Genomic DNA, 54,479 nt, shown 5'->3' with positions numbered 1-54,479 from the left:
GGGGCAGAGCACCACCGTGGCGGTGGGCGGCGCGGCGGAGGGCGGCGAGGTCGTCGTCCTGGACCGCCATGTCCACCGCACCGGTCACGCCCACGGCCAGGTAGTGCTCGAACGCCGACGCCAGCTGGGCGTCCCGGTCGGCGTCCGTGGCCGCCCGGGCCAGGGCGGGCCAGACGATCTGCTGGGCTGCGGTCTCGTGCAGCATCCCGTCGGCCACCCCGGTGGCCGGGTCGCGGCTGATCCGGCCGCCGATCGGGTCCGGCGTGGTGTCGTCGATGCCCAGCTCGGCCAGGGCCGCGGTGTTGACCCACACCGAGTGCAGGTCGTTGGCGTCGAGGTAGACGGGCCGGTCCGGAACGGCCTCGTCGAGCAGCTGCCGGGTGGGTGCCGCCCCGTCGAGGGCGCTGTAGAGCCAGCCGGCGCCCAGGATGCGGGGAGCGTCCGGGGCCTGCTCGGCCGCCCGGCGCAGCCGGGCCTGGATCTCGGCCAGGTCCGCGGCGTCGCGCAGCGCGACCTTCTGCAGGGACTGGCCCGTCATCAGCAGGTGGGTGTGGGCGTCGATGACGCCGGGCAGGACGAACCCCCCGGCGAGGTCCACTTCGACGGCGCCGGGCCCGGCGGCCCGGCGGGCGGACTCCTCGGTGCCGACGTGGAGGAAGCGTTCCCCCTCGACGACGAAGGCCTCGGCGTCGGCGCCGTCGGCGGTGAACACGGTCGCGTGGGTGTACAGAGTGCGCGCGGGCACGGGGTTGTTCTCCGTTCGTGGGGAGGTGGACGGTGGGGCGGAGGACATCAGGCGATCGCCGCCTGAGGGAACTCGACCTCCGGGGTCGTGCGGGCCGCGGTCGCCTCGGTGCGCACGGAGTGGCGGGAGATCAGGACCAGGGGGACCAGCAGGGCGCACGTCATCCCCGCCAGCACCGCGCCGAGCGCGGGGTATCCGGCGGCAGCCGAGACGGAGGTGCCGAAGACGGGGGCGAAGGAGGAGCCGACGAGGTAGACCCCCAGCACCGGCGCCGACCACTTCCCCGAGGGGTCCAGGGCGGCGGCCACGGCGACGATGTAGATGAAGGACAGCATGTAGAGGGTGTTCCAGGCGATGACGACCACCATGTACCACCCCGGATCGGTCACGGTCCCGGCGAGGAACTTCAGCGCCGCGCCGGCCACCAGGGCGGCTGCGAGCGGCACCGTGCGGCCCAGCCGCGGCCCGGCCAGACCCACCAGGGCCGAGGCCGCCAACCCGCCGAGGGTGGACAGGCTCAGCACCAGTCCCATCCCGGTCTCGTCGAGACCGGCCTGGTCGGCGCCCATCGTGGCCGCGACCGCCCACAGCGAGTCCTCGCTCAGCGCCCACAGGGCGAAGCAGACCAGCAGCCCGATGCCGGCGGCCGTCGTGCTGCGCGAGGCCACGACGGGCGCAGCCGCGGAGCCCCCGGGGCCGGGGGCCGTCTCCGGTGCCGGACGGTCCGGCAGCCAGCCGGTCGTGAACAGCGCGGCCAGGGCGAGGCCGGCGAGCAGGCCGAAGGCGCTGCCCATTCCGGCGCCCAGCACCGGTACCACGAAGAGGACCACCGAGACGATCGCGCGGTTGGTGAAACCGCTGATGCCCGAGGCGCGATCAGGATTGCGCAGCGCGCCGAGAGCCGCACCGCCGGCGGAGACCGCCCCGCCCGCGCCCAGACCGCCGAGCACCACCCCGGCCACGACAACGGGCACGGAGGGGACGAAGGCGGCGGCGCCGAAGCCCAGGCCGGTCAGGGCGAGCCCGGCACGCGCCACGACGTAGCGCCCGGACCGGGCCGTCCAGCGCGAGGTGGCCAAGCAGGAGGCCGCGCAGGCCAACAGGGACGCCGTCATGAGCGTTCCCGCCCCGGTGGCGGTGAGGCCGAGCTCGCCGGTGAGGGCCACGATCATGACCGGGACCAGATTGGCGGTCATGAACCCCACCACGCTGATCCCGAAGACGGACACGGCACGGGTCGCCGTCAGCGGCACGCGACCGGCGTGCACCGGCGTCGCAGCATTGTCGGACATGGTCTTCCTCCTCGAGGACTGGGGGTGAGCCGCATCACATTAAATGAAAGGCTTTCATTAGTATGGGGCGGCGGCCGCGTCGTCACAAGAGTGCAGTGAAAGGGTTTCAGTAAATTCCGTGTAACGCCTGCGTACGCACTCCCGCCACGAGCACCTCCAGGCCGAAGGAGAAGGCCGCATCCGCGCGCTCCTCGACAGATCCGAGACCGGCGATGGCGCGGCTCAGGACCGGGTACTGCCCCTCCGGCGGCGCCCAGACGACCTCGGGTGCCGTCAGGTCGAGGGCGGAGCCCAGCACCAGGTAGTCGATCGTGGAGATCGCCGGGACCACGGCCTCACGCCCAAGACCGGCGCGCTCCAGGACGACGGCCATGTCCTCGTAGATCCCGATCACCCCGAGGTCCTGGACGGTCTGGGTGATGAGCAGGGGAACCAGGCGGGGATGGGCGACCGTGCAGCCCCGGTAGGCCCGCACGAGCGCGCGCAGTGCGTCCTCCCACGGCGAGTTCTCGAGGTCCACCGGCGCGGGGGCCGCGAACACCCGGCCGCGCATCAGCTCGACGATGTGCTCCCGGTTGTCGATGTGGTTGTACAGGGCCGACTGGCTGACCCCCAGGCGGCGGGCGACCTTGGGGAAGCTGAAGTCCCCCGTCTCGTCGACGAGGGCGAGGGCGGCGGTGACGATGGCATCGACCGACAGGAGCGGTGAACGGGGGCGGGCCATGGCAACTCCTCGGACGGTGCGGGTCCTGTCGAATCTACCGAGGTTCCGCCGGCACCGGTCACTCGCGCCCACGACGGGGCCGAGGGCCCGGAGTCACCCCCGGCCCCTCGGCCCGTCCGCCCGGCCCGCTCCCCGGTGCGGGGCCGCCCGCCGGTCCGCTCAGTCGAGGACCGGCAGCTCGGTGGTCTCGAAGCGCTCCCGGAAGAAGGAGGGGTTGCGCCGGTACTGGACGAGCATGACGACGATGCCGAGCAGGAGCATGCCCACCCCGAGGACGAACACCAGGCCGACCCCGCCGATCGAGGACCCCGAGCCGTACTCCGGGTCCATGGAGTCGTAGGACGTCTGGACGAAGAAGACCAGCAGCAGGATCCCGCCGAGCAGCGGGGCCAGGAACTTCGTCAGGAACGCCTTCGTGGTGCGGAAGGCCTCGCGGCGGAAGTACCACACGCAGGCCAGCGCGGTGACGCCGTAGTAGAAGCAGACCATCATCCCCAGGGTGGTGATGGTGTCCCACAGCACGTTCTCGGAGACCACGCGCATCACGGCGTAGAACACCGAGGCGATGACGGCCGCCGCGATCGTGGCGTAGCCCGGGGACTGGAAGCGGGAGGTGATCCGGGCGTACTTCGCCGGCAGCGCGCCGTAGTGCCCCATGGCGAGCATGGTGCGCGCCGGGGAGATCATCGTGGACTGCAGCGACGCCGCCGAGGAGGACAGCACCGCGAGGGACATCAGGATCGCGAACGGCCCCATGACCGGACCGGCGAGCGCCGCGAAGACGTTCTCCTGGATGTCCTCGTTGCCCAGGCCCAGCTCGGCGGAGCCCACCCCCGAGTAGGACAGCACGGCGAGCGAGACGGCCATGTAGAGGGCGACGATGACGAGGATGGTCGCGATGGCCGAGCGGCCGGGCCCGGTGGTCGAGTCCTTGCTCTCCTCGTTGAGGGTGAGCACCACGTCCCAGCCCCAGTAGATGAACACGGACAGGGACACCCCCGCGGCGAACGCGGAGAAGGTCTCCACACCGAACGGGTTGAACCACTCGGCGCGCACGGCGAGGCCGTCGAAGGCGGTGCCGCCGGCCACGTGGCCGAAGGCCGCGGCGGCGAACCACAGCAGGACGACCAGCTGGAAGACGACCAGGACGTACTGCACCACCTTGGTGGCCTCCATGCCCCGGTAGGAGATCCAGGCCGCGACCGCCACGAACGCCAGGCAGGTGGCCACGTTGACGGGCACGTTGCGGGTGAGCTCCGCGATGGCGTCGTTGCCGGTGATCTGGGCGAGGGCCAGGTAGAAGAAGTCCACGGCGATGCCGGCGAGGTTGGACAGCACCAGGATGGTCGCGGCGAGGAGTCCCCAGCTGCCCATCCACCCCACCCAGGGGCCGAAGGCCTTCGACACCCAGGTGAACGTGGTGCCGGAGTCGGGCATGGCCCGGTTGAGCTGCCGGTAGCCGACGGCCACGAGGAGCATGGGCACGAAGCCGACCAGCAGGATCGCCGGGAGGTGGGTCCCCACCGCGGCGGCGGTGGGCCCGAGGGCGCCGGAGAGGGTGTAGGCGGGCGCGATGGTGGACACGCCGATGACCACGGAGCCGAGAAGGCCCACGGACCCCTTGCTGAGCCCCTTGTCGTGGCGGGTCCTGCGCTCGTGGGCGAGCGGTGCGGTGCCGGTGCTCATGACGCGGCCTCCTTCTCGGTCTGGTCCGGAGCATCCTCCGGGAGGGGCCGGGGCACGACGACCATCGGCACCGGGATGTGCTTGAGCAGCCGGGCTGCGGTGGTGCCCAGGAAGGTCTGCCGCCCCTGGGCCAGGCGGGACGAGCCGATGAGCAGGATGCCGCCCGGGGCCCAGTCGACGTCCTGGGCGGCCTTCTTGAGGGTCCGCCCGGAGGCGACCCGCACGGTGGCGGGCCGGGTCCGGCGGGCCTCGGCCGCCGCGGCCTCCAGGTGCTCCTCGACGCGGCGGCGGGCCTGCTCGGTGGCGTCCGGATCCACGGCCTCCCCCTCGAGGAAGGAGATCAGCTCCAGCTCCAGGCCGGAGCGCTCGACGGCCTCGACGGCCTCCCGGATGACCTGGTGCGCACCGGGGCGGGTGCCCACGGCGGCGTAGAGCCGGGTGAGCGGCTCGTCCCCCGAGTACCGGCGCGGGGCGAGGGCCACCGGGACCGGTGAGCTGTGCAGCAGCGAGTTCACCACGGAGCCCAGGGTCAGGCGCCCGCCGCCCGTGCCGGCGCCGACCACGATCATCGCGGCCCCGAGCTCGGTGGCGGCCTCGACCAGTCCGGCCGGCACGGACCGGGCCTCCCGCACGTGGGTGCGGGCCGCGACCTCCTCGGGCACCAGCGCGGCGGCCTCGCGCAGCCACTGGTGGGCCTGCCGGCGGAGCACCGCCGAGATGTCCCCCACCGGCGGGTACACCTGCTGGTACGGGTCGTCCGTGCGCAGCACCAGGACGATCTCCAGCTCGGCGCCCACGTCGCGGGCGAGCGCGGCGCCCAGCCGCACGGCGTCCCGGCTGCGGCGGTCGCCGCTGTAGCCGACGACGTAGCGCGGCACCCCGGCGGTGGTCATCGCCCCGCCCCCGTCAGCGAGCCGGCGCGGAGGATCCCGTCCGCCGCGGCGCGGCCCTGGCGCAGGGCCCCGTCGACGTGCTGGTAGCCCTCGGCGGCGAGGTCGGAGCAGGCCCAGCGGATCGGGCCGACCGGGGTGGCCTGGTGCGCGCCGTAGCGGTGCAGCCCGCCGAGGTCGTAGCTGGCGGCGTAGGCGCCGCGGGTCCACTCCTCGGAGCCGAAGTCGGACTCGTAGTAGACCACCGGCGCCAGCGCCTCCTCGCCGAGGTAGCGGGCGAGGGACTCGAGGATCAGCCGACGGCGCTCCTCGGCGGGCAGGGCGAAGACCGCGTCGGCCTTCTCGTCGGAGACGAAGCCCACCAGGGTGCCCCGGGGGTCCTCGTGGTTGGTGTTGTCGTAGACCTCCTGGCACAGCTCGTGGGCGCCGAAGCCGGTTCCGGAGAGGCCCTCAGCCCGCCAGAACGGCGTCTCGTACACCGCGTGCACCTTGATCACCAGGCCCAGGGACTGGTGCTGGTGCATCTGGTGCTGCAGCCGCGGCAGGGGCGGCTCGAAGGAGATCCGGGAGTAGAGGTTCGGCGGGACGGCCACGACCACGTCGCGGGCGACCACGGTGAGCCGGTCGGACCAGACGGTCACGGGGGTCCCGGGCACGTGCTCGGCGTAGGTCTGCCCCTCGCCGGCCCAGCGGATGGTGCGCACGGGGGTGTTCAGGAACACGACGTCCTCCCCGAGCTCGGCGGCCATGGCCTCGGAGACGGACTGCATGCCGCCGACCACGCGGCGGTCCAGGATGAAGTCCTCGTCCACGAGGTTGGAGAAGGACCCGGCGGAGGCGGCCATCAGCACGGCCTGCAGCGCGGAGAACGCGTGCGCCGGCTTGGTGAGCATCCCGCCGGCCACGAAGATGCCGATGTTGTCGCAGGCGGCCTCGTCGGAGGACTGCTGCCGCAGCCAGGAGGAGAAGGAGATCGTGTCCAGCTCCCGGGCCAGCGGGTGCGCCCACGGCTGCGCCACGCCGATCTGCTCGACCAGCCCGTCGAGGATTCCGACGAGCCGCTCCATCTCGGCGATCGTGGACTCCCCGGCGGGGAACATCGACCCGGTGTAGGTGTGGCGGGCGCCGTCGGGGGCGAGGTAGACGGACTCGCCCTCGCGGTAGCGCTGGTAGGTGCCCAGGCCGAGCTCGTCGACGAGGGCGAGCAGCTCGGTCTGGTCCGGGGAGATCCACTGCCCGCCGAGCTCGAGGAAGGCGCCCTCGACGGTCTGCGACCAGGTGCGCCCGCCCACGCGGTCGCGGGCCTCCAGGACGGCCACGGTGCGCCCGGCGGCCACGAGTGCGCGGGCGGCCATCAGCCCGGCGGGACCGGCCCCGACGACGACGACGTCGCGCTCGATCGCGGTCTCGCTGCCCAGGGTGCGTTGATCGGTCACTGTGTTCTCCTTCACGCTAAAATGAACTCAATTCATTAAGCGGGAGCGCACAGGGACCCGTCAAGAGCCGCAACACAAAATTCACACGGCGGGTCCGCCCGGCGGCGGGGACGCTACTTCTTGGTCCGGCGGCTCCCGGCGTGCCAGTCCTCCTCGGCCCCGGGGCGGTCCGGGGCGGCGCCGAGCCCCCGCAGCTGCGGCTGCTCCCGGAGGCTGCGCTTGAGCTCGGCGAAACCGGGGAAGCGGGCGAGCGCCACCACGTGGTCCCACAGCTCCAGGGCCTCGTCCTCCCCCGGGAGCCGGCTGATGACCGGGCCGAAGAAGGCCACGCCCTCCGGGGGGCCGAAGTGGATGATCGGCGTGCCCACGTCCCGGCCCGTCAGGGCCAGGGCCTCCTCGGTCTCCGCGCGGACCACCGCGTCCAGGGACTCGTCCTCGAGGGCGGCGGCCAGCCCGGGCGGGAGCCCGGCGGCCTCCAGGACGGGCTCGAGGAAGGCCGGTGTGGCGCGGCGGTCCTCCCCGGGCGTCCCGGGACCGGGCACCGGGTCGGCGTCGAAGGTGTGCGCCCCGAGGGCCGCGTACAGACGCCCCACGGCCTCGCGCCCGTGCTCGGCGCGGGTGCGGGCGGCCACCCGCAGCAGGTGCAGGCCGGCCGTGTGGCCGGCCTCGTACTCGGGCGGGAACCACGCGTCGTAGTCCACGTGCTCGTTGAGCAGGCGCAGGGAGATGAACCGCCAGTCCACCCGGTGGTCCCTCCGGGCTGCGACCGTGCGGACCCACTTGCTGGTCAGCCAGGCGAACGGGCAGGTGGGGTCGAAGTAGAAGTGCAGGTCGGCGTCCGTCATCGTCCACACGCTAGGAGCGCCCCCGGCTGCGGTCAAGGCTCCGGCGGCCGCGGACACGGCCGTCCGGCGGCGGACCTAGACTCGACCTGACCGCCCGTCCCCGGCGGCCGCGCCCGGCGGCACCGGGACCCGCAGCACGATCCGCAGCACGACCCCCAGGAGGACCCCCGCCCATGGCTCCCGCCCGAACCCCTCCTCGCCGCCGCGGGCGCCCGAGCCAGCCGGTGCTCTCCGAGGAGCGGATCACCAGCGCCGCCATCAAGATCGTGGCCTCCCGCGGCTACCGGCACCTCACCATGACGGAGCTCGCCCGCGAGCTGAAGGTCTCCACCTCGGCGCTGTACAACCACACGTCCTCGAAGCGCGACGTGCTGATCCGGGTCCAGGACCGGATCAACCAGGGGATCGACCGCTCCGGCTTCGGCTCCCTCCCGTGGGACCGGGCCCTCGAGCGCTGGGCGCGGTCCTACCGGGACTGCTACGCCCAGCACACGGCGATGATCCCGATCATGGCCGTGCTGCCCGTGGCGGACTCCCCGCACACCCTGGAGATGTACGAGACCGTGGCCCGGGGGCTCGCGGACGCCGGCTGGGCGCGCGGCGACATCGCCGACGTCATCGTCTCGGTCGAGTCCCTGGTCTTCGGCGCCGCCTACGACGCCACCGCGCCGGCCGACATCTTCGACCCCGGGGAGCGCTCGGACCTGGCCCCGGTGTTCGCGGACGCCGTGCGGGCGCGCCCCACGGACGCGGCGGCGGCGGCCGACGAGGCGTTCGACGTGGCGCTGCGCGCCATGCTGGACGGCCTGCGCCTGCGCCTGGCGGCCGGGCGGGACTGACCCGCCCGGCCCGCTCAGGCGTCCAGGGCGTGCATGACGTGCTTGACCTGGGTGTACTCCTCGACCGAGTAGAGGGAGAGGTCCTTGCCGTAGCCGGAGTTCTTGAACCCGCCGTGCGGCATCTCGGAGGTCAGCATGACGTGGGTGTTGACCCACACGCAGCCGAACTCCAGGTCGCGGGAGACCCGCATGGCCGTGCCGTGGTCGGTGGTCCACACGCTCGAGGCCAGCGCGTAGTCCACGTCGTTGGCGAGCTCGAGCGCCTCCTCCTCCGTGCTGAAGGGCTGCACGGTGAGCACCGGGCCGAAGGTCTCCTCCTGCACGAGGGCGTCGTCCTGGTGCACCCCGGTCACCACGGTGGGCTCGAAGAAGTAGCCGGGGGCTCCCTCGACCGGCTTTCCGCCGGTGACCACGGTCGCGTGCTGGGGGAGGTCGGCGAGCTTGCGGCAGACGTCCTCGAAGTGCCGGACGTTGTTGAGCGGGCCGTAGAAGTTCTTGGACTCGTCCGGGTCCCCGGTCACGATGTCCCGGGCGGCCTCGGCCAGCAGCCGCACGAACTCGTCGTGGGCGCTGTCCTGGACCAGGATGCGGGTCACCGCGGTGCAGTCCTGACCGGCGTTGAAGGTGCCGAACTCCACGAGGGCCTTGGCCGCGGCGGGCAGGTCGGCGTCCGCGAACACGACGGCGGGCGCCTTGCCGCCCAGCTCGAGGTGGCCGCGGGTGAGGTTCTGCGCCGCGGCCAGGGCCACGGCGCGCCCGGCGCGCACGGAGCCGGTGATGGAGACCATGGAGGGCGTGCGGTGGGCGGTCATGAGCGCCCCCGTGGAGCCGTCCCCCAGGAGGATGTTCACCACGCCGGCGGGGAAGATGCCGTCGATGAGCCGGGCCAGCACGAGGGTGGACTCGGGAGTGGTGTCCGAGGGCTTCAGGACCACGGTGTTGCCCGCGGCCAGCGCGGGGCCGAGCTTCCAGATCGCCATGAGCAGCGGGTAGTTCCAGGGCGTGACCTGCGCGACGACGCCGACCGGCTCGCGCCGCACGTAGGAGGTGTGCTCGCCCATGTACTCCGCCGCGGCCTTGCCCTCGAGGGTGCGGGCCGCGCCGGCGAAGAAGCGCAGGTTGTCGGCGCCGGCGCCGACCTCCTCGTCCGCGATCATCTGGCGGGGCTGGCCGGTGTTGCGGTGCTGGGCGTCGACGAGCTCGGAGCTGTGCGCCTCGAGCGCGTCCGCGAGCCGGAGCAGCATGAGCTGGCGCTCGCTCGGGGTGGTGCGCTTCCAGGTCCGGAAGGCCTTCTTGGCGGCGGCGAAGGCCTGGTCCACGTCCGTGGCGTCGGAGACCGGGGAGACGGCCACCGTCTTCCCGGTGGCCGGGTCGACCACGTCGATCCGGCCGGTGCCGTGGGCGTCGACGAAGGCGCCGTCGACGTAGTTCTGCAGGACGTCGCTCATGGTGGGGTCTCCTCTGCGGGCGGGAACACGGTGCCGCCCACTCTAAATGACTGACTTTCATTTTAGTAGGCTCCGGAGTGACCGGCAGCACAACTCTAGCGCCGCTCCGGCGGACTGGAGTCCTCGTGCCGCGGGCTCACCACCCCCGGCTGCCCGGGCCGCCCTTGAACGGGCCGACCACCCGGGAGGTGATCCAGCCCCCGTAGAACCCGCCCTCCTGCGGGACCACCCGCTCCCCGTCGACCAGGCACCGGTCCATCGCCCCGGGCAGCACCGCCACGTGCCCCCGCAGGGACGCGAAGCCGGGTGCCGGATCGGGATAGGTCCACGCCGCGCGCGGGGCGCTCCGTCCCCCGCCCTGCACGTCGAACCAGGCCGCCGCGCCCTTCCACTCGCACCACGAGGCCCCCTCGCAGGGACGGAGGCTGCCCTCGGCGAAGGCGGCGCGGGGCAGGTAGTAGGTCGGCGGGTGACTGGTCTCCAGGATCCGGAGCGCGGCCGTGGTGGCGGCCACGCACTCCCCGCCCAGCCACACCTCCACGTGCTCCGGGGTGGGCTCGACCCGGGGCGGGCGCGGATAGTCCCACACGGACTCCTGGCCGGGACCCGGGGTCCGGGGTCGGGGTCTGCTCATGGGCGCTCCGTCCGGAGGTCCGCCCCGCACGGCGGGCCGGCCGCGGGGCGTCACAATGTGCTGAGGGATGCATCACTATGCTACGGCGCGTGACGGCCCCCTGGAATGCTTGCCGAGGAAATAATACGATCTTCGGGTGCTTATCTCAGGTCTCCTCATCGGCGCCGCCCTCGGGTTCGTCCTCCAGCGCGGCCGTTTCTGCGTCACCGGCGCGTTCCGCGACGTCTGGATCGCGAAGAACACGTGGTGGCTGTCCGCCTTCTTCGTGGCCATCGCCGTCCAGGCCGTCGGCATCTGGGTGCTGGACGCCTTCGGCGTGATCACCCTCGAGGCCTCGGCCTTCCCGTGGCTGGCCACGGTCGTCGGCAGCTTCATCTTCGGCTTCGGCATCGTCCTCGCCGGCGGCTGCGCCACCGGCACCTACTACCGCGCCGCCGAGGGCCTCGTGGGCTCCTGGTTCGCGCTCCTCTTCTACGCGCTGTTCGCCACGATCTCCAAGTACGGCCCGCTGGCCGGCACCACGGAGACCCTGCGCGGCATCACCGTGGGCACGCAGGGGTCGATCCACGAGACCCTCGGGATCTCCCCGTGGGTGCTCGTGCTGGCCCTGGTCGGGATCGCCGGCGTGTGGGCCCGCCACCACCTCACCAAGCCGCGGGCGAAGTTCGCGACCCTCCCGCCGGAGAGGACGGGCCTGAACCACCTGCTGTTCGAGAAGGCGTGGAACCCCTTCGCGACCGCGCTGGTCGTCGGCATCATCGCGATCATCGCCTGGCCCGCCAGCTGGGCCACCGGCCGCGAGTCCGGCCTCGGCGTCACCACCCCGTCCGCGAACCTCACCAGCTACCTGACCACCGGCGACGTCGAGCTCGTCGACTGGGGCGTGCTCCTGGTCCTCGGCATCCTCGTCGGCTCGTTCATCGCGGCCAAGGGGTCCGGCGAGTTCAAGATCCGCGTCCCCGACGCGCAGACGATCGTGCGCTCCATCGGTGGCGGCGCCCTCATGGGCATCGGCGCGGCATGGGCCGGCGGCTGCACCATCGGCAACGCCCTGGTCGCCACCGCCGCGTTCGAGTGGCAGGGCTGGGTCAGCCTCGCCGTCATGATCCTCGGCACCGGGGCGGCCGCGAAGATTTTCATCGCCCCCCGCAAGAAGTCCGCCGCTCCGGGCCGCGTCCCGGCCGGCGTCTGAGCCCCACCGACCCCGACCCCCAGGAGGCACTCATCATGGCACAGCACATCCTCGAGACCGACGGTCTCGTCTGCCCGTTCCCCGTCGTCGAGGCGAAGGCCGCGATGGCCGAGATGCCCGCCGGCGACGAGCTCGTCATCAACTTCGACTGCACGCAGGGCACCGAGGCCATCCCGCGCTGGGCGGCCGAGAACGGCTACCCCGTCACGCAGTTCTCCAAGCGCGGCGCGGCCGAGTGGTCGATCACCGTGCAGAAGGCCTGATCCCGGGGCAGCGCACTTCCCGGGCACCCGACGAACGGACCCCCGCGACCGAGCTGATCGGTCGCGGGGGTCCGTTCGTCGTCGCCGGGCCGGGCCCAGCGCCACCCGGCCCGGCACCACCCGGCCCGCGGCACCGAGCGGCCGCCGGCCTGGGCTCAGCGCACCGCCGGAGCGCGCTCCGGAGCGGTCTCGCCCACCTCCTCGAAGGGGCGCAGCCGCAGCAGCGCGAGAGCCGCCAGGACCACGACCGCGGCCACGACCACGTACAGGGCGGTGGGGCTCCACCCGGCGTCGAGCAGCGCGCCCACCGCGATGGGGGCGAGGATCGCCCCGGCCCGGCCCACGCCGATGCCCCAGCCCACGCCGGTGGTCCGGACCCCGGGCTCGTAGGTCTGCGGCGCGACCGTGTACAGCCCGGCGATGCAGCCGTTGATGAGCATCCCCACCAGCACCCCGCTCGCGAAGGCGAGCAGCGGCACGGAGGTGGTCGTGATGAACACGACGAGGGTGAGCGCCGAGAGGACCGTGAAGACCATGAGCGTGGCCCGCGCCTCCCAGCGGGTCGTGAGCAGGCCGTACAGCAGGGAGCCGAAGGTGCCGCCCATGGTGAGCATGAGCCCGCCGACGATGCCCTGCTGCTCGGTCATCCCGGACTCCACCAGCAGGCGGGGCGTCCAGGAGTTCGCGAAGTAGAAGCCGAACATGATGACGAAGAAGGAGATCCACAGCAGGAGACTGGCGGTGCGATAGCGCGGGCTCAGCAGCGCGGCCACGGCGCCCTGCGCTCGGCCGGCGGCGACCGGGGCGGGGCCGAGCTCCACCTCGCCGGAGAGCCGGATCCGCCGCGCGATGCGCTCCAGCTTCGGCAGGGCGCCGGTCGGGCGCCGGGTGCGGAGGTAGTCGACCGACTCGGGCATCAGGGCGAGCACGAGCCCGATCGCCACCAGCGTGAGGAGGCCGCCGGTGAGGAACACGGAGCGCCAGCCGAAGGCGGGGATCAACTGGGTCGCGCCCATGCCTCCGAGCGTGGCGCCCACGCCGTAGCCCGCGGTGAAGATGCTCACGGCCATGCCGCGGCGCCGAGCACTGGCGTACTCGCTGGTGAGGACCGTGGCCGAGGCGAGGATGCCGCCCACCCCCAGACCGGTCACCACACGCCAGGCCCCGAGCGCCGCCGCGGAGTCCGCGGTGGTGGACAGGAACAGTCCCAGGGCGTTGACGGCCAGCGCCACGACGAGGATCGTGCGCCGACCGTACCGGTCCGCGAACGGGCCCAGGACGAGCGAGCCCACGGCCATGCCGATGAGGCCGGCACTGAGCAGCCAGCCCAGCTGGGCGCCGGAGAGGCCGAACTCCTCGGTCACGGACGTGGCCGTGAAGGCCATGGCGAGGACGTCGTAGCCGTCGAGGGCGTTGAGGAACGTGGCCACCGCGATGATGAGCCACTGGTAGGACGACATCTTCGATGCGTCGATCTGGTGTCGGATGTCCAAGGCAGGCCTCTCAGGGGACGTCGATGGTGAGGACGGCGCTCGGGCGCTCGCCGGGGGTGGTCTCGGGGGCGGCCGGCACGGCGCGGGAGACGCAGCAGCACATGGCGGTGCCGGGCTCCTTCTGCCGGTCCGAGTAGAACACGTCGCGGTGGTCGATCCGGGCCGCCCGGTCGAGGACCTTGACCTGGCACAGCCCGCACTCGCCCTTGCGGCAGTCGGACATCATGTCCACGCCCTCCCTCTCCAAGGCCTCGAGCATGGACTCGTCGGAGCCGACGACGGCCTCGACGCCCAGGCGCGGGACGCGCACGAGGAAGGGCTCGGCCTCGAACCAGCCGCTGTTGCCGAAGGTCTCGTAGCGCAGGCCGGTCCGGTCGAGTCCGCGCTCGGCCCAGGCGCGGCGCACCGCGTCCATGAGCCGGATGGGCCCGCACATGTAGAGCTCCGCGCCGTCGGGCACCCCGGCCACGAGGGCGTCCACGTCGAGGGCCCCGCCCTCGTCGTCCACGTGCGCCTGGAGCCGGTCGCCGTGCAGGGCGGCCAGCTCCTCCAGGTAGGCCATGGCGGGGCGGGAGCGGCCGGCGTAGACGAGGCGGTAGTCCGCCCCGAGACGGCGCAGCAGCGCCGCCATCCCGGCGACCGCGGTGATGCCGATGCCCCCGGCGAGCAGGACGTAGGAGGGCGCGCCGATGCGCAGGGGGAAGTTCTGCAGCGGCTGGGTGATCTCGAGGGCCTGCCCGGCCCCGATCGAGTGCATGAACACGGACCCGCCGCGGGAGGCCGGCGTGCGGAAGACGCTGAGGGCCAGTTCGGATCCGTCGGCGGCGGCGTCCACCACGGAGTAGGAGCGCACGACGGGCACCCCGTCGATGAGGACCCGGACGTCCACGTGCTCCCCGGGTACCGCGGGACGGGGCAGCTCCGGGCGCAGGACGATGCGCCGGATGCCCGTCGCGATCTCCTCGACCGTGACGACGACCGCGCGCTGCCAGACCTGGTGACGGGAGTCGGCCATGACCGTTCCGCCCGCTCAGGCGCCGGAGACGGCGGTCGGGACGGCCGCGGCGCGGCCCTCGGCCTGGAGCGCCCGCTCGAGGAGGCGGCGCACCCACATCCCGCCCATGTCGATGTTGAGGTTGTAGAACTCGTGCTCCGGGTTGGCGTCGATGGCCGCCTGCTGGGCCTGCAGCATGGCCTCGTCCTCGCCGAACACCCCGTGCACGCCCTGGCGCAGCTGCGTGGTGATGAGCTGGCTGTCCAGGCGGTAGTTGCGCATGAACGCCCAGAAGTAGTGGCTGGAGCGGCCCGTCTCCGGGGTGATCGTGTTCATCACGTAGCCGTTGACCCCGCGGGAGCGGTCGCCCTCGGGCGCGCCGGTGCCGGCCTCGGCCACTCCGACGTCGATGCAGATGGTGGAGGGGAAGTAGTAGTGGATGATCTGCCAGCGGTCCACCTTCCCCTCGAAACCGGGAAACCGGTCCCGCATGTTCTTCCGCCAGAAGGGCGGGGCGTCGATGTTGCGCATCCAGCGCGTCACGGTCACGGACCGCTCGTCGTGGGTGGTCTCGAACTCCGCCTCGGAGAGTTCCTCCTGGCCGATGCTGGAGGAGTGCACGAACTCCTCGTGGGTGAGGTCCATGAGGTTGTCGAGGACGAGCTGGTAGTTGCAGGGCGCGTGGATGGTCTCCCCGTCACCGGCCCACTCCGGGCTGTCCATCTGGTGCATGTCCGGCACGAGCGTGGGGTCGGCCAGGGTGGGGTCCCCGAGCCACACCCACACGAACCGGTAGCGCTCCAGCACCGGGAAGGACGGCACCGTCGCGGAGGGGTTGAGCGTCTCCTGCGCCGGCATCGCGGTGCAGCGTCCCGCGGCGTTGTAGCGCAGCCCGTGGTACGGGCACTGGATCTCGTCCCGGCCCACCAGCTTGCCCTGGGACAGCGGAGCCAGGCGGTGCCAGCAGGCGTCGGCGAGCGCGACGGCGCGGCCGTCCTGGGTCCGGTACAGAGCCAGGGGGCGGCCCGCGACGGTGCGGGACAGGATCCCCTTGCCGGTGATCTCGTGGTCCCATCCGGCCACGTACCAGGCGTTGAGCGGATGGGACAGGAGCTTGGCGGTCGTGGTGGTCCGCGTGGCGGTGACGGTCATGGTGCGGTCCTCTGCTGGGCGGTCGGGATGAGCACGGACAAATAACTACCTGCATAGATAGTCTGTGGCGTGGAACACAGACTAGCTATGGGGATAGTCGTTGACAAGGGTGACGGCCCGCCGATCGGACTAGGCTCGGAGGACGATCCACCGCTTCCCGGAAGGAGCCACCCGTGAGCCTCCGCTCGGCCCTGCTGGCGCTGCTCTCCTCCGGCCCGCTGACGGGCTACGACGTGGTCAAGCAGTTCAGGGCCTCGGTGGGCCACGTCTGGCACGCCCCCGACTCGCAGATCTACCCGGAGCTGCGGAAGATGCACGCGGAGGGACTGCTCTCGAGCCGGCCGGTCCCCTGGGGATCCCGCGGGGCCACCAAGACCGAGTACACGATCACGGCCGAGGGGGAGCGCGCTCTGCGGGAGTGGCAGGACACCCCGCTGGACTACGTGCGGGAACGCGATCCCGCCCAGCTGAAGGCCGCCTATTTCGAATGGGCCTCCCCCGGGGCGGCGGCCGCGCAGCTGCGCGCGCACATCGAACACTACCGGCAGCAGCGCGCCCAGGCCCTGGAGCAGATCCGGGCGCTCGAGGACCGCACGAACCCCACGCTCGCCCGGCGCCTGGCGGCCAACCCGGAGGACCAGTGGGAGCGGATCACCCGGTTCAAGGTCTTCGCCTACGAGGGACAGGTGGCCCGCGCCGAGCAGGAGATCGCGTGGGCCGAGCGCGGCCTGCGGCTGCTGGCGGAACTGGGCGATCCGGACGGGCCCGGCGCGCGGGAGACGCCCTGACGGTGGTCCGGAACGCGCGGGTGCGTACGCTGGCCGCAGACCCGCTCCCGGCCGAAGGACCCCTCATGACCCCCGAGCCGCTGCCCCGCCTCCTCGTCCCCGTCCTGTGCGCCGGGCTGCTCCTGGCGGGCTGCGCCCAGGACACCGGCCCAGGAACGGCAGCCACGCCCGCGGCGAGCGGGAGCTCGTCGTCGTCCGTGCCCTCCCCGCCCCCCTCCCCCACCCCCACGTCCACGTCCACGTCCGAGGAGCCCGCCGAGCTGATCGGCGGAGGCACCGAGGTGTTCCCCGGGCGGCGGATGGTGGCGCTCTACGGGCAGCCCGGCACCCCCGCCCTGGGGGCGCTCGGCGAACAGGGCCCCGAGGAGTCCGCGCTCCGTGCCGAGCAGCTGGCCGCGCAGTACGAGCCCCTCAGCGAGGAGCCGGTGGTCCCGGCGTTCGAGATCATCGCGACCACGGCCTCCGCGGAGCCCGGCGAGGACGGGGACTACTCCCGGGAGTCGACCGTGGAGGACCTGCGCCCCTACGTGGAGGCCGCCGCGGAGCACGACGTCTACGTGGTGCTCGACCTGCAGCCCGGCCACCAGGACTTCCTGAGCCAGGCGCAGCAGTACGAGGAGCTGCTGCGCCTGCCCAACGTGGGACTGGCCCTGGACCCGGAGTGGCGGCTCGCCCCCGGGCAGGTGCACCTGGCGCAGATCGGCTCGGTGGACGCGGCCGAGATCAACGCGACGACGGCGTGGCTGGCCGATCTCACCGCCCGCCACGGGCTGCCGCAGAAGGTGGTGCTGCTGCACCAGTTCGCGGAGTCGATGATTCCGGACCGGCACCTGGTGGACGCCTCGCGCCCGGAGCTGGCGCTCGTGCTGCACGCCGACGGCCACGGCACACCGGAGCTGAAGAGGGGAACGTGGGAGCGGCTGAAGCGGGACCTGCCCCCGGGGATCCGGATGGCGTGGAAGAACTTCTACGACGAGGACACCCCCACCTTCACCCCGGAGCAGACGTTCGCGCTCGAGCCGCGGCCCTGGTTCGTCTCATATCAGTGACCCCTCGGCCCCCGGGGAGCTCCTGCCTACGATGAGCAGAGCGGACGGGCAGCCCGCCGGTCCGCCGATCGAGGAGGACCCCATGAAGGCGCTCGTCTACCACGGACCGGGGCACAAGGCGTGGGAGGACGTCCCGGCCCCCACGGTCCAGGACCCGACCGACGTGGTCGCGAAGGTCGACACGACGACGATCTGCGGCACCGACCTGCACATCCTCAAGGGCGACGTCCCGGCGGTGACCGACGGCCGGATCCTGGGCCACGAGGCGATCGGCACGATCACCGAGGTCGGCGGCGCCGTGACCGGCCTGGCGGTCGGCGACCGGATCATCATCCCCGCCATCACCAACTGCGGGAAGTGCTCCTACTGCAAGAACAACCAGCCGTCCCACTGCCAGACGCTCGGGGGCGTGGGCTGGGTCTTCGGCCACCTCATCGACGGCACGCAGGCCGAGTACGTCCGCGTCCCGTTCGCGGAGACCTCCGTGCACAAGGTCCCGGAGGGTCTCGACGACGAGGACGTCCTGTTCCTCACCGACGCCCTGCCCACGGGCTTCGAGATCGGCATCCTCAACGGCAGCACCAAGCCCGGTGACACGGTCGCGATCGTCGGGGCGGGCCCGGTGGGCCTGGGCGCGGTGATGACCGCCAACCTCTGCGGCGCGGGTCGGGTGATCACCGTGGACCTCGACGAGAACCGGATGGACAAGGCGCTCGAGCTCGGCGCCACCGACAAGGTCAACGCGGGGGACCCGGACGCCGTCGAACGGATCAGGGCCCTGTCCCCGGACGGGCTCGGCGTGGACGTGGCCATCGAGGCCGTCGGGATCCCGCAGACGTTCCGGACGTGCCTGGACGTGGTGCGGCCCTACGGGACCGTGGCCAACGCCGGGGTGCACGGCAAGCCGGTCGAGCTGCCGCTGGACCGGCTGTGGATCTCCAACGTCCGGATCACCACGGGCCTCGTCGACTGCCGCACCGTGGGCAACCTGCTCAACATGGTCCGCTCCGGCCGGCTCGACGCGAAGGCGATGGCCACGCACCGCTTCACGATGTCCCAGATGGAGGAGGCCTACGACCTGTTCGGCAACGCCGCGCAGCACCGGGCGGTGAAGGTGGTCATCCGCGCCGACTGAGCGGTTGCTAGCGTGTGGCCGTGCGCACCGACAGACTCCAGAGCCCCCGGCAGCGGAAGACCATCGACCGGCTGGCCCGCTGGCTCACGCGCACCCACGGCGCGGACCCGGGGTGGGACGCCCTGGTGCTGGATGTCCTCAGCGTGGGCCGGGACCTCCGCCTGCAGGTGCGGGAGGTCCGCGGCGGCACCACGTCCCACCACCCCGTGGACGTCGCCGGCCGGCGCAGCACCCCGCGGCGGCTGGTCCGCGCCCTCCAGGACGACTACGCGGACCTCGTCGACGGGTCCTGGCTCTCGGCCACCCTGCTCGTCACGGTCTCCGAACGGCGCTGGGACCGGCCCGGGGTGGAGCTGGTGCTCAACTACGCCGACGAACCCCCGCTCCCGGCGCACGCCCCGCACCCGGTCGCGGCCGAGGACTGGCGGCGGCACCTGGGCCGCTATCGGAGGATGGACCGGAAGATCCCCGGCTGGCTGCGGCAGCGCGTGGCCGAGGCCGGCCTGGACGTGCCCGGGCGCTGACCCGCCCCGTTCGCCGTGCGGGAACATCCGGCCCGGCACCCCGGATGCTGTTCCTTCAGCATGCTGAGAGGTCTAGGCTGGGGGCATCTGTTCACCGACCGGAAGGAGATTCCATGGGACTCGGAGACAAGATCAGCAACGCCGCGGAAAAGGCGGGCGGTGCTGCCAAGGAAAAGGTCGGCGACGCCACCGACAACCGCGACCTCCAGGCCGAGGGCCAGGCGGACAAGCTGTCCGGCAGCGCCAAGCAGGCCGGCGAACACGTCAAGGACGCGGGCAAGAACTTCAAGGACGGCATCTAGCACCACGGTTCAGCCGTCGAACCACCAGGAGGGCCCCGGTGTCGTGCGCGACACCGGGGCCCTCCGCCGTGTCCGGCACCCCCGCTCCGTCCGGCTCCGTCCGGCTCCGGCCCCGGCGCGCGGGAACGCGCCGACTCCCGGTTGCAGGCGCACAGCCTGGCTAGCCTGGGGCCATGCCGCAGACCATTCCGGAGTGCCCCGAGTTCCCGCCGGGCTTCGAGGCGGAGCAGCGCGTCTGGCGAGCCCTGCGGGAGTAGCTGCCGGCGGACGCGGTCCTCGTCTCCGGGCAGCGGATCACCGGTGACGCCGTCGACGCGGAGCTCGACCTGCTCGTGCTCTGGCCCGGAGTGGGCAACGCGGTGATCGAGGTCAAGGGCGGACAGGTCTCGGTGCGAGACGGGCAGTGGCACCAGTCCGGCAGAGCCGGCGCGCACCGGCTGCAGCGCTCGCCGCTCGAGCAGGCCCGGTCCGGGATGCATGCTCTCCTGGACCATCTGAAGCCGCGGCTGTCCCGCGGCCCCGGACGCACCACGTTCTTCGCGGCGCTGCCCTACACCCGTCTGCCCGAGGACTGGGACGCCCCCGACGCCCCGCGCGACCGGCTGCTCGACAGCACCGACCTGGACGCCGTCGCCGAACGGCTGCACCAGGTGCTGCGCCGCAGCACGCAGGCCTACGCCCCGCCCGACCGGGCCACCGTGGAGCTGGTCGTGAAGAACCTGCGCCGCACGCACCTGTCCCTGCGCAACGTGCAGGAGCTGGCGCGGGAGCTGGAGGACTCCGGCAACCAGCTCACCCGGGACCAGGAGCGGACCCTGTCCCTGCTGCGCTGGCAGCACCGGGCCCAGATCACCGGCGGCGCCGGCTCCGGCAAGACCCACCTGGCCATGCTGAAGGCCCGCCGGCTGACCCGTGACGGGTTCCGCACCGCCCTGGTGTGCTACTCCCGGGGGCTCGCGCGGTACTTCCAGCTGATGTCCCGGGCCTGGCCGGACGCGGAGCGCCCGGCCTACATCGGGCTGTTCCACCAGCTGCCCGTCGAGTGGGGCGCAGAGCCCGGCGAGGACGACGACCCCGACCACTGGGAGCGCCGGCTCCCCCTGCGACTCGGGCAGCTGGCCGCCGCGCAGCCGGAGGAGTGCCGGTTCGACGCGATCATCGTGGACGAGGCCCAGGACTTCGGGGAGCTGTGGTGGGAGGCACTCGTGCAGTGCTTCAAGGACCCGGAGCAGGGCGTGCTGTTCGTGTTCACCGACGAGCACCAGCGGATCTTCGACCGCGACGGGCAGGCCCCGATCGACCTCAACCCGTTCCCGCTGGACGACAACCTGCGCAACACCTCGACCATCGCCCGGGCCTTCGCCCCGCTCGCCTGGGAGGCGCAGCGGTGCCGGAACGCGGAGGGACCGGCGGTGCGGTTCGTCGACGTCGAGCCGGGGGCGGTCCTGGACCTCGCCGACGACGCCGTGGTCGCTCTCCAGCAGGAGGGCTGGGACCCGAGCCGCATCGCCCTGCTGACCACCGGCAGGCGTCACCCGGTGCAGCGGGAGATCGTGGAGGCCGAAGGGTTCGGGGCCTACTGGGACGGGCACTTCGCCGAGGAGGACGTGTTCTACGGGCACGTTCTGGGCTTCAAGGGCCTCGAGCGCTCGGCCGTGGTCCTGGCGGTCAACGGGTTCCACGACATGGCCCGTGCCCGGCACATGGTCTACGTGGGCATGTCGCGTGCGCGGTCGCTGCTCGTGGTCGTCGGCGCGCGCGAGGTCGTGGAGGAGGCCGCGGGCCCGGACCTGCTGGCCGCCCTCGACGCCGGTGAGGCCTGGCGCCCGCCGGCCGGGTGAGCACTCCACCGGGCGGGGGACGGGCCGGCTACCGCGTGCGGTGTGCGTCCTCGGCGCCGGACTCGATCCCGGCGAGCTCCTCCTGGGCGCCGTGTCCGGTGCGCGCCCGGGTGCGGGCGTCGACGGCGAGGAGGACGAGGACGACGACGCACCCCGCGGCGGCGGCGAGCAGCTGCAGCCACCAGTCCCCCTCTGGGGCGAGCAGAGCGCGGTCCTCCAGCTGCCACGGCCACAGGCTCCGGAGGGCACCGAGCATGAGGCCGGTCACCGCCAGCATGGTCACGCGGTGGTGGCGGTCCAGCAGCCACTGCAGGCCCTTCACGATCACGACCATGCCGAGCGCGGCGCCGAGCAGGAACAGGGACAGGTAGCCGAGGTCGAGCTCGTCCACGGCGCGCAGGGTCGGCTGGTACAGCCCGAGGGTCAGCAGCAGGAAGGACCCGGAGAGCCCGGGCAGCAGCAGCGCGGACACGGCCACCATCGCGGCCAGGACGACGAGCACGGGCGTGGGGGCCACCGTGGTGGGCGGCACGGACACCAGCACGAAGGCCAGGACCGTCGCGGCCGCCACCACCGCCGCGTCGCGGGCGCGCAGGTTCCCGCCGGCCAGGCGCAGGGGCACGCCCGCGGAGGCCAGGACCATGCCGAGGAACAGCGCGCGCATGGTGACCGGATGCTCCTCGACGAGGTGGCTCACCGGCCCGGCCACGGTCAGCAGGGCCGCGACCATGCCGAGGGCCACGGGCAGCACGATCCCCCACTCGACCCGGGCGAGATGGTGCCTCGCCCCGGCGGCGCGATCGGGGCCCAGCAGGAGGCGCCTGCCCGCCGAGACCACGTGGCCGGCGGAGTTGATGAGCTCGTCGTAGACGCCCGTCACGAGGGCCACGGTGCCGCCGCTCACGCCCGGGACGGTCTCGACCACCCCCATCAGCGCGCCGCGCACCACGTTGCCCGGGAGGCTGCGGCGGACGGATCCGTCGTCGTCCGGCGCCCGGCCGGAGGCGGCACCGGAGACGGCACCGGAGGAACGGTCGGCGTCGGTCTGCGCGGCGGCCAGGACGCCGGCGGGCGTCGAGGGGTGGTCCGGGGCGGGGGAAGCAGGCACGGGGGCTCCTGGGTGGGGGACGGCACGGGCGCCTGCCAAGCTACCGGGGCCGCCCGGGCGTCATCCGGCCCCGGTCCGTGGCAGGGCCCCCGGAGGAGTGGCAGACTCGTCCTCCACCGCCCGTCGAAGGGATCCGGCCATGACCACCGCGCTGCTCACCACCGACCACGGGCCGATGCCCGCCCACGTGGCGGTGCCCGTCACGCCGCCGCCCTGGCCCGGGGTGGTCGTGGTGCACGACGTCACCGGGATGAGCGAGGACCTGCGCCACCAGGCGGACTGGCTGGCGGACGACGGCTTCCTCGCCGTGGCCCCCGATCTCTTCCACCGGGGCGGCCGGCTGCGCTGTCTGCGCACGGTGCTGAAGGACATCGGCGCCCGCCGCGGGCCCACGTTCGACGACGTGGAGACGGCCCGCTCCTGGCTCGCCGCCCGCCCCGACTGCACCGGGCGGATCGGCGTCATCGGCTTCTGCATGGGCGGCGGCTACGCCCTCGCACTCGCCGCGGAGCACGGCTTCGCGGCCTCCAGCACGAACTACGGCGGCTGTCCCGAGGGAGCGGAGGAGTGGTTGCCGCGGGCCTGCCCGATCGTGGGCAGCTACGGCGGCGCGGACGGCTCGCCCCTGGGCGCGGACGCCGGGCGCCGGCTGGAGGGCATCCTCACCGAGACCGGGGTGGAGCACGACATCAGGATCTACCCCGGGGTGGGCCACGGCTTCATGAACGACCACGACCCCGCCGACCTCACTCCCCTGCTGCGGGTCCTGGGCCGGTTCAGCCGCACCGCCTACGACGACCCCGCCGCCCAGGACGCCCGGCGGCGGATCACCGCCTTCTTCGACCGGCACCTGCGGGAGGAGGCCCCGGCGGCGCAGTGACCCGGCAGCGCTCAGCCGCGGCGCCGGCGGGCGGCCGTGCCCGGGCGGAACCGGGCGGGCACCCCGGCGGCCCCGGTGGCCTCCGTGGCCCCGGTGGCGAGGTCGGCGGCCATCGCGCCGAGCAGCGGCGCGAACTTCCCCCCGTGCCCCGAGCAGGGCGAGACCACGGTGATCCCGCCGGCGGAGTCGAGCACGAACTCCTCGTCCGGGGTGCTGGTGAACAGGCACGTGGTCTCGGCGTAGGGCTCGGGGACCAGCCCCGGCAGGTGCGCCCGCACGTGGGCCACCACCCGGGCGCGGTGGGCGGGGTCGACCACGCCGTCCTGCGCGGCCGCCGAGCGCAGGGGGCGACCGCCGTGGTACTCGGCGACCTTCTGGCCGCGGAAGCCGGCGTCCCGCCCGCCGGGCAGGGAGTAGACCGGCAGTCCCCCGTCCTCGCGGATCGTGGTGGGCCAGGGCCGGTCCGGGTCCCGGTACGGGAAGTGGAAGGCGCTCTCCTGCCGCACGCGCAGCCGCGGCAGGCCAGCCAGGAACGCCGCCGGCAGGGGCAGCTCCCCGATCAGGTCGGGGAGGTGGCCGCCCGCGGCGACCACCACGTGCCCGGCGTCGAGCGTCTCCCCGCCGGGGCCGGAGACCGTGAACCCGGCACCGGTCCGGGCGATCCCCCGGACCGGCCAGGCGGTGCGCAGCTGCGCCCCGGCCGCCACCGCGAGCTCCACCATGGCCTCGGCGGCCGCCCGGGCGTCCAGCACCCCTGCCCCGGGCTGGTACAGGACGGAGGTCTCGACGGTCAGCTGCGGCCACCGGGAGCGGGCCCGGGCGGGGCCGAGCAGCTCGTGCGCCACGCCGGCCGCCTCGAGGACACGGGCCAGGCGTTCGGGCTCCCGCCCCCGGCCGTGGTCCACGCCGCCGACCCGGTCGATCAGCCGGCGCCCCGCCCCTCGCTCCAGCCGGGCCCACCACGGTTCGGAACGGACGACGAGCTCTGCGTAGAAGGGGTCCGCGTAGGCGTAGCGGAAGATCCGGGCGGACCCGTGCGAGGAGCCGCGCGGGCCGGCCGGGACGTCACGCTCCACGAGCACGACCTCCTCGCCGCGCCCGGCCAGCTGCCAGGCGGTGGCGGCGCCCATCAGCCCGGCGCCGACCACGACGTACCGTGCCGAGGTCATGGGCTGGATCCTTCCGCCGTGCCGGACGAGGAGACGTGGTGCACCGGCGTTCCGCGGTGCGGGCGTCCCGGCCCGGACGCCCGTGCGGGCCGGCGGGCGGTCCGCGCCGGGGGGACGACCGTGACAGTCTGGCCCTCGGGCACCCGCGCGGGCAACCGCGCCGCCGGGCTCCCGCCAGGGCACGTCCGGCGTCGGCGCTCCCCGCCGGGCACCGCCGCCGGTGCGCCGTCCGGGGAGCGGGAAACGGCAGGATGGGCCCATGAGCATCCTCATCGGCCTGGACATCGGCGGCACCAAGACCCACGGCCTGCGCGCCGAGGGCGGCGCGGTGGCGCGGGAGGCGTTCGGCGGCAGCGCGAACGTGCAGAACGTCAGCCGGGACGCGGCGGCCGCCGTCCTGGCGCAGGTCCTCGCCGAGCTGGGCGCCGCGGACGCGGACGTCGTGGTGGCGGGCGCCGGCGGGGTGGACACCGCGGCCGACGCGGAGGCGCTGCGCGGGCTGATCGCCCCGCACGCGGGCCTGGCCCGCGTCGTCGTGGTGCACGACACCCGGCTCGTGCTGGCCGCCGGCGGCTGCGACACGGGGATCGCGGTCATCGCCGGCACGGGCTCCGCCGCGTGGGGGACCGCGCCCGACGGGCGGGAGGCCCGCGCCGGGGGCTGGGGCCACCTGCTCGGCGACGAGGGCAGCGGCTACTGGATGGGCCGGGAGCTGGTGCGCCGCGCGCTCGCCCGGCACGACGACGGACGGGTCCCCGACGCCCTGGACCGGGCGGTCCTCGACCGCTGCGGCCTCGCCGAGCCCGGCGGGCTCATCGAACGCTTCCACACGCTCCCCGAGCGCGGGTTCTGGGCGGACCTCTCCCGGGTGGCGTTCGCCGCGGCCCCGCAGGACGAGGACGCGATGCGGCTGGTGGACCGCACCGCGGACGCCCTGGCGGAGCTCGCCGCGACCGTGTCCCGGCGCCTGGCGGTGACCGGGCCGGTGGTGGTCGGCGGCGGGCTCGCGGTGCACCAGCCGCTGCTGCGCCGGCGGCTCCGGGAGGCCGCCGCGCGGCGGGGTCTCGGGGAGGTGCGGGTGCTCGACCGCGCGCCCGTGCACGGCACGCTGCGCCTGGCGGACCGGGTGTGAGCGGGGACCGCGGCGGGGCCCTACCCTGAACGGGTGACCACCCTCGCCCCCGCCCGCCGCCCCGGGCTGCGCCCGACCGCCTACGTGCTGGCGGCCGTCGTCTCCGTCCAGTTCGGCGGCGCCCTCGCCGCGGTCCTCGTCCCGCAGATCGGCGCCTCCGCCACGGTGACGATGCGCCTGCTCCTCAGCGCCGTGATCATGCTCGTCGTCATCCGGCCGCGGCTGCGCGGACGCAGCCGCGAGGCCTGGCGGGCCGGGCTGCTGTTCGGGGCCGCGCTGGCCGGGATGAACTTCGCGTTCTACCAGTCCCTGGCCACGCTGCCGCTGGGCGTGGCCGTGACCGTGGAGTTCCTGGGCCCGCTCACGCTCTCGGCGGTGCTCTCCCGCCGCGCCCGGGACGTGCTCGCCGTGCTCGCGGCGCTGGCCGGGGTCGTGCTGATCTCCCAGGCGCTCACGGTGCCGTGGGCGGAGCTCGACCTCGTGGGCATCGGCTGGGCGGTGCTGGCCGGGGCGGGCTGGGCGGCCTACATCCTGGGCAGCCGCTCCGCGGGCCGGCACTTCGACCAGCTGGACGGCCTGGCCGTGGCGCTGGTCGTGGCCGCGGTCCTGGTCACCCCCGTGGGCGTCGCCACCGCCCACGCCCCGGCCCTGACGTGGGGCGTGCTCGCCGGCGGGGTGGGGATCGCCCTGCTGTCCTCGGTGGTGCCCTACTCGCTCGAGCTCCTGGCGCTGCGCTCCATCCCGCCGAAGGTCTTCGGGATCCTCCTCAGCCTGGAGCCCGCCGTCGCGGCGCTGGCGGGCCTGCTGGTGCTGAGCCAGGGGCTCACCATCCTGCAGCTGGTGGGCATGGGCCTGGTCGTGGCGGCCAGCGCCGTGGTCATGGTGGGCAGCGGGACGCCCGAGGTCCCCGCGGAGACCGGGCCCGTCGAGCTGGTCCGGCCGCGCGCCGAATGATCAGCCCCCTGTGCAAACAGGGGGTTCCCGTGATGGGATGGGGCCATGGAAGCCAACGAGATCATGGACCGCATCCGCTCCGCCCGCGACCACGCCCTGGAGCAGGAGCGCGAGGAACGCCAGAACATCGCCGACGCGGACACCGCCGACAAGCAGGGCGCCGCGAGCGTGCGCCTGGCCACCCGGCAGGCCGTGCGCGAGGCCTTCGACGACATCCTCGGGGAGAGCACCGACCCCGCCCAGGACGGCTGAGCCCACGCGACGGCACCTGAGCGCCCCCGGAGGGCCACGATGAGCCGGGTGGCCGTGGTGGGCGCGGGCATCGTCGGCCTCGCCACCGCCCACGCCCTGCGTGCCCGCGGCGCCGACGTCACCCTCTACGAGTCCGGCCCGCCCGGCGGCGGCCAGTCCGCCGGGCAGTCCCGGATCTTCCGGCACGCCCACGACGACCCCCGGCTGGTGGCGCTGGTCGCCCGCAGCAGAGCCCTGTGGCGGGCGTGGGAGCAGGAGTTCGGGGTGGAGCTGATCTCCCCGGACGGGGCCGTGGCCATCGGGGACGGCGTGGCGCAGAAGCTGCGGACCCTGGAGCCCTTCCCGGACATCCCCGTCCGGCCGCTCGAGCCCGCGGAGCTGCGCGAGCGCCTGCCGCTGCTGGCCGCCTGGGACGGACCGGCCATGCTCGACGTCGAGGGCGGGGCGATCCGCACCCTGGCCGCCGTCGGCGCCCTCACGGACCGGCTGCGGGAGTCGATGCTGCGCGAGCACGTGCTCTCGGTGCGGCGCACCGGCTCCGGCCGGGTGGAGGTGCGCACCGGCACCACCTGCGAGGACCACGACCACGTGGTCCTGTGCGCGGGCCGGGGCACCGCCCCGCTGGCGCACGGGGCCGGTCTCCGGCTGCCGGTCGCCCTGGGCGCCCACGTCCGCCTGACCTTCGCCGTCGCGGACCCGCCGGGTCCGGCCGGGCTGCCCACGTTCCAGGACGGCAGCGGCGAGTTCGGGGAGACGGGGGTCTACGCCGCGCCGTACCCGGACGGCCGGCACTACTCCGTGGGACTCAGCGCCGACACGGACGCCCGCGAGGACGGCAGCCTGACCGACCCCGGGCAGCTCGCCGCGTTCGCCGAGCGCACGGTCGGGTACGTGCGGCGGGCCCTGCCCGGACTCGACCCGTCCCCGGTGGACCACGTGCACTGCTGGGTCACCCGCCTGCCCTGGGGCGACGACGGCGTGGGCGTGTGGTCCGAGGACGGGCTCACCGCCCTGGCCGGACACAACCTGTTCAAGCAGGCACCGGCCCTCGGCGAGGCCCTGGCGGAGACCGCCCTGACCGGGACGGTTCCCGGGAACCTGCACCACGCGCAGCAGCTGGGCCGTTCCGCCGGCTGAACCCGGCCGCAGGACAGCGGTCCCGTGGCGGCGCCCGCTCCGGACGGAGCGGGCGCCGGGATGTCCGGCCCGCGGGCGTGGATAATGTGTCCCGCGGCCGCTCCGTCCGGCACGGCCGCGGGAACGAGCCGCGGCGGAGGAGGGTGAGGGTGCCGAGAGTCCTGGGGAGCACGGTCGACGACCAGACGAGGTGCACGCACTACCGCACGGCGCTCGACGTGGTCGCGATCAGGTTCTGGTGCTGCCAGGAGTACTACCCCTGTCACCTCTGCCACGCGGAGAGCGCGGGGCACGCGGCGGTGCCGTGGCCGGCCGCCGAGCGCGATGCCGCGGCCGTCCTCTGCGGGGTCTGCGACCACGAGCTGACCGTGCGCGAGTACCGGGACGCGGACGGCTGCCCGCGCTGCGGCGCGCGCTTCAACCCGGGATGCCGTCTGCACGCCTCCCTGTACTTCGAGGACTGACCCGGACCGTGCCGTTCCCCCGCCCCGCCGTGATGGGGCTCGACGGCTCGGGCAAGAGCAGCCTCGCGCGCCTGCCCGACGGCGCACAGCCCACTTCTCGCTGACGGCCGGCACACGCGTCTCGCCGCACCTGCCATGAACTTCCGATAGCGTGCCAAAGTGGTCAACGCGCCGCCTCCCCCATGGCCGGACAACGGCCGACGAGCCGACTCAGATGTCACGAGTCCGTGCGGCAGTCCCGGAGTCGCCTGTCGATACTCGGCTGGCCCCCAGCCCCCGCAGAATCGTCTCGAGCCCCATCTCGAAGTCCTGTTCGTCCATGGCGTCCTGCTCTTCGCTGGAACGGCCGGCGATCGAGGCCCGGGTCTGTTGAGCGGCGACGGACCCGAGGGTGTATCGGATCAGGGTGAGCGCACCACCGCGGGCTTTGTCGTCAGGCAGACCGAGGGCGCGAAGCAGTGATACGAGCTCTGTTGTCGGCGGGAGGGTCTCTGCACCTAGTGCGTGAGCAACCGCGACGACATCGGCCCCATCGCGGATCTCAAGGATCGCCAGACGTAGTGCGGTCACGAGCTCAGTAGGGGAGTCTTTGTTGCGGACCGGTTCGAGCATGCGCTCGGCGAGAGCCAGCAGCAGCGTCTGCTTGTCGGTCACGTGCCAGTAGAGCGCGCCTGGCTGAACGCCCATCTCGCGGGCGAGCCGACGCATCGTGAGATCACCCAGCCCGTAGGTGCGCAGCAACGCCCATGCCGCGTCCACCACGGCGGTGCGGGTTAGAGACACTGGGCCTCCTCGAGGAGCGAGATGAACCGGGTCAGTCTACGGCGCGGCGCGCCGGGCGGCTGTCCGGCCGTCGTCAGCAGGCGACTCGGGTTGACCAAGTATTGAACACCGTTCAATACTTGAGCAGTGTTCAATTGACGTTCGGGCCTGAGCATCGCTGCTCGAGGCAGTCCTGTTCGCCACCAGAGACGGTGCATCCACCACCACACGGCCCCGGAGGTTGATGCCATCAAGTGCGGCTTCTGCCACGAGTGTCACCCCTGCCACCTGTGCCCCGAGGGGAGCAGGGACTCCCGGTGGTGCAGTGCTCGGTAGAGGAACGAGATGCGGCGGCATACCTCTGTGGGTCTGCGGTCATGCACCGTCCGTCCGCGACCGCCCAGGCGTGGACTCCTGCAGTCGGTGTGGGGGCGCCGTTCGATCCGGGATGACGCCTCCACGTCCGTGATCCCGAACGCAGACCGAGGATGCACCTCGGCACGAAGCCATGCCGAGGACTACGAGGGAAAGAGGACCCGCAAGATGTCGGTCAAGCATTCGATGTGGGATCCCTCCCGTGGTGAGGTGCCCGTGATGTCTCCGGCGCCCCGGCACCCGGGCATCCGGTTGACGGGCGTCAGCGTCACCCGGGAGGGCCGGGACATCCTCCAGGACGTCGACATGGCCCTGGACGAGCACCGCATCGCCGTGATCGGGCTCAACGGCTCGGGCAAGTCCACCCTCGTGCGCCTGCTCAACGCGCTGGTGTTGCCCACCCGCGGCACGGTGCAGGTGGGCGGGCTGACCACCGCCAAGGACGCCAAACGGATCCGGCGCCAGGTGGGATTCGTGTTCCAGCACCCGGAGAACCAGATCGTGATGCCCCTGGTGGCCGAGGACATCGCCTTCGGCGTGCAGAACCTCGGGCTGCGCGGCGCCGAGCTCACCGACCGGGTGGACGCGGTCCTGCAGCGCCTGGACATCGCCCACCTGCGCGACCGGGAGTCCTACACGCTCTCCGGCGGGGAGAAGCAGATGGTCGCCCTGGCCGCGGTGCTGGTGATGGAGCCCTCCACCGTCGTCTTCGACGAGCCCACCACCATGCTCGACCGGCGCAACCGCCGCCGGCTCCAGGCCACCATCGAGGGCCTGGACCAGCGGGCGATCGTGGTGACCCACGACCTGGACATGGTCGAGGCCTACGACCGCGCCCTCGTGGTGCACGAGGGCCGCATCGCCTTCGACGGCGACCCCGGCCGGGCGCTCGAGTTCTACTGCCGGATCAGCGACTCGTGAGCGGCGCCCGCCCCGCCGGGCCGCTGGCCGCGGTGCCGGCCGGGCCCAAGTTCGCGCTGCTCTTCCTCGCCAGCATCGCCCTGTACGCGGTGCCCGGGCTCCCGGCGCAGACCGGCTTCTTCGTCCTCGCGGTGGCGGCGGTGCTGCTGACCCGCACGCCGCTCCTGCGGCTGGCGCGCATGCTGGCCGGGCTGTTCCTCGTCGTGGGGATCGTCACCGTCACCCTGGCGCTGACCGCCGGCTGGGACACCGCCACGATCTCGGCCCTGCGGCTGCTCAGCCTCTGCTTCCTCGCCTACGCCGTCACCCTGAGCACCGCGTTCAGCGAGATGCTGGCCCTGTTCCAGACCCTGCTGCGCCCGGCCCGGCACCTGGGCCTGAACCCGGCCCAGATCAGCCTGGCCCTGTCCATGACGATCCGGTTCATCCCCGAGATCCGCGCCCAGTACCTCGCGATCCGCGAGGCCCAGTTCGCCCGCGGCCTGCACCACCGCCCGGTCGCCGTGCTGGTGCCCCTGCTGGTGCGCACCCTGGAGTCCGCCCAGGAGATCTCCGCCGCGATCGACGCCCGGTGCTACGACTCCGACCCGCCGGACCCGCGCCCCGCTCCTCCCGTGTCCGACTGACCTCCCGTCCCATCCACCCGAAGGATCCCCATGGCCGCCGAGAACCCGCAGACCACCCAGAACACCGTCCTCGTGGCGGTGTTCGCCGCCCTGATCGCCGCCCTGGGCCTGGTGCCGCCGATCACGGTGGGCATCATTCCGGTGCCCATCACCCTGCAGACCCTCGGCGTGATGCTCGTCGGCGCGCTGCTGGGCCCGGTCCGGGGCATGCTCTCCGTGGTCGTGCTGGAGGTCCTCGTGCTCGCCGGGCTGCCGCTGCTCGCCGGCGGCCGGGGCGGGCTCGGGGTGTTCCTGGGGCCGACCGGCGGCTACCTGCTCGGCTGGATCCCGGCCGCCCTGGTCATCGGCTTCCTGGTGCAGCACTGGGCGCTGCGGCAGACCCGTCCTGCGGCCCGGTTCGCCGCCGCCCTGCTCAGCACGGCCGTGGGCGGCATCGGCGTGATCTACGCCCTCGGCGTGCCGTGGACGGCCGTGGTCGCCGGGCTGCCGCTGTCCACGTCCCTGCTGGGCTCGCTCGTGTTCGTTCCCGGCGACCTGCTCAAGGCGGGCGTGGCCACCGCCGTGGCCCTCAACGTCCACCGCAGCTACCGCCGCCTGCTCGGCGGCGTGCCGGCCGCGGCGCGGTGAGCGCGCGGACCGCTGCGCAGGCCGTGACGCGGCGCGCCGTGTCGGCGTCACGGCACGCGGAACGGTCTGCGTGGAGACTCAGGGCTGCTTGGGAATGATGATCCACAACGCGATGTAGACCAGCTCCCCCACGCCCACGAGGCCGAAGACGATGAAGCCGAGGCGCACCAGGAACTTCGGCAGACCGAAGCGGTTCGCCAGCGCCGCGCAGACGCCGGCGAGGAGCTTGCCGTTGCGAGGACGGACCAGTGTGGTAGCCATGCCCGGATTCTACGCGCGGGCCGCCGGACACGCCCGGGCCGGAGCCGTCCGCTCCGGCCCGGGCGGAGCGGACGGCGGAGGCGTCAGAGGTCGACGACGCCCTTGTCGCCCTTGATGGTGTCCCCGGTGACCTTGGCCTTGACCAAGTTGGCCACCTGGGTGACCTTGCCCCCGCCGGGGGTGTCCCAGTACTCGGCGGAGCGGCCGGTGACCTCGATGAGGACGTTGTCCGGGTTCTCGGGCCCGCCCTCCAGCCACGAGCCGGTGAAGCTGTCCCACAGCTCCTTGAGCTTGTCCACGTCGTTGAGCACCAGCGCGGTCCCGGTGAGCGAGACCCAGGCGCCCTCCCCGGCGTAGGCGACGTTGACGGAGGGCCGCTGCTGGAGGTCCTGCACCTGGTCCGAGGTGCGCTCGGCGATGAAGTACACGGTGCCGTCGAAGTCCACGTCCTGCGTGGCCATCGGCTTGGAGATGAGGTTGCCGTGCTCGTCGGCGTGGGTGAGCATGGCGATGCGGGTCTTCCGGATGAGCTCGCGCACCTTGGCGGCGCCGTCGTGCTGATCGGTCATGGGGATGCCCTTCTCTCGTCGACCACCGCGGTTCCGCGGCGCGAACGGCCAGTCTACGAACCCCGGGCGGATCGCACGAGGGGCCGGCCCCTGAGGACAGCGACGGGACAGGCCGGGCCGGCACCTGCCCGGCAGGCGCCCGACCTCAGCCGCCGGAGCCGGGCCCGGCCGCCGCGCCCCGTGCCAGCAGGCCACACACGGCATCGACCCACTCGTCCGTCACGGGCTGCCGGAGCATGACGACCCGGTGCAGCGCGGCGCCCACCAGGGCGTCCGCCACCTCGGCGGCGGAGACCCCCGGCCCCCACTCCCCGCGGTCCCGGGCCCGGCGGACCAGGGCGTCCAGCGGCTGCTCCGTGGCGGCCAGGCGCCGGGCGACGACCGCCTCCACCTCGCCGGAGACCCCGTCCGCCAGGGCCACGAGCAGCAGGGCCCGGCCGCCGGGCGTGGCCAGGTGCCGCGCCAGGGGCCCGAGCACGGAGGCCAGGTCGGTGCGCAGCCGGCCCGTGTCCGCCGGCGCCCCGAGGGCGTCCAGCTGGTGCTCGAGGGCGGCGACGACGAGCGACCCGCGGTCCGGCCAGCGCCGGTACACGGAGGTCCGGTGGACGCCCGCCCGCCGCGCGACCCGGTCGACGCTCAGCGCGTGCGGCCCTGCCACGGCCAGCTCCTCGAGCGTGGCGGCCAGCACCACGCCGTCGATGGGCACGGCGGGACGTCCCACCCGGCCGGGAGACCGCGACGGGCGGGGCTCGGGGGTGGATCCGGTGGCGGACATGCTCTCATTGTCGCCCGCTGCGGGCGCCCACAGGTGTCGGCCGCACCGGGAGCTCGCGCCGGCGGTCCGGCCCCTGGGCAGGACACCTCCCTTAATGCAACAATCTGTTGCATTAAGGGAGGTGCCCATGGACGTGCTCATCGTCGCCGTCGACACCCGCGGTGGTGTCCAGCCCTACACCGCGCTCGCCGCGGGCCTGCGGGCTCGGGGCCACCGCACGGTCGTCGCGGCGCCCGAGGATCTCACCTGGCTCCCGGAGCAGCACGGCGTCCCGGCCGTCGCCCTGCCCGGGAGCATGCAGGAGGCCGCCGCGCGCCTGCCGTCCAGCGAGGGGATGCGCGGCCTGGTGCCGCACGGGATGCAGGAGGAGGTGAGCCGCCAGGCCGCCGTGCGGACCGCCGCGCTCCTGGAGGCCGCCCCGGGAGCCGACGTGGTCCTGGCGGGCATCGGGGGCGCCCCCATCGCCCGCGCGGTCGCCGAACGGATCGGGGCACGGTTCCTCTCGGCGCACCTGCATCCGCTGGGCCCCGCCACGGGCGCGTTCCCCGGGGTGCTGGCCCCGCACGTGCCCCGGTGGTCGGGGCGGGCCGGCAACCGTCTGGCCCACCGGATCACCGCCCTCGCGGTGGCCGCCCCCACGCGCCCGGCCGAGCGCGCCGCCCGGGCGGCTGCGGGACTCACGCAGCGGCCCACCGGCCGGCCGGAGCCGGTCGCCCTGTACGGCATCAGCCCGCAGGTGCTCCCGAAGCCCTCCGGCTGGCCGCCCGGTCACGTGCTGACCGGCTACTGGTTCCTCGAGGACCCCGGGGCCGCCCTCGACCCCGAGCTCGAGGCGTTCCTGGCCGACGGGCCACCCCCGGTGGTGGTCGGCTTCGGGAGCATGTCCAGCGCCGACGCCCGCCGGGCGTCGCGGACGGTCACGGCCGCCCTGCGCGCCACGGGTTCCCGCGGGGTGCTGCTGACCGGATGGGGCGGGCTCGCCGCCGGTGGCGACTCCGGCCCGGGGGTCCTGGTGCGCACCGCCGTCCCGCACGACCTCCTGCTGCCGCGGGCGGCGGCCGTGGTGCACCATGCGGGGGCCGGGACCACGGCGGCGGGACTGCGCGCGGGCATCCCCCACGTCACGGTTCCCTACGGCGTCGACCAGCCGTTCTGGGCGGCACGGGTCCACGAGCTCGGAGCCGGCGCCGCCCCGATCCCCCGGAGACGGCTGACGACCGCGCTCCTGGTCGAGGCGCTCGAACGGTGCCTGCGGGACGGGTCGCTGCGGGAGCGGGCGCGGCAGCTGGGCGCCGCGATCCGCGCGGAGGACGGTGTGGGCGCGGCCGTGACCCGCCTGGAGACCTGGGCCGCGCTCGGCCCGCGGCGGTGATCAGCCCTCGGGCGCGGACGGGACCACGCTGTGCCGCGGATCGCGGTCCGGCACCAGGCGGGGGACCAGCCGGACGAGGACCACCATCCCCACCAGCTCCACCAGGGTCTGGGTGACGACGACGAACGGCGTCAGCGCCAGCCGATCCGGCAGCGCCAGGGCCAGGGGGAGCACCACGAGGGAGTTGCGGGTGACCCCGCCGAACAGCAGGGCCCGGGAGGCCGCCACGTCCAGGTCCGCGATCCGGGCGGCCAGGACCCCGAGCGGGACCATGGCCACGAGGAAGCCGACGTAGAGGGGCACCACGGTCACGAGGTCGGCCAGCTGCTCCCCCACCCCGCGCACCTGCGAGGCGATCACCGTGAACAGGGTCAGCGCCATCAGCGGCACCATCGCCGCGGCCATCGCCCTCACGACCCGGCGTGCCGCGGCGGAGCTGGGCGCCGCCCGCTGCAGCGCCGCGGCCGCGGCGAGCGGCAGGACGATGAGCAGCACGAACGCCTCCACGAAGGGCCCCAGCTCCACGAGGGCGACCGCCCCGGGGCCCGCGAGGACCAGCAGCCACGCGGGCAGCAGGATCATCTGGCCCAGCATCAGCAGCGGGGCGGCCGCCAGCAGCCGGTCGGCGGCGCCGCCGGCGAGTCCGGTGAAGACGATGACGTAGTCCACGCACGGAGCCAGCAGCACCAGCAGCACCCCGATCAGCACGGCCTCGTGGTCGGCGACCGCGCGGGAGAGGACGAGCACCACGACCGGCACCACGGCGAAGTTCACCACCAGCACGGCCGCCAGGAAGCGCAGGTCGGCGAAGGCCCGGCCGATCGCGGCGAACGGGACGGCCAGGAACGTGGCGAGGAGCAGCAGCCCCAGCACCGGGGTCACGGCCGGGGCGAGCGCGGGCGCGCCGGGCACCGCCCAGCCGACGAGGACAGCGGCGGCGATGGCCCCCAGGTAGACGGCCACCTGGTGGCGCTCGGCCCACGGGGCGGGTGCTGTGCTGCTCACCCGCCCAGCCTAGGTGGCCGCGTCCGGGGGTGTCGGCGGCCGGGGACCTGCCCCGCCCGGGGGTGGGGACCGGGGCGTCGATCAGTGCGCGGGGACCTCCGGCGCAGGACGTGCGGGGCCGGGCTGCGCGTCGCGGGCGGGGGCGGTGGTGCGGCGCACGACGACACGGGTGGGCAGGCGCTGCGCCGGGTCGGGATCCTCCCCGCGCAGCAGGGCCAGCAGCAGGCGAGCGGCCTGCAGTCCCTGGTCCCGGACCGGCTGGCGGACGGTGGTGAGGTCGACCAGCTCCGCCAGGGGGTGGTCGTCGATGCCGATGACGGAGATGTCCTCGGGCACCCGCAGTCCGGCGCGGCGGACGGTGCGCATCGCACCCAGGGCCATCTCGTCGGAGTGGGCCAGCACGGCGGTGGGGAGCTCGCGGACGCTGAGCAGCTTCTCCATGGCCTCGGCGGCCGGCACCCCGCCCCAGTCGGTGGTCACGACGAGCTCCTCGTCGACCGGGACGCCGGCGTGGGCCATGGCCGCGTAGAAGCCCCGCGTCCGCCCCCGGTGGACCGGCTGGTCGGCGCGGTCGGGGTCGACGGCGGTGATCATGGCGATCCGGCGGTGGCCCAGGCGCAGCAGGTGGTCGGTGGCCTGCCGCACGGCGGCGGCGTCGTCGATGGAGACGTAGGGATAGGTGGCGTCCTGGCCGCCCGCGGCGACGATGGTGACGCCCATGAGCTCCAGGCGGCGCCGTTCGTGGTCGGTGACCGGCACCGCGACCACCACGACCGCGTCGACCTTGCGGCGGGCGGGCAGGCGCTCGAAGAACGCGTGGCGCCCCTCGGGATCCCCGACGTGGTACAGCAGCACGTCGTGACCGGCCTCCCGCAGGACCTCCTCGAGGCCGCCGACCATCTCCCCGAAGTACCAGCGGTCCAGATGGGGCACGACCAGGGCGACGCTGCGGGTGGCTCCCGTGGCCAGGCGCGAGGCCTCCGGGGAGGCGACGTACTCCAGGCGCCGGGCGACCTCGGTGACACGTTCCCTGGTGGCCGCGGCCACGCCGTAGGCGCTGTTGAGCGCCCGTGAGGCGGTGGCCAGGGAGACGCCGGCCTCACGGGCCACATCCGCCAGGCCGACGGTTCTGGAGGAGTTCATGGCCTCAGTGTAGATCCTTCGGAAACGCTTTCTAAAAAGTTCCCCGCCATAACCACAGTTGGCGCCCCTCGCTGCAGGTGGTGTATCCAAACCCGCTCCCTCGGGGTTGACACTGTCGCAGTATGAGCTAGATCATATTCGGAAGCGCTTCCGAAACACCGGGGCGTGACACCTTCCGGAGGAGGAAGTTCCATGACCGATCACCTGGTCACCCAGGATCCTGCCCGTCTGGCGCGCACCAGGCTGCGTGCGGTGGGAGTGGGTGCAGCCGCACTGTTCGCCCTGGCGGCCTGCGCCCCTCCCGGCGCCGGCTCTGCCCCGGCGGCCTCCGAGGCGGCCCCCACGGAGGTCTCCACCGACCTGGGCGACGAGCCCGTCGAGCTGACCCTCTACGACGGCGCCGGGCTCAAGGCCAAGGATGAGGCGCTGATCGCCGCGTTCGAGGCGAAGCACCCCAACGTGACGATCACCGGCCGCTACGACCCCGACGACGTGCAGTCCCAGAACGCCCCGCGCGTGCTGGCCTCGGACGATCCGCCGGACATCGCCCGGGTCATCGCCCTGTCCGATGTGGCCGGGGACGGGCTGCTGACCGACCTCGACGCCTACGCCGACGCCTACGGCTGGGACGAGCTCCCGGAGGGCCAGCTGGCCCAGTACCGGGTGGACGAGGACGGGGTGCGCGGCGAGGGCTCCCAGTACACGCTGGCCGACGGCTTCACCGTCACCGGCTTCTACTACAACAAGGACCTGGCCGAGAAGGTCGGGATGAGCGGACCTCCGCAGACCATGGAGGAGCTCGAGGGTCTGCTGGCCGAGGCCGAGGACGCCGGCATCGTGCCGATCATGGCCGGCAACCAGACCGGCCAGGTCATGACCAGCACGCAGATGCTGCTCAACCACGCCCTGGGGGCAGAGTCGCTCAACGAGTGGGTCTTCCACGCCCCGGGGGCCACGATCGACACCCCCGAGGCTGCCGAGGCCCTGACCACGATCCAGGACTGGGCCGAGGCCGGGTACTACCCCGCCGACACCAACGGCACCGACGCCACAGCCGCCCTGGGGCGCTTCGCCGCCGGCGAGGCCCTGTTCTACCCCTCCGGCAACTGGGACGCCGCCGCCCTGGACGAGCAGATGGGCGACAACGTCGGGTTCTTCCTGCCGCCGGCCCCCGAAGGCGGCGAGCAGGCGACGATGTCGGACCCGGCCTCGAACTTCGCCATCCCGGCCGGCTCCGACGCCAAGGACGCCGCCGCCGCGTTCCTGGACTTCCTGCGCTCCGAGGAGGCCCGCCAGATCGTCGCCGACGCCGGGTTCGCGCCCTCCGGGGAGGGCGAGGTCCCGACCACCGAGCAGGGCTCCGTCAGGGCCCAGATCCAGGACGCCTTCGCGCAGCTGGTGGAGGCCGACGGGCAGGTGCAGTTCGTGCAGAACGCCACGAACGGGCTGACCACCACCTGGAACTCCGAGGCCCAGCGCCTCGTCGACGGGGCCACCACCCCGGAGGACATGCTGGACGCGGTCCAGGCCAAGTACGAGGACGAGCTGGGCCGATGAGCACCCTCGACGGCTCCGGCGGCCCCGTGCAGGGCCTGACCCGCACCGCCCCCGCCCCGGCGCCGGCCGGGAAGGACCGGGGCCCCGAGCGGGTGCCCCGCCCCCGGCGGCGAAGGAGGAACTGGGGTGGATGGCTGTTCGCGGCCCCGGCGGCCCTGATGTACGCGGTGTTCGTGCTGCGCCCCCTGGCCGCCTCGATCCAGTACTCCTTCTACGACTGGGACGGCATCACCGTGGCCACCTTCGTGGGCCTGGAGAACTACGTGCGGGTCTTCACCGACCCGCAGCTGCTGTCCTCGATCTGGCACGCGTTCTTCCTGATCATCTTCTTCACCGTCATCCCGGTCACGGTGGCGCTGCTGGTGGCCGGGATGATCCGGGAGCTGCGGAGCAAGGGGCTGGGCAGGCTGGCCCAGACCCTGCTGTTCATCCCCTACGTCATCCCGGCCGCCGCCGCGGCCATCGCCTGGAGCTGGATGTACGCCACCTCGGGTGCGGTGAACCAGCTGCTGTCCGCCATCGGGCTCGAGTCCGTGACCCGCGCCTGGTTCGGCGACCCGGCCTGGGCGCTGCCGGCGGTCGGCCTGATCGGGACCTGGATCAACCTCGGCTTCTGCACCATCCTGCTGATGTCCGGCATCGGCAAGATCGACGTCTCCCTCTACGAGGCGGCCACGCTCGACGGCGCCGGGTTCTTCCAGACCTTCCGGGCGATCACCCTGCCCGGGCTGCGCCAGGAGATCGGGGTGTGCGTGACCATCACCGTCATTGCCGCTCTGGCCAGCTTCGACATCGTGTTCATGGCCACCCAGGGCGGGCCCGGGTACTCCACCATGGTGCCCGGTGTGCAGGTGTACCAGCTCGGCTTCACCGAGTCCCGCATCGGCCTCGCCTCCGCCCTGGCCCTGGTGCTCAGCGCGCTCGTGCTGGCCGTGATCCTGCCCCTCCAACGACTGTTCCGGGAGAAGTGACCATGCGTACCCCCACGAGCACCCGGATCCCCGGGGTCGCGCTGCTGCTGCTGGCGATGGCCTTCTCGATCTTCCCGCTGCTGAGCATGCTCAGCACCGCGCTGCAGCCCCAGGGCTCCGTGCCACTGGGCCTGAGCTGGCCCAGCGACCCGCAGTGGCACAACTTCGTCGACGCCTGGCACGTCGCCGACATCACCACCCTGGCCGGCTCCAGCTTCCTGCTCGTGCTCGGCGTGGTGCCCCTCGGGGTGCTGCTGGCCACCATGGCCGGCTACGCCCTGGGACAGCTGCGCGTCCCCGGCGGGTCGATCCTCTTCGTGCTGCTGCTGCTGGGGCTGACCCTGCCCTTCGAGGTCACCATCGTCCCGCTGTACTACCAGATCCAGGAGATGGGCCTGCTCAACACCCGTCTGGGGCTGATCCTGCCGCTGATCGGGCTGAACATGCCCTTCGCCGTGTTCTGGATGCGCGCCCACTTCCTCAACGCACCCGCCGAGCTCTCCGAGGCCGCCAGCATGGACGGGGCCGGCGCCTGGCAGTCCTTCCGCGCCGTCCACCTGCCCCTGGCCCTGCCGTCCATCGCCTCCCTGGGGCTGCTGATGTTCATCTCCACCTGGAACCAGTTCCTGCTGGCCATCGTGCTGATGGACGACCCGGCCAAGCGCACCATGGCCGGTGCCCTGCAGAACTTCGTGGGCCAGTACTCCACCGACGTGGTCCTGCTCAACGCCGGGTCCCTGCTGATCATGGCCCCCATGATCCTGGTGTTCCTCTTCTTCCAGCGCCACATCGTCAAGGCCATGCTCGCCGGCTCGGTCAAGGGCTGAGCCCACGCCGCGGATCGCCGGCGCCCACCGCGGCCGGCCTGCTCCTGCACCTCCCCACCGCTGCCCTGCCACTCTCTTCCACGGACGGAGTCCTCATGCCCTCTTCCCCCTTCCCCGCCCCGCTCCCGGCCGCCCCTGATCCGGACTGGTGGCGAACCGCGGTGGTCTACCAGGTCTATCCCCGCTCCTTCGCCGACTCCGACGGCGACGGTCTCGGGGACCTGGGCGGGCTGCTCTCCCGCCTGCCCTACCTCGCCGAGCTGGGCGTGGACGCGATCTGGCTCAGCCCCTTCTACCCCTCCCCGCTGGCCGACGGCGGCTACGACATCAGCGACTACCGCGACGTCGACCCACGGCTGGGCACCCTCGACGACTTCGACCGGGTGGTGACCGGCGCCCACGGGGCGGGCATCAGGATCATCGTCGACATCGTCCCCAACCACACCTCCGACCAGCACCCCTGGTTCCAGGAGGCCCTCGCCGCACCGGCGGGCTCCCCCGCCCGCGAACGCTACATCTTCCGGGACGGCACCGGCGACGACGGAGCCCGCCCACCCGCGAACTGGGTCTCGCACTTCGGCGGGCCCGCCTGGAAGCGGGTGGACGACGGCCAGTGGTACTGCCACCTGTTCGCCAAGGAGCAGCCGGACCTGAACTGGGACCATCCCGAGGTGCGCCAGTACTTCAAGGACACCCTGCGGTTCTGGGCCGACCGCGGGGTGGACGGGTTCCGCATCGACGTGGCCCACTCCCTGGCCAAGGACCTCTCCCACCCGCTGCGCGATCAGCCCACCCTGGACCGCATGCTCCCGCTGGACGGCACCGACCCGCTCTACGACCGCGAGGAGGTGCACACCATCTACCAGGAGTGGCGCGAGGTCTTCGACGAGTACGACCCCCCGCGGATGGCGGTGGCCGAGACGTGGCACCCGGCCAACGAGCGGACCTGGCTCTACGCCCGCCCGACGGAGCTCGGTCAGGTCTTCGACTTCTCCCTGCTGAAGTCCCGCTGGGACCGGGACCAGTTCGTGGCCGTGATCGACCAGGCCTTCGCCGGCCACGCGGGGGCGGGCGGCGGCCTCACCTGGGTGCTGTCCAACCACGACGTCCCCCGCCACGCCTCGCGGCTGGCCCTGCCGGAGGACACCGACCCGGACGCGTGGCTGCTCGCCGACGGCCGCCACCCGGCGCTCGACCCTCGGCTGGGCCTGGACCGGGCGCGGGCGGCCACCCTGATGATGCTGGCCCTGCCCGGCTCGCCCTACCTGTACCAGGGCGAGGAGCTCGGCCTGCCCGAGGTGCCCGACATCCCCCACGAGCTCCTGCAGGATCCCGTCTGGCACCGCACCGGCCACACGCTCAAGGGCCGCGACGGCGCCCGCGTCCCCCTGCCCTGGACCCGCGCCGGGGACTCCTTCGGCTTCGGCGAGGGCGGCGCGTGGCTGCCCCAGCCGGAGCACTTCGGAGAGCTGTCGGTCGAGGCCCAGGACGGGGTGGACGGCTCGACCCTCGAGCTGTACCGGCGTGCCCTGCGGATCCGCCGGGCCCACCCCGGGCTGGCCACCACCGACTTCGCCTGGGCCGAGGCCCCGTCCGGGTGCCTGGCCTACGACCGCGGCGCCGGCTTCCGCTGCCTGGTCAACCTCTCCGGCGCCGAGGTCCCGCTGCCCGCCGACGCTCGGGTGCTGCTGGCCAGCAGCCCGCTCGGCGACGGACACCTGCCGCCCGACCGCACCGTGTGGCTGGCCGTCGGAGCCGGTGCCCGGAAGGGCGACGTGTGACCTGGCCTACTCGCCGGCGGGGTGGGAGACTGGAGCCGTGCCGGCCGCCCCTCCTCGGGAGCCCCGGGACGGAGCACCCGGCATCCACCCGCCCGTTCCCCCAGCATGGGAAGTCCGATGAACTCCTCCGGCCACCACCACCACTCCACCGGGCCCGGCGACGGTGACGGCACCGACGCCACGTCCGCGGCCACCGACCCCACGTTCTACCGCTCCCCGGCCCAGGCCATCGCGGCCCCGCGGGAGACACTGGCCTATGTGGTCGCCTTCGACCGCACCGCGCAGCGCCCCGACGCGCTGACCGTCGTCGACCTCGACCCGGACTCTGACTCCTACGGGACCGTGGTCGGCTGGGAGGACATGCCCGGCACCGGGGACGAGCTGCACCACTTCGGGTGGAACGCCTGCAGCAGCGCCTTTATGCACGAGGGCCACGACATGAGCGGCCTGTCCCGCCGGTACCTGCTGCTGCCCGGGCTGCGGTCCTCCGACGTGCACGTCGCCGACACCCATCCCGATCCGCGGAACCCGCGGGTGGTCAAGACGATCACCGCCGAGGAGCTGGCCGAGAAGGCCGGCTACTCCCGCCCGCACACCCTGCACTGCGGCCCCGACGGGGTGTACCTCTCGTGCCTGGGCGCCGCGTCCGGGGACGGCGGCCCCGGCGGCATCGCGGTGCTCGACCACAGCACCTTCGACGTGATCGGCAAGTGGGAGACCGACCGCGGCCCCCAGCACCTGGCCTACGACGCGTGGTGGCACCTGATGCACAACACCCTCGTCACCAGCGAGTGGGGCACCCCGGCCATGGTGGAGAACGGCATCGTCGGCGAGCAGCTCCTCAACCAGGAGTACGGCCACGCCCTGCACTTCTGGGACCTCGCCGCCGGCAAGCACCTGCAGCGGGTGGAGCTGGGGCCCGAGCACCAGATGGCCCTCGAGCTGCGTCCGGCCCACGACCCGGAGGCGACCTGGGGGCTGGTGGACGCGGTGATCTCCACCGAGGACCTCTCGGCCTCGATCTTCCACTGGCACCGCACCGCGACCGGGGAGTGGGCCGCGGAGAAGGTCATCTCCATTCCGGCCGAACCGCTCGACGCGGACCGGCTGCCGGAGTTCCTGCGCCCCTTCGGCGCGGTGCCGCCGCTGGTCACCGACATCTCGCTGTCCGTGGACGACCGCTGGCTCTACGTCTCCTGCTGGGGCACCGGGGAGCTGAAGCAGTACGACGTCTCCGACCCGGCCCATCCGCGGGAGACCGGATCGGTGCGCCTGGGCGGGATCGGGGACCGCGCCGCACACCCCTCCGCCCCGGACACGTGGCTCGGCGGCGGCCCGCAGATGGTGGAGACCAGCCGCGACGGCACCCGGGTCTACGTGACCAACTCCCTCTACGGGGCCTGGGACGACCAGCTCTACCCCCACGGGATCGGGGCGTGGATGGCCAAGATCGACGCCGACACCGACACCGGCGGCCTGTCGATCGACGAGGAGTTCTTCCTCACCCAGGAGGACTTCCGCGGCCTGCGCGTCCACCAGATCCGGCTGGAGGGCGGGGACGCCTCCTCGGATTCCTACTGCTACCGCACCTGACCCCCGCGCTCACACCGCAGCGGCGCCCGGGGCGGCGGTCACCGCAGGCGGGTCTCGGCGGAGAGCCGGATCCGGCCCCACAGCTGATCGCTGCAGGGTGCGGGCATCAGCCCCAGGTGGGCGGTGAGCTCGTTGGCGGCCCGGGCCAGGGCGTCGCGCTCCTCGGCCGGCAGCGTCAGGGCGCTGTGGACGTAGGCCTCGACCTCGTGCTCCCCGACCGTGCCACCGGCGCGCACGGACCGGGACCAGACGTCCCGTGGCAGCAGCCCGGCCTGTCGGAGCAGCCTGCCCAGCCGGTAGGCCTGGACCATGGCCACGATGTCCTCTTCCATGCGGGTCCTTCCCGGGGTCCGGCACGACCCGGTGCGGGGTGCCGGTCGGTGACGGCAGGCCGCCTGCTCGACCTCACCAGAAGTCTGCGCCGGGCCCGGTCCCGGCTCAACTCGGTGACGCCTCGTGGCGAGGACGCTGAGCCCGCCGGGCTCCCGCCTGCGGGGCGGGGACGGCGGGCCCGTTGCGGGTCGCGCAGTCCGCGGAGCACGGTGCGGCCGTCTCAGCAGGGTCACCGGTCTGCAGCTGCTGACGCCGCCGGGCCCGCGGCCCCCGCCCCGGGTGCACGTCCTCCCCGGCTCCGGGGTGTCCGGCGCCTCCGGGCGCCGAGCACCCCGGCCGCCGCCACGGCGGCTCCGGCCAGCAGGGCCGCCGTGCCCGGCACCGGGTTCTGGGGCAGCACCCGCACCGCGACCCCGGCCAGCCCCCAGGTCACGGCCGCGGCACAGGACAGGGAGACCGGCCGCCACCACGCCAGCGCGGCACCGGCGGCGCCCGCGGCGGCCAGCGCCGCCGCGGCCCAGGCCGCAGCACCCGGCCACGGGGCGCTGATCCCGGAGGCGATCAGGGCCTCGCCGCCGCCGGCCACCGTCGCCACCGTGATCCAGCCGCTGAACAGGCCCAGCGGGACCCGCACCAGCCACCGGTCACGCACCGAGGCGGCCTCGGCCGGGTCCGTCGGCGCCGCCCGGGTGCAGGCCACCACGGCAGCGGCGGCCGTCACCGCGATCAGGGGCAGCTGCAGGGCCGGGAGGTCCTGGGCCCACACCCAGAGCCCGGACAGGCCCACCGCGCACGCCGTGGGCCAGCCGGTGCGGCGCAGGACCGGGTCCCGGCGCCGGGCCGGCAACGCCTGGTGGACGGCGTGGCCGAAGAGCCCGGCGTAGATGGGCCCCCAGATCACGAAGGCGTAGTTGGCCGGCACCACCGGGCTGGGGCCGGCGGCGGCGTCCCCGTAGTCCCCGGAGACCCCGAGGACGAAGCCCCCGCCCACCGCCGCGGCCACGGTGACCTGGCGCAGCACATCACGGTCGACCATGGCTCATCTGCTCTCCTCGGGCCTGTCTCCATGATGACGCGCCGCACGGCAGCAGAACAGCCCGCGTTCCCGCGGTGAGGAGTCCGGGCCGGGACGGTGCGGGTCAGGCGGTGGGTGCGGTCATTCGTGGCGCAGGGCGGTGATGGGGTCCTTGCCCGCGGCCCGGACGGCCGGGATCGTGCCCGCCGCGAAGGCGATCGCGAGCACGGCCACGGCGATCAGTGCGATCTCCGGGGCCCGGAAGGCGAACAGGGACAGCCCCGGCAGCCCCGCCAGGAACTCCTCGGCCAGCCACCGGGCCACCCAGGACCCGGCCACCACCCCGGTGGTCACGCCGAGGACCGCGCCGAGGAGGCCGATGAACACCGCCTCCAGGGTGAACAGCCCGAAGACCTTCGTCCCGCTGGTGCCCAGGGCCTTCATCAGCCCGATCTCGCGGGTGCGCTCCTGCACGGACATCAGCAGCGTGTTGACGATGCCCAGGCTCGCCGCCAGCAGGGCGATCACCGCGCACGTGTTGAGGATCCAGATCACGGCGTCGATCACGGTGCGGAACATCCCCAGCTGGTCCTCGACCGTGGAGGCGACCATGCCGGCCTCCTCCAGCCGCTCCTGCACCGCGGGAGCCTGCGCGGGATCGTCCATGACGGCCCGCGCCATGATGTAGGTGGCCGCCACCTCCTCCGGGCCTCCGCTGACCTGGTAGGCGTAGAGACGTTCGTTGAAGGAGGTCGAGGGCAGCGGGTTCATCGCGACCCCCGCCAGGCTGGCCTGGGTCACCCCCGAGACCGTGGCCTCGAACGTCTGCTCCGTCCCGGCCGTGTTCGTCATGACCACCTCGAGGACCTCCCCGACCGCGTCCTCCGCCGAGGTGAAGCCGAGGTCGGCGACCCAGCTGTCGGGGATGGCGAGCTCGTCCGCGCCGTCCGCGGCCGTGGCTCCGGCGACCACCTGCAGGCCCTCGCCGTCGACCGGGATGCCGAGGGCCAGCTGGAACCTCGCCCCGTCGGCGCGCAGATAGGTGGGGACCACGTTGTAGACCGGGTGCACCGAGGCCACTCCCCGGGTGTCCTCGACGACGGTGATGTCCTCCTCCGACAGACCCGCGAAGGACACGCCGAACCCGGTGGCGACCTGGGTGTCCGCAGGGTCGTAGGAGCGTGGGCCCGTGCCCGTCGACAGCTCCAGCAGCGGCTGGGACTTCTGCACGTACAGCGCGTCCGTGTCGCCGAAGGCGGCCACGGTCTCGTCGATGTAGCGGTTCACCCCGGTGCCCATGCCGGAGGTCAGCGTCAGGGTCAGCGCGCCGATGAAGACCGCCACCACGGTCAGCACGGTGCGGATCCGGCCCCGGAAGGTGCTGGCCACGGCCGAACCGACCATGTCGGTCCACGTCACCGGGCGCCTCCGGAGGCCCCGAGGACGACCTCGTCCCGATCGGCCGGAACGACGGCGTCGAGCGGGTCCGCCGGTGCGGGGGCCGGAAGGTCCACGATCAGCCCGTCGCGCAGGTGCACCTGGCGGTCGCAGCGTGCGGCCAGCTCAGCGTCGTGGGTGACGACCACCGCCGTGATGCCCCGCTCCTGGTTGAGCTCGAAGAGGATGTCCTGGACCACCGCCCCGGTGGCCGAGTCGAGGTTGCCCGTCGGCTCGTCGGCGAAGATCACGGACGGGTCGTTGACCAGCGCCCGGGCGATCGCCACCCGCTGCTTCTGGCCCCCGGACAGGTCGGTGGCCCGGGCCCCGGCCTTCTCCGCCATCTCCAGCCGCTCCAGCACCGCCAGGCCGCGGCGGCGGCGCTCCGCACGGCCCACCCCGGCGATCTTCAGGGGCAGCACCACGTTCTCCAGCACCGTCTGCCCCGGGGTGAGGAAGAACTGCTGGAAGACGAACCCGAACATCGAGTTGCGCAGTGCGTTGAGCTCCCGGGCCGAGAGGGACCCGGCGTCCTGGCCCCGCACCGCCACCGACCCGGAGGTCGGCGCGTCCAGCAGGGCCAGCAGGTGCATCAGGGTGGACTTGCCCGACCCGGACTTGCCCACGATCGCCACGGACTCCCCCGCCTCGATCGCCAGGCTCACCGAGCGGAGAGCCGTGAAGGCGTTGGCACCGTGGCCGTAGGTCTTCACCAGGTCCTCGGTCTGCAGCACCGCAGGAATCATCCGGGGCGTCCTTCCCATGTCCGCGCAACCACCCGTGGCCATCCCGGGGACAAGATCAGGGGCAACCGGTGCGGGACGGCGTCACACACCCACTTCATCATGTGCGAAGGCACACGAAGAGGGGAAACCGGCGAATGTCCCCACAAGGGAGGCCCATCGCGCCGGCCCGGCGCTGTCCCGCGGGCCGGTCCCGGCCGGGCCGCAGCCGGGCCGCGGTTGCGCGGCGCAGGCCGCCTCACCGGGCCGCCCGGCAGCGCACGCCTCGCCGGCCCGGGACCGGGCATCGGGCGCCGGCGCGCCCGGTCCACCCCGCCCACGGCTCCGCGACGGCCACCGAGGTCCCCCGCCCCCGGGACGCGGGCACGGCAGCGCATGGCCGGGTTTCGGCACGTCCCGGGGACGCCGCGCTGCCGCTGCCCGGCGCGGGGCTCGGCGCGGGAGTCGGCGCGGGAGTCGGCGCGGGAGTCGGCGCGGGACTCGGCGGCGGCACCGAGCATGTCTGCTCGTACGCCGGTTCGGAGCCGGAGTGCGCCCGGCCCGGACCGGCCACGGTCGAGGAAGCGGACGCGCCCGGGCGTCCCGGGCACGTGAGCCCCCCCAGGGCGGTCCGGAGCCGTCAGCGCCCGGTCGGCGCGCCGTGCGCGGTGCTGCGGCACACCTCGGCCCACGGTGTGGCCTCGAGGCCGGAGTGCCGGCGGGCGGCTGCGTCGTCGAGCACGTATGGCCGGTTCCACTGACAGGCCGGAGCGCGTCACTCCCGCAGCACGGGGACAACCGGGGAGATGCCGGCCAGCGCGGGACCGCGGTGCCGCACCGGTCCCGGCACGGACGACACCCCTGCGGGGCGCTCCCGCAGGGGTGTCGTCCGGCAGGCTTCGCCGGGTGCGGGTCAGCCGCGGCGGCGGGTGCGCACCAGGGCGACGACCCCGGCGAGCAGCCCCAGCAGCCCGGCGACCAGCCCGGCCCAGCCCAGCCCCGTGCCGGTGGACACCTGGGTGGAGGCCTCCTCGGCCGCGGCGGCGGCCTCGGTGCTGTCGTCGGTGGCGTGCCCGTGGCCGTCGGCCTCGGCGGCGGTGGTGGTCAGGGACGGGGCCGGGTGCTCGGGCTCGGCCTCCCCCTCGGCCGTGGGCTGGTCCCAGGCCACGGACCGGCCGTCGGTGTAGGACTGGGTCACCGGCAGCAGCAGGGTGGTCCCCTCCTCGGGGAGCGGGCCGACCGAGATGGTGAAGGTCTGGAACTCGCCCGGCGCGATCGCGTGCTCCTCGTCCGCCGTCCAGGTGATGGTGGCGGCCGCCTCGGAGATGGCACCCTCCCCGACCTGGACCGGTTCCGGCAGCTGCTCCTCGGTGATCTCGGTGCTCCAGCCCTCCACGGGCTTGACCCGCACCGAGGCGAACGGGGTGTCCTCGGGCAGGGTGAGCTCCAGCTTGTTCGTGGAGGCGGTGTCGGACTCGTTGGGCACCGAGAAGGTGACCTGGGCGTAGCCCTCTGCGGCGGTGGAGGTCGAGGTCGCCGAGACGTGGGCGGCGGCGGGGGACAGCCCCAGCGCCGTCAGCCCCGCGGCGACGGCCAGGACGGACGTGCTCGTGATCAGGCGCGGGGCAATGGTGTTCGTCATGAGAGTGGGCCTTTCGTTCGCGCCGCCGGAGCCCGGCGGCGCGGGAGGAGTCGTGGGGTCAACCGCAGGCGGGCGCCCGGGAGCACCCCGCCGGGGTCATCCCCAGCAGGTTCTCCTCGGCGCCCACAGGGCGGGCGGCCCGCGCACCCGGTCCCGCCGCAGGCCCCGCCACCTCACCCTGGGGCGCTGCGCCGGGGGCAGGTCCCCCTGCCGGAACCCCAGGGGCAGGCGGGGCGGGCGGGGTCCGGCGACCAGGGGCCGCAACCAGGCGAGCGCCCACTCCAGGGCGTTGTCCGCCGTCGAGATCACCACGGCGGTGAGCAGCACCGCCGCCACGTGGCCGGCCAGCATGGCCACCCCCGTCCCGTCCAGGCCGTGGTGTCCCGCTCCGGAAGCGGTCCCGGGCAGGCACGACGGGCCGGGTGCGGGGGGCAGGTGGTGGCCGTGGCCACCGGCAGGGCAGTCCGCGGGGATCGACCAGGCGGTGAAGATCTCGTGCAGCCCGAGTTGGGTGGCCCCCAGGAGCGCGAGCACGCGGGGCAGGCGCAGCGTCCGCCGGGCCACCCGGGCCACGGGGCCCAGGAGGCCCGCGCCCAGTCCCAGCATCGGCAGGGCAGGGGGAGGAGCGCCGCCGGCCGCGAGGTGTCCGGCGGCGGCCAGGGAGAGGACGACGGCGGTGATCAGCAGCGCCCGGAGCCGGCACGCTGCCGCGCGCCGGCTCATCGGCTGTCTCCCACTGCTGCCCCCTGCCCTGGGCCGGCACACCGCTCGGGCCCCTGGTCCGGAAACCTACCAGGGGTGAGGCCGCGGCGGAAAACCGGTGCGGCGTCCTCGCGCGCGTCCGGCCGACTAGGGTTCGACCCATGCAGTCGACCAGGGCGGGCCGGGCCACACCGGGTCCGCACAGCGAGGAGCGGAGGGCCTGCCGGGCGGTCCTGGCGGTCCTCGCCGCCCTGACCGCGATGCTGCTGATGCTCCTGGCCGTCCCGGCCGCCGTGGCCCACACGGAGCTGCCGGCCACCGGGCACGTCACCCCGTCGGCCGCTCACGGGGGTCTGGTGGCCCACCACGCCGCCCAGACGCTGGTCTATCTGGGGATCTTCGCCGCGGCCGGTCTGGCCGTCTTCGACCTCCTGCTGCTCGCCGCCCCGCCCGGCACGGCGCCGGGCGGCCGACGCCGGGTCCGCGCCCTGGCCGGCCTCGGGGCCGCCGCGGCGGTGGCCGGGGCCGTGGCCTCCGTCCCGGCCACGGCGATGTGGCAGAGCGGAGCCGCCCTGACTGCCCTGGCCGACCCGGTCCTGTGGCGGACCGCGCTCGGCTCCGACGCCGCGGTGGCCGCGGGCATGACCGTCGCCGGCACGGTCGTGGCCGTGGGCGCCCTCCCCCGGGCTGCGGGCGACCGGGCGTCTCCGGCCGGCCGGCTGGCACTGGGCGGGGTGGCCGTGGCCGTGGCCTCGCTGGTGGTCGTGGGCCACAGCCGCGCCGTCCAGCCGAGCTGGCTGGTGGTCACCGCCGATGCGGTGCACGTGGCCGCAGGCGTCGTCTGGATCGGCGGGATCCTGGGGCTGCTCGCCGTGCTGGGGCGGGCCCGGGACCTCCCGGTCCGCCAGGCGACGGCGACGCTGGTGCGGTTCTCCTCCGTGGCCGCCGGGTCGGTGCTGGCCCTCACGGTGGCCGGTGTGATCCTGGGGTGGCGGATCCTGGGTGGCGTCGAGGACCTGGTGTCCACCCGCTACGGCTGGCTGCTGCTGCTCAAGGTCCTGGTCGTCGCCGGCGTGGTCGGCGTCGCCGCCTGGAACCGCTACGTGCTCCTCCCCCGGCTGCGCGCCCGCCCCGACCGGGCGGCGCGGGACGATCTGCGCTCCGCGCTGCACAGCGAAGGGGCCCTGCTGCTGTTCGTCCTGGTGCTCACCGGAGTGCTCAGCTCCCTCAGCCCCTGACGGCCCGAGGCGCTGCTCAGGAGCGGGTGAGGTCCCGCCTGCGCGTGGTGACCGCCCAGATCACGAAGGCGTCGAAGGCGATGACCACGATGTTCCACAGCGGATAGAAAGGCATCCACAGGAAGCTCACGACGATGCTCAGACCGGCGAGGACGACCGCGAGCGTGTGCGCCCACAGGGCTCCCTGGATCAGGGCGAAGCCGGTCACGGCGAGGACGGCGCCGGCGATGAGGTGGGTCCAGCCCCACCCGGTCATGTCGAAGGTGAAGATGTACTCCTCGCCGTACACGTAGAACTCGTCGTTGAACAGCGCCACGAGGCCCTGGAACGCGTGCAGGACCCCGACCAGGACCATGAAGATGCCGGCTGCGGCCGTCCCGACCCTCGCGCCGCCGCTGTGGTCCCGTCGGCCGGTGTCCTGGTCGAATGTGGTGGTCGCCATGACTGCTCCCTCCGGTAGGTGTCCCGCAGGCTCCCCGCGGGACGGGTTGACCATCGACACCACGGTCCGCCTCCGACCACCGGGCGGCATCACCCGATCCAGGTGAATCCGTGCCGGGTGGGTCCGTACCGGGTGGATCCCTGCCGGATGGTCCCAGCCCGGTGATGGCGACGGCCCGGAGGGCACCCCGCCGTCCTGCCGGCTCCGCCCGGCCGACGCCCCGTCCTGCCGGTGACGGCTCCAGGACCCCGCCCACAGGAGAGAGGCTCAGAGGAGTCCGAGGACAGCGCCACCGGTCACGAGGAGACCGGCCGCGAACATCGCCGCGGCGACCATGATCAGGCCCAGCACCGCCATCGCGGTGAGCCGCTGGAAGCGGACCATGTCCATCTCGGTGGCGCGGGCGAGGAGGACGACGAGCAACAGGGCCGCCGTCAGCAGGAGCATCCCGGCGAAGACCATGTCCCTGTGCTCCTTTCCGCGCCCCGGCCGCACGGGTCCGGCGGCCCGGGCGCTGCTCCCCCGACGAGGCACCGTGGGCAGCGCGTCCCGTGCCGACCACGCCTCCGGGCGTTCCGGCTCTCTCCCCAGGTCCCCCGCCGGCCGTCGTCCCCACCCGTCGTCGGCCCTGTCCTCCCTACCTGAGCACCCCGGGCGTGCGGTTCTCAACTGTGCATGCAAAAGCGTGTTCACCGACGGACACAGAGAAACGCGCAGGTCACGGCGCCGGCAGGTCCCGCGGCCGGCCGGTGCGGTGCTGCGCGCGGACCTCGGGAGGCAGGTGTGCGGGGCACGACGACGCGCTCGCGCTCCGCTCGCTCCGCCCTGTGTCAGCGGCGCCGCCCAGCCGAGCCCGCGGCGGCATCCGCCGCGAGGTGCTGGTGGTGCTGGAGAAGCACGACCGAGTCGTCGATGCTCGCCGGGTGGCCCTGCGGGTCCGCGATCCGCCGGGGGCGGGTCTCGGCGACGCGGACCGTCCACTGCGCGGGGTCGAGGTCCAGTTCCTCGACCTCCTCGGCGGGCGTGCGGAACCGCGGCTCGTGCGCCGGTGGCAGGTCCGCCCAGGCCGGAGCGGAGGCGTGGCCGGTGATCAGCAGGTGCCCGCCCGGCGCGACGTGGCGTGCCGCGGCCCGCAGGATCTCGGTGCGGGGCAGGGCGACCGGTGAGTGCAGGAAGCTGGCCGTGACGAGGTCGTACCGGTCGTCCTCGTCCAGGGTCGAGAGGTCGGCGGCGACGAACGAGATCCGGTCGGCGGGGATCCCCGCCGATCGGGCGGCCTCGGTGGCCCGCCGGATCGCGGTGCCGGAGATGTCGATGCCGGTGGCCGTCCAGCCGTGCTGGGCGAGCCAGATCGCGTCCGCGCCCTCGCCGCACCCCAGGTCCAGGGCGCGCCCCGGCACCAGGTCCGCGGCGATCTCGGCGAGGACCTGGTTGACGCGCCCCGACCACATCCGCTCGGCGGAGGTGTAGCGGTGCTCCCAGTACTCGCTCGGGGCCGGCCCCGCCGCGTGATCCTGGGCGGCGGCGCGGTCGAAGTCCTCGGCGACCAGGGCCGCGTTCACGGCTCCGCCGGTGAGGGCGCCCGCGCCGATGGACATGGGCACGGTCAGGCCGGCGCTGGTGACGTTGCCGGCCGCCCAGATGCGGTCGTTGCTGGTCCTGCCCGTCCCGTCCACGGCCAGGAACCGGCCCATCGGCGTGTCCGTCGTGGCGAGGCCGAGATGGTCGAGGAACGCGGTGTGCGGCCGCGGGGTGCCGGCCGTGAAGAGGGCGTCGACCGCGGTCAGCGCGCCGTCCGCGGTGCGCACCGCGTCGATGCCCTCGGAGGCGCCGAGGACCTCGACGACCGGGGAGGCGACGAGGTCGATGCCCCGGGATCGGAGCCGGAGCTCGGCCGCGGCGTCCAGGGGCCCGAGCCCCGCCGTGAACACGGTCACCGTGTCGCTCCACTGCCGGACGAGCTGGGCCTGGTGCAGACCCAGCGGTGAGGTCGTGAGCACACCGAGTCGCTGATCGGCGACCTCCCAGCCGTGGCAGTAGGGGCAGTGCAGCACGGTGCGGCCCCACCGCTCCGCCAGCCCCGGGATCCCCGGCAGCTCGTCGGTCATCCCGGTCGCCACGATCACCGTCCGCGCCTGCACCGGCTCACCCTCGTGCAGCGTCACCTCGACCCCGGCCCCGGACGGATCCACCCGCTCCACCGTTCCGCGGGTGATCCGCACCCCGTAGGCGGAGACCTCGGCCCGCCCGCGCTGGAGCAGCTCGGCCGGCGGCACTCCCTCCTGGCCGAGCACCCCGTGCATGTGCCCCGCGAACCGATTGCGGGGACTCCCCGCGTCGACCACCAGCGTGCGCCGGCGCGCCCGCCCCAGGAGCAGGGCGGCGCTCAGCCCCGCTGCCCCGCCACCGATCACCACGACGTCCCACTGCATGTTGTCCATGGACCGAGTCTGCGGGGCAGGCGCAAACTGTGGCAAACTTTCTTGCAGAATTGGCAAACCGGGAGCGAGCCGGCAGGACGTGAGGGGACGGGATGAGCGGGGAGCTGGACCAGGTGGGGCCACGGCTGCGGGCGGCACGCCGTGCCCGCGGCCTGACCCTGGAGGAGCTGGCCGCGCGGGCCGGCATGTCCACGAGCACGCTGTCGAGGCTGGAGTCGGGCAAGCGCCAGGCCTCGCTGGAGCTGCTGGTGCCCCTGACCCGGCAGCTGGGGATCCGCATCGACGACCTCCTGCAGCCCGAGGCCCGTGATCCCCGGGTGCGCCGCCCGGTCGTTCGTCGGGACGGACTCACCATCGCCCCGCTCACCCCCGAAGGGGCGGCCGTCCACACCTACAAGATCACCTACCCGCCCGTCGACACGCTGCCGGAGCTGCGGGTGCACGACGGGTACGAGTGGCTCTACGTGCTCACGGGCAGGCTCCGGCTCCGGCTGGGCGAGCAGGACCTGGTCCTCACCCGCGGCGAGGCAGCCGAGTTCGACACCCACGTGCCGCATGCCATGAGCGCCGCGGGCGGACATCCCGCGCAGGTGCTGAGCATCTTCAACGGGGACGGTGTCCGCATGCACACCCACCTGGCCCAGGAATGACAGCCCAGCCGTGACAGTGCAGCCATGACAGCACCGCCATGACGGTGCTGAGGCACGGCCGGAGCCGCCCGTCGGGCCCCCCGTGCGGGGTGCCCGGTGGGCGGCTCCGGTGGTCCGCGCCCGGCGGTCTACGCCCGGTGCCTCCGGCGCGGGTGGCCGCGGGGCGGGGTCCGGGGTGCTCAGTCGCGCTGCTGCTGGGCGGTTTCGGCGGCGGTGAGGATGCCGGCGGCCTCGGGGTGGGTGGCGGCGTAGTCCTGGTGCACCTCCTGCACGTGCAGGTCGGTGCCCTGGATGTCCTTGGGGACCATCGAGACGGCGATGAAG

56 protein-coding genes (1 of these 56 running past the window's edge) are annotated in these 54,479 nt (G+C 73.7%); 27 read left to right on the top strand and 29 right to left on the bottom strand.

The window, feature by feature from the left end:
* Window positions 1-745 carry the 5' portion of an amidohydrolase gene (locus tag GMA12_RS08475; RefSeq protein WP_370830871.1) on the bottom strand. Its footprint begins 908 nt before the window's first position, so only the first 745 of its 1,653 coding nucleotides appear in the window; the start codon lies at window positions 743-745; the stop codon falls past the left edge of the window.
* A gap of 47 nt (window positions 746-792) precedes the next feature.
* A complete protein-coding gene (locus tag GMA12_RS08470) occupies window positions 793-1,941 on the bottom strand; it encodes an MFS transporter (protein WP_206064663.1) in 1,149 nt (382 codons plus the stop codon).
* Between GMA12_RS08470 and GMA12_RS19280 the strand changes: the two genes are divergently transcribed.
* Window positions 1,940-2,065 carry a hypothetical protein gene (locus GMA12_RS19280; RefSeq protein ID WP_276607379.1) on the top strand — a complete coding sequence of 42 codons (126 nt, stop codon included), beginning with the start codon at window positions 1,940-1,942 and terminating at the stop codon, window positions 2,063-2,065. The genes GMA12_RS08470 and GMA12_RS19280 overlap by 2 nt on opposite strands.
* Before the next feature lie 78 nt (window positions 2,066-2,143).
* Here the strand turns inward: GMA12_RS19280 and GMA12_RS08465 are convergent, their stop codons facing one another.
* The 5 genes from GMA12_RS08465 to GMA12_RS08445 all read right to left on the bottom strand — a co-directional run bounded on the left by GMA12_RS08465 (window position 2,144) and on the right by GMA12_RS08445 (window position 7,618).
* Window positions 2,144-2,761 (bottom strand): TetR/AcrR family transcriptional regulator C-terminal domain-containing protein, encoded by a 618-nt coding sequence (locus tag GMA12_RS08465; protein ID WP_156269073.1) that lies wholly within the window; start codon window positions 2,759-2,761, stop codon window positions 2,144-2,146.
* 159 nt (window positions 2,762-2,920) lie between these two features.
* Window positions 2,921-4,447, bottom strand: coding sequence for an APC family permease (locus tag GMA12_RS08460; RefSeq protein ID WP_156269071.1), 1,527 nt, complete (start codon window positions 4,445-4,447; stop codon window positions 2,921-2,923).
* Window positions 4,444-5,340: a universal stress protein gene (locus tag GMA12_RS08455; protein ID WP_156269069.1), complete on the bottom strand. Its 897-nt coding sequence runs from the start codon at window positions 5,338-5,340 to the stop codon at window positions 4,444-4,446. Before GMA12_RS08455 ends, GMA12_RS08460 begins: the two co-directional genes overlap by 4 nt.
* The gene (locus GMA12_RS08450) at window positions 5,337-6,773 is read right to left on the bottom strand and encodes a flavin monoamine oxidase family protein (protein WP_162459647.1); all 1,437 of its coding nucleotides are present in this window, start codon (window positions 6,771-6,773) and stop codon (window positions 5,337-5,339) included. The genes GMA12_RS08455 and GMA12_RS08450 overlap by 4 nt, the downstream gene beginning before the upstream one ends.
* Window positions 6,774-6,886: 113 nt before the next feature.
* Window positions 6,887-7,618 (bottom strand): mycothiol-dependent nitroreductase Rv2466c family protein, encoded by a 732-nt coding sequence (locus GMA12_RS08445; protein WP_156269067.1) that lies wholly within the window; start codon window positions 7,616-7,618, stop codon window positions 6,887-6,889.
* Between the two features lie 173 nt (window positions 7,619-7,791).
* Between GMA12_RS08445 and GMA12_RS08440 the strand changes: the two genes are divergently transcribed.
* The gene (locus tag GMA12_RS08440; protein WP_156269065.1) at window positions 7,792-8,457 is read left to right on the top strand and encodes a TetR/AcrR family transcriptional regulator; all 666 of its coding nucleotides are present in this window, start codon (window positions 7,792-7,794) and stop codon (window positions 8,455-8,457) included.
* Window positions 8,458-8,471: 14 nt separating this feature from the next.
* Here the strand turns inward: GMA12_RS08440 and GMA12_RS08435 are convergent, their stop codons facing one another.
* The gene (locus tag GMA12_RS08435) at window positions 8,472-9,905 is read right to left on the bottom strand and encodes a gamma-aminobutyraldehyde dehydrogenase (protein ID WP_156269063.1); all 1,434 of its coding nucleotides are present in this window, start codon (window positions 9,903-9,905) and stop codon (window positions 8,472-8,474) included.
* Between the two features lie 136 nt (window positions 9,906-10,041).
* On the bottom strand, window positions 10,042-10,539 hold the full coding sequence (locus tag GMA12_RS08430) for a DUF427 domain-containing protein (RefSeq protein WP_156269061.1): 498 nt from the start codon (window positions 10,537-10,539) through the stop codon (window positions 10,042-10,044).
* 136 nt (window positions 10,540-10,675) lie between these two features.
* On the opposite strand from GMA12_RS08430, the gene GMA12_RS08425 reads away from it, so the two are divergent.
* Window positions 10,676-11,731, top strand: coding sequence for a YeeE/YedE family protein (locus tag GMA12_RS08425; RefSeq protein WP_162459646.1), 1,056 nt, complete (start codon window positions 10,676-10,678; stop codon window positions 11,729-11,731).
* Between the two features lie 35 nt (window positions 11,732-11,766).
* Entirely contained in the window at window positions 11,767-11,994 is a 228-nt protein-coding gene (locus GMA12_RS08420) for a sulfurtransferase TusA family protein (protein WP_017833997.1), read from the top strand.
* A gap of 155 nt (window positions 11,995-12,149) precedes the next feature.
* On the opposite strand, the gene GMA12_RS08415 is transcribed toward GMA12_RS08420, so the two are convergent.
* From GMA12_RS08415 to GMA12_RS08405, 3 genes are read right to left on the bottom strand one after another with little or no spacing between them, the layout of a single operon-like run.
* Window positions 12,150-13,487: an MFS transporter gene (locus GMA12_RS08415; RefSeq protein WP_156269059.1), complete on the bottom strand. Its 1,338-nt coding sequence runs from the start codon at window positions 13,485-13,487 to the stop codon at window positions 12,150-12,152.
* Between the two features lie 10 nt (window positions 13,488-13,497).
* Window positions 13,498-14,502, bottom strand: a complete 1,005-nt coding sequence (locus GMA12_RS08410) for a PDR/VanB family oxidoreductase (protein ID WP_156269057.1) — start codon at window positions 14,500-14,502, stop codon at window positions 13,498-13,500.
* 15 nt (window positions 14,503-14,517) lie between these two features.
* Entirely contained in the window at window positions 14,518-15,633 is a 1,116-nt protein-coding gene (locus GMA12_RS08405) for an aromatic ring-hydroxylating oxygenase subunit alpha (protein ID WP_156269055.1), read from the bottom strand.
* Between the two features lie 173 nt (window positions 15,634-15,806).
* On the opposite strand from GMA12_RS08405, the gene GMA12_RS08400 reads away from it, so the two are divergent.
* From GMA12_RS08400 to GMA12_RS08375, 6 genes are all read left to right on the top strand, one after another.
* On the top strand, window positions 15,807-16,421 hold the full coding sequence (locus GMA12_RS08400) for a PadR family transcriptional regulator (protein ID WP_162459645.1): 615 nt from the start codon (window positions 15,807-15,809) through the stop codon (window positions 16,419-16,421).
* Window positions 16,422-16,486: 65 nt separating this feature from the next.
* A complete protein-coding gene (locus tag GMA12_RS08395; protein WP_156269053.1) occupies window positions 16,487-17,470 on the top strand; it encodes a hypothetical protein in 984 nt (327 codons plus the stop codon).
* An 82-nt stretch (window positions 17,471-17,552) separates the two neighbouring features.
* Complete coding sequence (locus tag GMA12_RS08390; protein ID WP_156269228.1) at window positions 17,553-18,605, top strand: alcohol dehydrogenase catalytic domain-containing protein; 1,053 nt, start codon at window positions 17,553-17,555, stop codon at window positions 18,603-18,605.
* 20 nt (window positions 18,606-18,625) lie between these two features.
* On the top strand, window positions 18,626-19,129 hold the full coding sequence (locus GMA12_RS08385) for a hypothetical protein (protein WP_156269051.1): 504 nt from the start codon (window positions 18,626-18,628) through the stop codon (window positions 19,127-19,129).
* A gap of 113 nt (window positions 19,130-19,242) precedes the next feature.
* Complete coding sequence (locus GMA12_RS08380) at window positions 19,243-19,431, top strand: CsbD family protein (protein ID WP_156269049.1); 189 nt, start codon at window positions 19,243-19,245, stop codon at window positions 19,429-19,431.
* 257 nt (window positions 19,432-19,688) lie between these two features.
* Complete coding sequence (locus GMA12_RS08375) at window positions 19,689-21,272, top strand: ATP-binding domain-containing protein (protein WP_276607384.1); 1,584 nt, start codon at window positions 19,689-19,691, stop codon at window positions 21,270-21,272.
* A 28-nt stretch (window positions 21,273-21,300) separates the two neighbouring features.
* Here GMA12_RS08375 and GMA12_RS08370 read toward each other — a convergent pair whose 3' ends face one another.
* Window positions 21,301-22,380: a DUF368 domain-containing protein gene (locus GMA12_RS08370; protein ID WP_370830850.1), complete on the bottom strand. Its 1,080-nt coding sequence runs from the start codon at window positions 22,378-22,380 to the stop codon at window positions 21,301-21,303.
* A 139-nt stretch (window positions 22,381-22,519) separates the two neighbouring features.
* On the opposite strand from GMA12_RS08370, the gene GMA12_RS08365 reads away from it, so the two are divergent.
* Entirely contained in the window at window positions 22,520-23,260 is a 741-nt protein-coding gene (locus tag GMA12_RS08365) for a dienelactone hydrolase family protein (RefSeq protein ID WP_156269047.1), read from the top strand.
* An 11-nt stretch (window positions 23,261-23,271) separates the two neighbouring features.
* On the opposite strand, the gene GMA12_RS08360 is transcribed toward GMA12_RS08365, so the two are convergent.
* Window positions 23,272-24,429, bottom strand: a complete 1,158-nt coding sequence (locus GMA12_RS08360) for an FAD-dependent oxidoreductase (RefSeq protein ID WP_156269045.1) — start codon at window positions 24,427-24,429, stop codon at window positions 23,272-23,274.
* A gap of 259 nt (window positions 24,430-24,688) precedes the next feature.
* On the opposite strand from GMA12_RS08360, the gene GMA12_RS08355 reads away from it, so the two are divergent.
* The 5 genes from GMA12_RS08355 (at window position 24,689) to GMA12_RS08335 (ending at window position 28,368) form a co-directional block, all read left to right on the top strand.
* On the top strand, window positions 24,689-25,561 hold the full coding sequence (locus GMA12_RS08355) for an N-acetylglucosamine kinase (protein ID WP_156269043.1): 873 nt from the start codon (window positions 24,689-24,691) through the stop codon (window positions 25,559-25,561).
* Window positions 25,562-25,594: 33 nt separating this feature from the next.
* On the top strand, window positions 25,595-26,515 hold the full coding sequence (locus GMA12_RS08350; protein WP_162459644.1) for an EamA family transporter: 921 nt from the start codon (window positions 25,595-25,597) through the stop codon (window positions 26,513-26,515).
* 45 nt (window positions 26,516-26,560) lie between these two features.
* Window positions 26,561-26,767, top strand: coding sequence for a hypothetical protein (locus tag GMA12_RS08345; protein ID WP_047802618.1), 207 nt, complete (start codon window positions 26,561-26,563; stop codon window positions 26,765-26,767).
* Window positions 26,768-26,806: 39 nt separating this feature from the next.
* Complete coding sequence (locus GMA12_RS08340) at window positions 26,807-27,904, top strand: NAD(P)/FAD-dependent oxidoreductase (protein ID WP_156269041.1); 1,098 nt, start codon at window positions 26,807-26,809, stop codon at window positions 27,902-27,904.
* A gap of 149 nt (window positions 27,905-28,053) precedes the next feature.
* Entirely contained in the window at window positions 28,054-28,368 is a 315-nt protein-coding gene (locus GMA12_RS08335; protein ID WP_370830843.1) for a CHY zinc finger protein, read from the top strand.
* Between the two features lie 210 nt (window positions 28,369-28,578).
* Here GMA12_RS08335 and GMA12_RS08330 read toward each other — a convergent pair whose 3' ends face one another.
* Complete coding sequence (locus GMA12_RS08330) at window positions 28,579-29,151, bottom strand: TetR/AcrR family transcriptional regulator C-terminal domain-containing protein (protein ID WP_162459642.1); 573 nt, start codon at window positions 29,149-29,151, stop codon at window positions 28,579-28,581.
* A 573-nt stretch (window positions 29,152-29,724) separates the two neighbouring features.
* Between GMA12_RS08330 and GMA12_RS08325 the strand changes: the two genes are divergently transcribed.
* The 3 genes from GMA12_RS08325 to GMA12_RS08315 are packed head-to-tail and all read left to right on the top strand — an operon-like array spanning window position 29,725 to window position 31,679.
* A complete protein-coding gene (locus GMA12_RS08325) occupies window positions 29,725-30,426 on the top strand; it encodes an energy-coupling factor ABC transporter ATP-binding protein (protein WP_240898721.1) in 702 nt (233 codons plus the stop codon).
* Entirely contained in the window at window positions 30,423-31,052 is a 630-nt protein-coding gene (locus tag GMA12_RS08320; RefSeq protein WP_162459641.1) for an energy-coupling factor transporter transmembrane component T family protein, read from the top strand. Before GMA12_RS08325 ends, GMA12_RS08320 begins: the two co-directional genes overlap by 4 nt.
* A gap of 30 nt (window positions 31,053-31,082) precedes the next feature.
* On the top strand, window positions 31,083-31,679 hold the full coding sequence (locus GMA12_RS08315) for a biotin transporter BioY (RefSeq protein WP_156269035.1): 597 nt from the start codon (window positions 31,083-31,085) through the stop codon (window positions 31,677-31,679).
* A 78-nt stretch (window positions 31,680-31,757) separates the two neighbouring features.
* Here GMA12_RS08315 and GMA12_RS08310 read toward each other — a convergent pair whose 3' ends face one another.
* The 3 genes from GMA12_RS08310 to GMA12_RS18265 form a co-directional block, all read right to left on the bottom strand.
* Window positions 31,758-31,940: a PspC domain-containing protein gene (locus GMA12_RS08310; RefSeq protein ID WP_156269033.1), complete on the bottom strand. Its 183-nt coding sequence runs from the start codon at window positions 31,938-31,940 to the stop codon at window positions 31,758-31,760.
* An 83-nt stretch (window positions 31,941-32,023) separates the two neighbouring features.
* Window positions 32,024-32,509 (bottom strand): pyridoxamine 5'-phosphate oxidase family protein, encoded by a 486-nt coding sequence (locus GMA12_RS08305; protein ID WP_156269031.1) that lies wholly within the window; start codon window positions 32,507-32,509, stop codon window positions 32,024-32,026.
* A gap of 145 nt (window positions 32,510-32,654) precedes the next feature.
* On the bottom strand, window positions 32,655-33,284 hold the full coding sequence (locus GMA12_RS18265; protein ID WP_162459640.1) for a TetR/AcrR family transcriptional regulator: 630 nt from the start codon (window positions 33,282-33,284) through the stop codon (window positions 32,655-32,657).
* Between the two features lie 127 nt (window positions 33,285-33,411).
* On the opposite strand from GMA12_RS18265, the gene GMA12_RS08295 reads away from it, so the two are divergent.
* Window positions 33,412-34,656: a glycosyltransferase gene (locus tag GMA12_RS08295; RefSeq protein WP_162459639.1), complete on the top strand. Its 1,245-nt coding sequence runs from the start codon at window positions 33,412-33,414 to the stop codon at window positions 34,654-34,656.
* Here the strand turns inward: GMA12_RS08295 and GMA12_RS08290 are convergent, their stop codons facing one another.
* Together GMA12_RS08290 and GMA12_RS08285 are read right to left on the bottom strand one after the other, a co-directional pair.
* Window positions 34,657-35,661, bottom strand: coding sequence for a bile acid:sodium symporter (locus GMA12_RS08290; RefSeq protein ID WP_162459638.1), 1,005 nt, complete (start codon window positions 35,659-35,661; stop codon window positions 34,657-34,659).
* Between the two features lie 81 nt (window positions 35,662-35,742).
* The gene (locus GMA12_RS08285; protein WP_156269027.1) at window positions 35,743-36,804 is read right to left on the bottom strand and encodes a LacI family DNA-binding transcriptional regulator; all 1,062 of its coding nucleotides are present in this window, start codon (window positions 36,802-36,804) and stop codon (window positions 35,743-35,745) included.
* Between the two features lie 192 nt (window positions 36,805-36,996).
* Between GMA12_RS08285 and GMA12_RS08280 the strand changes: the two genes are divergently transcribed.
* The 5 genes from GMA12_RS08280 to GMA12_RS08260 all read left to right on the top strand — a co-directional run bounded on the left by GMA12_RS08280 (window position 36,997) and on the right by GMA12_RS08260 (window position 43,533).
* A complete protein-coding gene (locus GMA12_RS08280) occupies window positions 36,997-38,361 on the top strand; it encodes an ABC transporter substrate-binding protein (protein ID WP_156269025.1) in 1,365 nt (454 codons plus the stop codon).
* Window positions 38,358-39,332 carry a carbohydrate ABC transporter permease gene (locus GMA12_RS08275; protein ID WP_156269023.1) on the top strand — a complete coding sequence of 325 codons (975 nt, stop codon included), beginning with the start codon at window positions 38,358-38,360 and terminating at the stop codon, window positions 39,330-39,332. The genes GMA12_RS08280 and GMA12_RS08275 overlap by 4 nt, the downstream gene beginning before the upstream one ends.
* A gap of 2 nt (window positions 39,333-39,334) precedes the next feature.
* A complete protein-coding gene (locus GMA12_RS08270; protein ID WP_156269021.1) occupies window positions 39,335-40,159 on the top strand; it encodes a carbohydrate ABC transporter permease in 825 nt (274 codons plus the stop codon).
* A 95-nt stretch (window positions 40,160-40,254) separates the two neighbouring features.
* Complete coding sequence (locus GMA12_RS08265) at window positions 40,255-41,940, top strand: glycoside hydrolase family 13 protein (protein WP_156269019.1); 1,686 nt, start codon at window positions 40,255-40,257, stop codon at window positions 41,938-41,940.
* Window positions 41,941-42,057: 117 nt separating this feature from the next.
* Window positions 42,058-43,533, top strand: coding sequence for a selenium-binding protein SBP56-related protein (locus GMA12_RS08260; protein ID WP_156269017.1), 1,476 nt, complete (start codon window positions 42,058-42,060; stop codon window positions 43,531-43,533).
* A gap of 38 nt (window positions 43,534-43,571) precedes the next feature.
* On the opposite strand, the gene GMA12_RS08255 is transcribed toward GMA12_RS08260, so the two are convergent.
* The 6 genes from GMA12_RS08255 to GMA12_RS08225 form a co-directional block, all read right to left on the bottom strand.
* Complete coding sequence (locus tag GMA12_RS08255) at window positions 43,572-43,865, bottom strand: hypothetical protein (RefSeq protein WP_156269015.1); 294 nt, start codon at window positions 43,863-43,865, stop codon at window positions 43,572-43,574.
* A 230-nt stretch (window positions 43,866-44,095) separates the two neighbouring features.
* Window positions 44,096-44,902 carry a TspO-related membrane protein gene (locus tag GMA12_RS08250; RefSeq protein ID WP_156269013.1) on the bottom strand — a complete coding sequence of 269 codons (807 nt, stop codon included), beginning with the start codon at window positions 44,900-44,902 and terminating at the stop codon, window positions 44,096-44,098.
* A gap of 120 nt (window positions 44,903-45,022) precedes the next feature.
* Window positions 45,023-46,300 (bottom strand): ABC transporter permease, encoded by a 1,278-nt coding sequence (locus GMA12_RS08245; RefSeq protein ID WP_162459637.1) that lies wholly within the window; start codon window positions 46,298-46,300, stop codon window positions 45,023-45,025.
* Window positions 46,297-47,064 (bottom strand): ABC transporter ATP-binding protein, encoded by a 768-nt coding sequence (locus tag GMA12_RS08240; RefSeq protein WP_156269011.1) that lies wholly within the window; start codon window positions 47,062-47,064, stop codon window positions 46,297-46,299. The genes GMA12_RS08245 and GMA12_RS08240 overlap by 4 nt, the downstream gene beginning before the upstream one ends.
* Before the next feature lie 889 nt (window positions 47,065-47,953).
* Complete coding sequence (locus tag GMA12_RS08230; RefSeq protein WP_156269009.1) at window positions 47,954-48,682, bottom strand: YcnI family copper-binding membrane protein; 729 nt, start codon at window positions 48,680-48,682, stop codon at window positions 47,954-47,956.
* A gap of 96 nt (window positions 48,683-48,778) precedes the next feature.
* On the bottom strand, window positions 48,779-49,405 hold the full coding sequence (locus GMA12_RS08225; protein WP_156269007.1) for a hypothetical protein: 627 nt from the start codon (window positions 49,403-49,405) through the stop codon (window positions 48,779-48,781).
* Between the two features lie 140 nt (window positions 49,406-49,545).
* Here GMA12_RS08225 and GMA12_RS08220 point away from each other — a divergent pair, with 140 nt between their 5' ends.
* Window positions 49,546-50,622 carry a CopD family protein gene (locus tag GMA12_RS08220; protein ID WP_156269005.1) on the top strand — a complete coding sequence of 359 codons (1,077 nt, stop codon included), beginning with the start codon at window positions 49,546-49,548 and terminating at the stop codon, window positions 50,620-50,622.
* Between the two features lie 16 nt (window positions 50,623-50,638).
* Here the strand turns inward: GMA12_RS08220 and GMA12_RS08215 are convergent, their stop codons facing one another.
* The 3 genes from GMA12_RS08215 to GMA12_RS08205 form a co-directional block, all read right to left on the bottom strand.
* The gene (locus GMA12_RS08215) at window positions 50,639-51,064 is read right to left on the bottom strand and encodes a DUF7144 family membrane protein (protein ID WP_206064662.1); all 426 of its coding nucleotides are present in this window, start codon (window positions 51,062-51,064) and stop codon (window positions 50,639-50,641) included.
* Window positions 51,065-51,331: 267 nt separating this feature from the next.
* Window positions 51,332-51,526 carry a hypothetical protein gene (locus tag GMA12_RS08210; protein WP_156269003.1) on the bottom strand — a complete coding sequence of 65 codons (195 nt, stop codon included), beginning with the start codon at window positions 51,524-51,526 and terminating at the stop codon, window positions 51,332-51,334.
* Window positions 51,527-51,894: 368 nt separating this feature from the next.
* A complete protein-coding gene (locus tag GMA12_RS08205; protein ID WP_156269001.1) occupies window positions 51,895-53,505 on the bottom strand; it encodes a bifunctional NAD(P)/FAD-dependent oxidoreductase/class I SAM-dependent methyltransferase in 1,611 nt (536 codons plus the stop codon).
* Window positions 53,506-53,597: 92 nt separating this feature from the next.
* Here GMA12_RS08205 and GMA12_RS08200 point away from each other — a divergent pair, with 92 nt between their 5' ends.
* Window positions 53,598-54,155 carry a helix-turn-helix domain-containing protein gene (locus GMA12_RS08200; protein ID WP_156268999.1) on the top strand — a complete coding sequence of 186 codons (558 nt, stop codon included), beginning with the start codon at window positions 53,598-53,600 and terminating at the stop codon, window positions 54,153-54,155.
* Window positions 54,156-54,479: the final 324 nt, after the last annotated feature.

The organism is Kocuria sediminis (assembly GCF_009735315.1).
Classification (GTDB): domain Bacteria; phylum Actinomycetota; class Actinomycetes; order Actinomycetales; family Micrococcaceae; genus Kocuria; species Kocuria turfanensis.
This window is presented reverse-complemented; position numbering and strand designations above follow the sequence as displayed.

What these genes read in the sequence shown, in the direction of transcription:
- GMA12_RS19280 (WP_276607379.1), top strand. Translation starts at nt 1,940, where the DNA reads ATGAACCCCACCACGCTGATCCCGAAGACGGACACGGCACGGGTCGCC.
- GMA12_RS08470 (WP_206064663.1), bottom strand. Translation starts at nt 1,941, where the DNA reads ATGACCGCCAATCTGGTCCCGGTCATGATCGTGGCCCTCACCGGCGAG.
- GMA12_RS08465 (WP_156269073.1), bottom strand. Translation starts at nt 2,761, where the DNA reads ATGGCCCGCCCCCGTTCACCGCTCCTGTCGGTCGATGCCATCGTCACC.
- GMA12_RS08460 (WP_156269071.1), bottom strand. Translation starts at nt 4,447, where the DNA reads ATGAGCACCGGCACCGCACCGCTCGCCCACGAGCGCAGGACCCGCCAC.
- GMA12_RS08455 (WP_156269069.1), bottom strand. Translation starts at nt 5,340, where the DNA reads ATGACCACCGCCGGGGTGCCGCGCTACGTCGTCGGCTACAGCGGCGAC.
- GMA12_RS08445 (WP_156269067.1), bottom strand. Translation starts at nt 7,618, where the DNA reads ATGACGGACGCCGACCTGCACTTCTACTTCGACCCCACCTGCCCGTTC.
- GMA12_RS08440 (WP_156269065.1), top strand. Translation starts at nt 7,792, where the DNA reads ATGGCTCCCGCCCGAACCCCTCCTCGCCGCCGCGGGCGCCCGAGCCAG.
- GMA12_RS08435 (WP_156269063.1), bottom strand. Translation starts at nt 9,905, where the DNA reads ATGAGCGACGTCCTGCAGAACTACGTCGACGGCGCCTTCGTCGACGCC.
- GMA12_RS08430 (WP_156269061.1), bottom strand. Translation starts at nt 10,539, where the DNA reads ATGAGCAGACCCCGACCCCGGACCCCGGGTCCCGGCCAGGAGTCCGTG.
- GMA12_RS08420 (WP_017833997.1), top strand. Translation starts at nt 11,767, where the DNA reads ATGGCACAGCACATCCTCGAGACCGACGGTCTCGTCTGCCCGTTCCCC.
- GMA12_RS08410 (WP_156269057.1), bottom strand. Translation starts at nt 14,502, where the DNA reads ATGGCCGACTCCCGTCACCAGGTCTGGCAGCGCGCGGTCGTCGTCACG.
- GMA12_RS08405 (WP_156269055.1), bottom strand. Translation starts at nt 15,633, where the DNA reads ATGACCGTCACCGCCACGCGGACCACCACGACCGCCAAGCTCCTGTCC.
- GMA12_RS08395 (WP_156269053.1), top strand. Translation starts at nt 16,487, where the DNA reads ATGACCCCCGAGCCGCTGCCCCGCCTCCTCGTCCCCGTCCTGTGCGCC.
- GMA12_RS08390 (WP_156269228.1), top strand. Translation starts at nt 17,553, where the DNA reads ATGAAGGCGCTCGTCTACCACGGACCGGGGCACAAGGCGTGGGAGGAC.
- GMA12_RS08380 (WP_156269049.1), top strand. Translation starts at nt 19,243, where the DNA reads ATGGGACTCGGAGACAAGATCAGCAACGCCGCGGAAAAGGCGGGCGGT.
- GMA12_RS08365 (WP_156269047.1), top strand. Translation starts at nt 22,520, where the DNA reads ATGACCACCGCGCTGCTCACCACCGACCACGGGCCGATGCCCGCCCAC.
- GMA12_RS08360 (WP_156269045.1), bottom strand. Translation starts at nt 24,429, where the DNA reads ATGACCTCGGCACGGTACGTCGTGGTCGGCGCCGGGCTGATGGGCGCC.
- GMA12_RS08355 (WP_156269043.1), top strand. Translation starts at nt 24,689, where the DNA reads ATGAGCATCCTCATCGGCCTGGACATCGGCGGCACCAAGACCCACGGC.
- GMA12_RS08345 (WP_047802618.1), top strand. Translation starts at nt 26,561, where the DNA reads ATGGAAGCCAACGAGATCATGGACCGCATCCGCTCCGCCCGCGACCAC.
- GMA12_RS08340 (WP_156269041.1), top strand. Translation starts at nt 26,807, where the DNA reads ATGAGCCGGGTGGCCGTGGTGGGCGCGGGCATCGTCGGCCTCGCCACC.
- GMA12_RS08325 (WP_240898721.1), top strand. Translation starts at nt 29,725, where the DNA reads ATGTCTCCGGCGCCCCGGCACCCGGGCATCCGGTTGACGGGCGTCAGC.
- GMA12_RS08315 (WP_156269035.1), top strand. Translation starts at nt 31,083, where the DNA reads ATGGCCGCCGAGAACCCGCAGACCACCCAGAACACCGTCCTCGTGGCG.
- GMA12_RS08310 (WP_156269033.1), bottom strand. Translation starts at nt 31,940, where the DNA reads ATGGCTACCACACTGGTCCGTCCTCGCAACGGCAAGCTCCTCGCCGGC.
- GMA12_RS08305 (WP_156269031.1), bottom strand. Translation starts at nt 32,509, where the DNA reads ATGACCGATCAGCACGACGGCGCCGCCAAGGTGCGCGAGCTCATCCGG.
- GMA12_RS18265 (WP_162459640.1), bottom strand. Translation starts at nt 33,284, where the DNA reads ATGTCCGCCACCGGATCCACCCCCGAGCCCCGCCCGTCGCGGTCTCCC.
- GMA12_RS08295 (WP_162459639.1), top strand. Translation starts at nt 33,412, where the DNA reads ATGGACGTGCTCATCGTCGCCGTCGACACCCGCGGTGGTGTCCAGCCC.
- GMA12_RS08285 (WP_156269027.1), bottom strand. Translation starts at nt 36,804, where the DNA reads ATGAACTCCTCCAGAACCGTCGGCCTGGCGGATGTGGCCCGTGAGGCC.
- GMA12_RS08280 (WP_156269025.1), top strand. Translation starts at nt 36,997, where the DNA reads ATGACCGATCACCTGGTCACCCAGGATCCTGCCCGTCTGGCGCGCACC.
- GMA12_RS08275 (WP_156269023.1), top strand. Translation starts at nt 38,358, where the DNA reads ATGAGCACCCTCGACGGCTCCGGCGGCCCCGTGCAGGGCCTGACCCGC.
- GMA12_RS08270 (WP_156269021.1), top strand. Translation starts at nt 39,335, where the DNA reads ATGCGTACCCCCACGAGCACCCGGATCCCCGGGGTCGCGCTGCTGCTG.
- GMA12_RS08265 (WP_156269019.1), top strand. Translation starts at nt 40,255, where the DNA reads ATGCCCTCTTCCCCCTTCCCCGCCCCGCTCCCGGCCGCCCCTGATCCG.
- GMA12_RS08260 (WP_156269017.1), top strand. Translation starts at nt 42,058, where the DNA reads ATGAACTCCTCCGGCCACCACCACCACTCCACCGGGCCCGGCGACGGT.
- GMA12_RS08255 (WP_156269015.1), bottom strand. Translation starts at nt 43,865, where the DNA reads ATGGAAGAGGACATCGTGGCCATGGTCCAGGCCTACCGGCTGGGCAGG.
- GMA12_RS08250 (WP_156269013.1), bottom strand. Translation starts at nt 44,902, where the DNA reads ATGGTCGACCGTGATGTGCTGCGCCAGGTCACCGTGGCCGCGGCGGTG.
- GMA12_RS08240 (WP_156269011.1), bottom strand. Translation starts at nt 47,064, where the DNA reads ATGATTCCTGCGGTGCTGCAGACCGAGGACCTGGTGAAGACCTACGGC.
- GMA12_RS08230 (WP_156269009.1), bottom strand. Translation starts at nt 48,682, where the DNA reads ATGACGAACACCATTGCCCCGCGCCTGATCACGAGCACGTCCGTCCTG.
- GMA12_RS08225 (WP_156269007.1), bottom strand. Translation starts at nt 49,405, where the DNA reads ATGAGCCGGCGCGCGGCAGCGTGCCGGCTCCGGGCGCTGCTGATCACC.
- GMA12_RS08220 (WP_156269005.1), top strand. Translation starts at nt 49,546, where the DNA reads ATGCAGTCGACCAGGGCGGGCCGGGCCACACCGGGTCCGCACAGCGAG.
- GMA12_RS08215 (WP_206064662.1), bottom strand. Translation starts at nt 51,064, where the DNA reads ATGGCGACCACCACATTCGACCAGGACACCGGCCGACGGGACCACAGC.
- GMA12_RS08210 (WP_156269003.1), bottom strand. Translation starts at nt 51,526, where the DNA reads ATGGTCTTCGCCGGGATGCTCCTGCTGACGGCGGCCCTGTTGCTCGTC.
- GMA12_RS08205 (WP_156269001.1), bottom strand. Translation starts at nt 53,505, where the DNA reads ATGGACAACATGCAGTGGGACGTCGTGGTGATCGGTGGCGGGGCAGCG.
- GMA12_RS08200 (WP_156268999.1), top strand. Translation starts at nt 53,598, where the DNA reads ATGAGCGGGGAGCTGGACCAGGTGGGGCCACGGCTGCGGGCGGCACGC.